Raw genomic sequence first — 41,453 nt, 5'->3', positions numbered from 1 at the left:
GCCATGGTATTGTTCCATGCCTTGATCCTTTCCTCTAGTGTTTCCTGTTTAGGACCACTGAGGATAACGTTTCCGGGCATGGAACGCTTCCCTTTATACCTACGGCATTTTAATTTACACTTTTCATAAACCGTCACGCTTCTTATAGTTGTTTACATTTGCCCAAAACTGTAATACACTGTATGTTAGTAAGATATGAAAATTGATATTGTATGATACATTTAATTGAAAGGAAATAAGGGTATTTACCTATGACACACAATGCAAACAACTCAAAAGATTCTTTTGATGGTCTTGGGATAGCACCAAAAATATTGGGTTTGCTTGACCGTATGAAATTTACTGTACCGACACCGATTCAACATAAAGCAATACCTATCGCTATAGAAGGGCAGGATATTATTGGTGTTGCGCAAACGGGGACAGGGAAAACTTTGGCATTTGCTATACCTGTTATTCAGCGTCTTTCACAGATAAAAGGGCTATGTTTGGTTCTTGCACCAACAAGAGAGCTTGCTTTACAGGTTGATGAAACCTTTAAAAAACTAGCTAAACCTCTCGGAATAAAAACATGCGTAATTATTGGCGGGATGTCCATGTATTTACAGGTGAAAAGATTGAGAGAAAGGCCCCGAGTTATTATTGCGACACCAGGTAGACTCATGGATCATATTCGGCAGAAGACGTTGCGGTTAACAGCTGCAGAAATTCTTGTTCTTGATGAAGCTGATCGTATGCTTGATATGGGTTTTCTTCCGGACATAAAACGTGTTATGGAGCTTGTGGCAAAAACCAGGCAAACTATGCTTTTTTCCGCGACAATACCTGCAGCAATCATGAAGATGGTATCTGCATATATGCAGCTTCCAACACATGTTGAGGTTGCGCCATCGGGAACAGCTGCTGAGAATATAGTTCACGAGTTATTCATTGTAAAAAAGGAAGCGAAGAAGCAACTATTGGAAAAAATACTTCATCAATATCATGGATCCGTACTCCTTTTTTCCAGAACTAAAATCGGTGCAAGAAAGATCAAAAAAATTGTTAAGGATTTTGGGTATAAGGCGGCTGAAATTCATTCTGACCGGTCGCTTGCACAGCGCAGAGAAGCGCTCGACGGTTTTAAAAATGGAAAATATAGAGTACTTGTCGCAACGGATATTGCTGCAAGAGGTATAGATGTGATAGGTATTGAGCTTGTTATTAATTTTGATCTTCCTGAAGATGTTGAGCAATATGTTCACCGTATTGGACGTACCGGACGTGCAGGACATGAAGGGCGTGCAATATCTTTTGCTACTCCTGACCAGGGTAGTGATGTCCATAATATCGAGAAGCTGATAAAAACCCAATTGCCTATATCCGAACATCCTGAACTTCCAAAGGAGAAATTTAATAGGAACGCTAAGAGTAGTTCGAGTTCGCGTTTTCGAAGAGGTGGTACAGGTGGCGGAAGCAGCAAAGGGGGCGGAGGCAGCAAGGGCGGTAGAGATAGTAAGGTAAAACCTTGGAATTTCCCGAAAAGAAACCGTAAATAGAAATTGTATTATACCTCTAGTGGGCCTTAAAATCTTAAGGATTTCACGAAAAAGTATCCTAGAATGGGGTTCTAAATCGTTATGCCAATTGAGAGATACAAAGGATGAATAAGTATTCTTGGTTTGCGCAAAGCTCTTTTAAGCAACGGATATGGTTATTTGCAACTATAGTGAGTATGCTTTCAATTATCATGCTTGGTAGTTTTCTGACTTCATCGCATGATTCAAAGAAGATAATAGATGTTAATATTAACATGTCTATCAAAGATATTTCTCCGCAACTTGGAGTTACCGGTAAATCCCTTGCTCGCGAGTTTAACCTTCCTCTCGATGTTTCAAAACGAAAACCTCTCAAATCATTAGGTGTCGCACCTGAAGAACTTCAGCATGTCACAGAACACCTTCTTTCCCATCGTGATAGTATGTTCAAGTACTACATTTATTTAGCACTCGTTCTTGGTGGTCTTGTTTTTCTTGTTAGGTTGGGACGACCGGATTCTTCCGATATTAAAAACAGGCGTTACTGGTATTCCCGGACACCATATATTGTTTCTCTCGTTTTTTCTGTTGTCATTGCTGGGTTTCTTCTCGGAAAATCACCCAATCCCATGGAGGGTACAGTCAAAGCATTCAAATCTATGGTAGGGCTTTACCCCGACCCATTTGTCAAAGTGGTTGCTTTCGGTTTTTTTATCATTCTTGCTGTTATTGGAAATAAAATAATTTGTGGCTGGGCATGTCCCTTTGGCGCTTTACAGGAATTAATTTATAGCGTACCAATTTTGCGAAGGATTAAACAAAAAAAACTTCCGTTTATTTTGACAAACACTATTCGTGCAGGTCTTTTCATTGCTATGCTGCTTTTTCTGTTTGGTATCGTTGGGGGGCGCAAAGGGTTTGTCATTTATCACTATATAAATCCCTTCAATCTGTTTAATATGGACTTTGAAAGTATCAGTGTTTTGTTGACGGTTATCATTGTTTTAGGCGGATCATTCTTTGTTTACCGTCCTTTTTGCCAGTTCATTTGCCCTTTTGGATTGATTTCATGGGTGGCTGAACGATTCAGCATTTTTCGTATCCGAATTGATAAAGATAAGTGTACAGAATGTGGTGCCTGCATAAAGGCGTGTCCTGTGGAAGCTGCAAAAGACAGAGTCGAAAAGAAAATAATGCCGGCAGATTGTTTTAGTTGTGCTCGTTGTTTAAATGTGTGCCCTGTTGACGCTATCAAGTATTCGCATAAAAATTGATAAAGATATAAAATAAGTCGATTTACCTAAGATGGTGGGCGCTTTATTCCGCTCTACTGACTACTGAATTTAAAGGGAAATTATATCTTTAGTGTGGATAACGTTTCGATCAAAGTTTTGTTGGGGGTGTATAATTAAGTATACTGTCCCCTTAATTATTTCCCCTATCCGCCATTTTGGGACGCGTTCTCCCAAACGGAAAGGCCCTTGCCTAGAAGGGATAGAAATTCTTTGACTCTTATCATGAGAGTATATATCATATAAATATGCTCTAAAGCGTTTTATAGGAGGGACATGAACATGAAATACAAAGATAAAACATATATTATTGTTTTAGAGTGTGACATTGTCATGGAACGATGTTCCGGGTATCTTTGTGAAAAGAGTTTCAATGAACGAACAGGTGGGTTCAGTAAGTATTCAAAGAATAAAGATATACGTGCGATCTTTCTTACCTGTGGTGGATGTTGCGGTCTTGCGACACATAGAAAAGTAGCTCATTTGGTAAAACAAATTGGTAAACAGGAAAAAATATCTAAAGATAAAATAGTTGTCCAAATGGCTTCATGTATAACCGAAGACAATTACCATGGACCTAAGTGTCCGCATTTGCCGTACATAAAAGAATTGATAGAGAAACTAGGTATTGATTGTCAGGAAGATACCTATATCTGCAGCATATCTGAAAAAAAGCGGCAGTTAGGGAAATACTCTACCTAAACAATTACTGCGTCTAATTCCATCTGAACAGGTGAGAGTTTCCGTATGGGTTGCAATAGTCAAAGATAGCGCATGACACATCAAGAGATGTCCGAAAATTCTCAAAATTCTTTCAATACCGCTAAAAGTGAATTGGTCGCGCCGGCAGGGAGGAGTGCCTCTCTTCGGTCGGCGATTTATTTCGGTGCAGATGCCGTATATATCGGTCTTAATGAACTGAGCGCTCGCATGCGTGCGGAGAATTTCACCGTACTGCAGATAAAAGACGCGATTGCTTTCGTTCATGCACACGGAAAAAAAGCATATCTTGCCTTTAATGTTCTTCTCAAGAATAGTGAACTCGATCGAGCATGTGAACTCCTCCACGAAATCTCTCATGCGGGTATAGATGGCGTCATTATCCATGATCTCGGTGTTTACCACATACTAAAGAAATATTTCCCGAATGTTCCGATACATGCAAGCACGCAAATGTGTTGTGCTAATGTTAATGACGCACTTGAGATGGAAGATCTCGGGTTTAAACGCGTTATCCTTGCACGAGAACTTTTATTAAAAGAGATCGAGCATATCAGGAGTAAAACATCAATTGAGCTTGAGGTGTTTGTTCATGGTGCGCTGTGTTTTAGTTATTCCGGAAAATGTTTTTTGTCGAGTTATATCGGTGGGAGGAGCGGTAATCGCGGTTCTTGTGCTCAACCGTGCAGACAGCCATATATTGTAAAAGGAGAAAAAAATCCGCGCTATCTCATGAGCACCAATGATATATGCCTTGCGGATGATATTTCGCGGCTGATCGAAGCCGGTGTAAACGCATTCAAAATTGAAGGGCGCATGAAAAATGAATATTATGCCGCCTGCGTGTCATCATTTTACCGGGCGATTATTGACGGGTCACCGAAAGCAAAGGACATAAAAGAACATATACAGCTTTTTTATAGCCGTGAATTTGCAAAAGATTTTCTTATAAAACGTAAAGGTGAACTGACTCAAATAGCACATCCGGGTAATGTCGGTATCGATATTGGCGCTGTATCTCATTCCGATGGGCGAACCATAACGTTCGAGACCCAGCGTCCCATTGAAGCGCATGATGGAATACAGATATTTCATGATGGAACGCTCATCGATGAATTTTCTGTTAGCGGAATAACGATCAATGGAAAACCTGTGTATACGGCTGATAAAGGTAAGGTAGTAACAGTCAAATATAAGGGCACAGTTCCGCAGGGCGCACATGTGTATCTTGTTTCCTCAATCGCCCTAAAAAAAGCATATACTGTACCAAAATCGTTTAAAGCTGATACCAGATATAAGATTCCCATTGATATGTCTGTGGCTCTGGATAAAAAGGTACTCACAATAAGTGTCGCGGTACGCGGAAAAGAAAAAACCTTTCAATTTGACGTTACGCCGATAAAAGCTGAAGGAAAGGGTACTGACGAATTAATGCTGAGAACATATCTCGGTCGATTAGGAAAGACAGAATTTGCGCTTCGCTCACTTGATGCTTGTTTGCCGCAATCAATATTTTTACAGCCGTCTGTCCTGAATGAAATAAGGAGAGAACTAACAGGCGATATAAGGAAGCTCCTTGAAGAAGATACGGCTGCATGTCTTTCACAAATGAAAAAAGAGATATATATCAATAATGAGCAGTGCGCTGAAGAACCTGATCGTGCTAAGTGGATTATTAAGATAGATCGTATCGAGTATCTTAACTCTTTACCTATAGAAAAATGCGAAAAGATCATTATAGAGATCCCTCACAGGGATTTGACTGATACCGAAACACGCCTCATAGCACATCATAAGAATAAAATTGTGTGGGCGCTGCCGTATGTAAAAGAAATTGAGTGTGATTATGAGTCAGTCGTAGACAGTTTTATGAAACGCGGTTTTAATCGCTTTCAGGCAGTAAGTATGGGAGATATTCAAATACTAAAGAATAAAAAAGTACAGTTTGAAACTGATTATCCGCTGTACTGTTTGAATGCGTTAGCAGGGAGACAACTCATTGATATGGGTGCTTCTTCTTTTGTTGTATCCCCTGAAAGTAGCAAGAGAGATCTATCTGAGCAGCTGTTTAGGGGGCTCTCGAAAATACTTATTGTTTATCAGGATGTTCTTCTGTGTGTATCAAGATATTGCGTGCATAAAAATGTGTACACGTGCGGGGAAAAAGATAAATGTATGCAGGCCCCGATAGAATGTGAGAATCTCGCGCGTGACAGATTTAGTATATATCAGCGTGACTGCCATAGTGTTGTGATAGGTGAAACCCCATTTTCTTTAAGTGATAAGGTAGAAGACCTTCTTAATATGGGATATTCTCAATTGCGGATAGATTTCTGTTTTAGGCAGTATGCGCCCGGGGAGATTAGTGAAGTGGTTAATAGTGTTATGAATGGCAAAAAATTAGTGAGCGCAACATCCTGGAATTATAACCGTGTGCTTTATTAAAATATATTCGTAGTATTGAGATTATCGTTGTATAATAGGATGTATTCGTTATGAAAACGCAAAACTTTACACGGGGGTACTAAATGAGAATTTTCCGTTATATTAAGAAGTTATATGTTTTATTCTTGTCGTTTGGGGTGCTACTTTCTACTTGTTCGGGAATAATGGCAGAAGAGGAACAACAAGTACTTCTTCCCTCGTGGAATGATGGTCCTACCAAAAGCACTATTCTTGAATATATCAAAAAAGTAACGGCTCCTGACGGTGATAGTTTTATTGAAGAAAAAGATCGTATTGCTGTTTTTAGAGATAATGGTGTTCTTATATGTGAAAAGCCTGAGATTGCTAAAGCATTTGTAGTCAGAGCTGTGAAACGCGTAGGAAAAAAGCAGCCGGAAATTCTTTCAGATCACAACATTAAAGATATTTTTGATAACGGTATTGATGCGGCAGAGAAGTTAAACGCTGAAGAAATAAAAAATATTGATGCACTAATAAATGAAAAAGCAGGTGAAGAAGCCTATCGAGATCTTGTTAGGGATTTCATTACAACCGGGAAGAATGCACACTTTGATAGATTATATAAGGATCTTTTGTATCAGCCGATGAGGGGGTTGGTATCCTATGTACGCGCCCTTGGATTTGATGTATTTATTGTCACTTCAGAAGATACTCATTTTGTGAAAAACATATCTGGGGATCTTTACGGGGTGCAACCTGAAAATGTGTTTGATTATGAATCATTTAAAGCTCAGTCACAAAAACAACCTGTTATTGCTGTTGGTAGGATAAATAACGGCGGTGATATAGATGTCCTAAAGAACTCAAAAACGAATACACATCCATCGCTTCAGATGGTAGTTAAACACGATGATCAAAAGAGAGAGTATGTGTACGGTCAAAATGACCAAGCAACGCTTTCTGCCGCTAAAGAAAATGGCTGGACTGTGATAAGTATTAAAAATGACTGGGAGAATGTTTTCTCAGCTGAAGAAAATGAAGAAAAACAGACTTCAGTTCCTCTTGCTGTAAAAGGTTCTCTAGCTGAGCAACCTTCCGATGGGGGATTAGTTCAGGTTGAAACTGATAAAACAACACCGACGCCGGTTACTGGTATTACCCGTCCGCTTTCTGAGAAAGGTCCGACAAAAGTAGCAGTGGGATTTTATGTTCTCGATATTGATGAAATTAACACTATAAAACAAAGTTTTGCAGCGAACATCTTTATAGCGCTACAGTGGTGGGATCCGCGTCTTGCACATAGCGGTAAAGGAACAGTTACGTATGATGTCAATGATGTGTGGAATCCAAAACCACTGCTCTTAAATCGGCAGAGACTTTGGAAATCGTTTCCTGAAGTTGTGCAGGTTTCATCAAGTGGTGAGGTGAACTATAGGCAGCGTTCATGGGGGTATTTTTCTCAACCTCTTGATCTTAGAGACTTTCCGTTCGATGAACAGACGCTTAATTTTACTTTTGTGATTGCCGGAGTGTCTCCACAAGAAGTAGAGTTTTCTAAGAGTGAGGTTCTTGGTTTTGGTAAGGCAGAACATTTTTCCGTTCCAGATTGGGATGTGGTAGGGTGGGATTGCCAAACAAAACCGTGGTCTCCCATAAAAGGGAGAGAACTCAGCACTATTACGTTTTCTTTGATACTTAAAAGACATAGCGAACACTATATATACAAGATCGTTATACCTCTTATATTCATTGTTATAATGTCATGGATCGTGTTTTGGATCGATCCCAAGGAAGTTGCGACGAATGTTGCTTCTGCAACAACATGTTTTCTCACATTAATAGCGTACAGGTTTATGATCAGTACCTACTTGCCGGAGATACCGTACTTTACACGGCTCGATGCGCTTGTTTTTGGTGGGACAATACTTGTTTTTACGAGTCTTATTCAGACTATTGCGATGTCTTATCTTTTTCGTAAGGGGAAAGAAAAGATCGCAAGAAATATTGAGCGGGTTGCGCGGGTTGTTTATCCGGTTATTTTTATTATCGTCATAATTTTCACAATGGTTATCTAGCGAAAACAATATCTCACAATTACTCATTGACTAAACATATGAGTAGTTGTACTCTAGTTATGAACATATGTTCATAACTATCGGAGATGATATGAGGCCAAAGAAAACAAGGTGGGTTGATTGTAAAACCCAGGACAGATGTTTTCGACCAAAATGTAAACCAGTTGCGACACTTCAAGGTGTCAGTTTATCTTTAGATGAGTTTGAAGCTATACGGCTTGCTGACTTCATGAACTTGAAGCAAGAAGATGCCGCAAAGAATATGAAAATATCTCGACCTACCTTTTCACGGATAATAAAGTCTGCACGAGGTAAAGTAGGTGACGCGCTAGTGAACCTCAAAGCGCTAAAAGTTGAAGGTGGATGTTGTGAAATTACTGAAAGGAATAAATAAATGAAATTTGATAAAAGGACAGTTTTTGCTATTAGTATTGTTGTGTTTATTTTTGGGATTATTCTCTTATATGAATGGACCGGTGCATGGAAAGGGTATAAAGATACGCTTGCCAATACAGAGGTTGTTACTGCACAGCTCTTGGAAGAAAAAGATATTCCGATATATATGCTTATCATTGTTACTATTGTTGATTATGTAAAACATTCATGGCTCTGTTTGCTTCTTGCTTTTCTCGCGGCTGGTGCATTGCAGGAGTTTGTGCCGAAACAAAAAGTGATTCAACTCATGGGGTCAAACAGAAAAGTGTTGCCATATATGCTTGCATCGTTTGGTGGGCCGCTCCTTTCAATGTGTTCGTGCAGTATCATACCTCTTTTTGGCGGTTTCTATAAAAGAGGTGCGGGTTTGGGCCCGTCACTCACATTTTTGCTTGCCGCACCGGCATTTAATCCTGCTGCGGTTTTACTGACTCTATCGCTCCTTGGATGGAAATTCACTGTTGTGCGGATTGTCTTTGCGATATTTTCGGGTATTACCGTCGGGTTCTTAACTGAAAAAATATTAAAGAACAAGATTCCCCAAGTTGAGCCGCTTACAATTGGTGACAGCTGTTGCGATACAGACGATGTATCCGAAGGTTTCGGTAAACGAATAATCAATATGCTCATGTATTCATGGGATTTTGTAAAACTCGTGCTTCCACTGATACTTGTCGGTGTTATCTTGGCAGGTCTCGTTAAGGCGTTTTTGCCTCCGGCGTTTCTGGTGAAATATCTTGGTGTCGGTATTCTACCAATAATGCTTGCATCTGCTATAGGTGTACTGATGTATGCGCCAAGTCTTGTTGAAGCGCCTCTCATAAGAGGGCTTCTACAATCAGGTATGGGTACCGGGCCGGCTATGGCACACTTGATCACCGGACCATCTCTAAGCTTGCCTTCTATTCTCGGTGTGTGTAAAATAGTGAGTCCAAAGGTGCCATTGGTGTATACTGTACTCATGTGGTTCTTTGGAGTTATTGCAGGACTTGTTTTCTGGTATATTATGCCGGTATTTAATGGGTAACATGGCTTAAGGAGGAAATATGAAAATAGAGATATTTGGTCCGGGATGTCCTAAATGTGAAGAGTTTGCGCGTATTGTTCAAGAAGCGCTTGATGCTTTGAACTGTCCTGATACACTTGAAAAAGTAAAAGATATGGGGAAAATTGTTGATGCGGGTGTTCTCATGACACCTGGCCTTTCAATAAACGGTACGTTGAAATGTACCGGTAGAGTGCCGAAACTTGAAGAAGTAAAAAAATGGATTGAAGAAGCTCAAAATACATAGCTTGAAAGGAACCGATATGTTACTGAGAACATTTGCGATACTGTTTGTATCTTTCTGTATGTTTTCTGGACTTGACAGCACTCTACCTTTAGTCTTTTCAGGTGAGACGTCTTCCGATCAGGTTATCGTCTATTATTTTTATGGTACGGTAAGATGCGGTACATGCAAAAAGATAGAACAATATACTAAAGAAACAGTCGAGGCCAATTTTAGTGATAATAAAAACATTGTTTTTAAAGCGCTTAACATGGAAAAAAAGATAAACAGCCATTTTGTTAAGAAATACAAATTGTTTACCCGTGCGGTTGTTCTTTCACTTGTAAAAGACGGTAAAGAAGTATCGCACAAAAGTCTTAAAAAAATATGGCAGTTAGTGGGAAATAAAAAGCGGTTTGAAGCATACGAAAAGCAAGAGATTGAATCGTATCTAAAACAGTTGGAAGGATAACTCCGTGTTTATTATCATGAGCGCTTTATGGCTCGGTATCCTAACCTCTATAAGTCCGTGTCCTCTGGCAACAAATATTGCCGCTATATCATTTATATCTAAAAATATATTGCATCCCAGAGCCGTCATAATATCCGGTCTTGTGTACACTGCAGGTAGAGTATTAGTCTACGCCGTTATCGGCAGTATGATTATTTTTTCATTTGTCAGTATTCCGGCGGTTGCGCTATTTTTGCAAAAATACATGAGTATTATTTTGGGTCCACTCCTGATAATAGTGGGATTAATTCTTTTAAGGGTAATAAAGTTTAAGATTCCTTCGTTTTCTGTTTCGCTTGATAAACAACAAAAGATTGCACGCTCAGGTATCGGCGGGGCATTTTTGCTCGGTGCTCTGTTTTCATTATCTTTTTGTCCTATTTCAGCGGCACTTTTTTTTGGTAGTTTGATCCCGCTTGCATTAGAATATGAGTATGGCATTATATTGCCCTTGGTGTATGGTATTGGGACTGGGCTTCCCGTCGTTGTTGTTGCTTTTGGTATCGCTCTGGGGACACTATCTGTATCTCAATGGTTTACTGTTTTAAGCAAGTTCGAGTACTACACTAAAAAAATAACCGGTATTGTTTTTGTGCTTGCCGGTATATACTACATTGCACGATATATTATTTCGGTGTGTGCCCAGTAAGATAAAGCAAGGACGACTTGAAAAACAATTTAAAGCGAATACATAAAATTATAAATGTGGAGGGAAGAGTATGAATAATTGTAGAAAATTGAAATCTGTAGTTTTCTTGTTGTCTTTAATTGCTGTTTTGATGTGCAGTTCATCTATCGTATTTTCCAGTGACATAAAACCTGAAGTAAAAGCCGAATGGGATAGAGTCGAAACAATTGTTATGCAGCCACCAAGCATTGCTGATTTCTGGATCAGTATTTTTCCTAAAGGAAATGGGTATGATACACCTTTTAATTATTTAGCCGCTAAACAAGAACATTTACATTACGCCAATATATTGCGTGCAGCCGGTATTAAAATCTATATGGTTGAAGATGTGCTTTTGGAAGGGACGGTAGATAAAGACGGTAACGCAATTCAGGGTAAGAAATTAAATGATCTGCAGAATTTCGCGAAAAAATATCTTAAAATAAAATGCAATGAGCTTGATGATTCAGTAAAAAAAGAGCTTGAAATAGAGAAAGATAAAGCCATTAAATCGCTACCGCCGCATGTGTTGATTGATCTGATCTTGCAGAATCCTGTGATCACAGCGGAAAAAGATCCAAATTCAATATCCGATTTTGATGCGAAATATTCACTGCATCCGCTGCTTGATCTTTTTTATCTCAGAGACCAGATCATTACGACGCCTAAAGGGATTGTTCTTGGGAAATTTGCCAGAGCGGAAGTCAGACATGATGAATCGGAAGTAGTGAAATTTGCTTTAAATAAACTTGGCATAAAACCCGTATATGCAGTAACGGGAAAGGGTACGCTTGAAGGCGGTGATTTTTTTATGGCGGATGGTATCGCTTTTATAGGTGAGGGCGTAAGAACAAACAGTGAAGGTATCAAACAACTTATGGATAACGATGTAATAGGAGTAAGAAAAGTTGTTGTTGTTAAAGATCATTTGTTGTCTCCTGCTCAAATGCATCTTGATACATATTTTAATCTTCCTGCTCCAAAAGTAGCCGTTTTATCGCTTGAGAGGGTTAAAAAAGTGGACGGAGGAGTAGATGACTCTAAAGCATCCACTGTAGATGTGTATGAACTTAAGAATGGGAGCTATATTCAAACAGTGAAAGACAGAGATTTTAGAGATTATTTAATACATGATTTAAAATATAAAATTATTCCTGTTTCAGTAAAAGATCAGCGCGCATTAGCAACAAACTTTTTAACGATTGCCCCTTATACGATAGTTGGCCCTGAAGGTGCAAGTCAGGAATTTAAAGATGCTTTAAAAAAAGAAGGTGTAGAGGCAACTTGGGTTGATATGACCAATATTAAGCGGGGTTTTGGTGCTGCACGCTGTGTTACTCAACCTATTCAGAGAAGACAGGATTAAAATATTTAAAATAATGTTTTTTCATTATATGCTGTATAACATAAAGCGGTAACCAGCTGTACAAAGTATGATATAAATAAGGAATTGATATGAATGAAGATGTTGCACGTGAATTGTATCACGGCGAAGAGAGGCTGAATTGTGCTCAGGCTATTTTAAAAGCATTCCAGCCCGTAACCGGTATGCCGGACGATATCATTGCTTCTTTTAAAGCTTTCGGAGGTGGGCGTGCAGAAGGCGGTGTATGTGGCGCGCTCTATGCCGCACAGCGGTTTGTGTCTGACCCCGAAGCCTTACGAGAGCTCGATAAGATGTTTGAAGTAGAGGGTGGTTCGACACTTTGCAGGCCAATACGTCAAGAAGGAAGGCTTCCTTGCCGTGAATGTGTCGGTCTCGCGGCACGATTTGTTAAAGATAATCTAAAAATGAAAGAAATGCTGATCAAATAGAAGATATATGCATTATATCCAGCCTCATAAGAAAATTATGACTTTTTGTTCGTTATGTAACAGTGAAAGAGCAGCACTTTTTTATCAAGACAATGATAGGGAATATCTTCATTGCGAAAACTGTAATTTAGTGTTTGTCCCCCCTCAATATTTCTTGTCTCCTGAAGAAGAAAAGATACGGTACGATCTTCATGAAAACTCTCCTGATGACAATGGGTATCGGGATTTTTTAGGCCGTTTGTTTGTTCCGCTCAATAAACTGTTATCTCCCAAAAGCAGTGGCCTTGATTTTGGGTCTGGTCCCGGGCCAACCTTATCCGTTATGTTTGAAGAGCATGGCCATACGATGGGAATCTTTGATTCCTTCTTTGCGAATAATGAAGATGTTTTTAATAGAAAATATGATTTTATTACTGCAACAGAAGTTTTTGAGCATTTGCATAATCCTATTGGCGAGCTTGATAGATTATGGTCGTGTCTCAAAAGCGGTGGTTATTTAGGCGTTATGACAAAACTTGTTATCGATAAAGAAAGATTTGAAAAGTGGCATTATAAAGATGATCTGACACATGTTTCGTTTTATTCACAGGAAACATTTGAATGGCTTGCGCGGTATCTTAATGCAACTATTTCTTTTTTTGAAAATGATGTTATAATCTTTCGAAAGATAAAGAGGTGACTCAATGAATGATTGTAAACATAACTTACCAAAGGGCCGTTTGGCTGTTGGTATAATAATATTCATTATAGGGCAGGCTGTTCCGCTTGCCATCCCTTTTGTTTCTGCCACTAGTATCCCTGCCGGTGTAAAAGCTGTGATGTCAAGCATACTGTTTTTTGTTATCCCACAGATATTTATATTTTGGTCTGTTGCTGTTTTAGGTAAGCCAGGCTACGATTATATAAAATCAATGGTAGCGATATTCTTTAAAAAGTATGGGCCTGTTGATGAGGTTGGTCCAAAACGGTATAAATTTGGACTTATATTGTTTCTGATACCGATCTTCCTTGCATGGATGGCTCCATATTGCGGAGATATGATTCCCGGATATGAGAATCACGGGATAGCTTATGCAGTCACAGGCGATATTATGCTTATTGTGAGTATATTTGTGCTCGGTGGGGGATTTTGGGATAAGATCAGGTCATTATTTATACGTGAATCAACAGCTTGTTTTGCCGATAATAAAACTGAACAATAGAAACAGATTTCACAATGCATACAATAAGAGAAGAACTCAAGCATCATATACCTTTCACCATGTTAGGTGCTGTTACCGGTATTGTACTTATGTTTTTGTTTCGCAATATTCAGCATGATACCGCGCACCATGTCTTTTATATATTACACCCCATGCATGTTGTTTTAAGTGCTATTGTTACTGCCGCGATATATAAGAAATACAAATGTACTGTAAGTGAAAAAGGTAATTGTAACTTTTTTCCGGTGCTTCTGATCGGTTATACTGGCTCTATCGGTATTGCGACTTTGAGCGATTCAGTAATACCGTATCTAGGTGAGTATCTTCTGAAATTACCTAACCTCAAACTGCATATCGGATTCATTGAAGAATGGTGGTTGGTGAATCCTGCCGCGATAGTGGGAGTAGTGATCGGATATTTCTGGTCAAATACAAAGTTTCCTCATACAGGACATGTGTTACTGAGTACTTGGGCATCGTTATTTCATATGATAATGGCTCTGGGGGGAGTCGTGACGCTGTATGTGTATGGAGGGCTATTTATTTTTCTTTTCTTGTCGGTATGGTTGCCGTGTTGCATGAGTGATATTGTTTTTCCATTGTTATTCGTGAAAGAAAAGAAATGAAAAAAGGGGATGATAAAAAAGGGGACAGTCCCAATTTTCTTTCAGAAAAAGGGACAGTCCCCTTTTTTATTTTATTTATTCTGTTAAATATGATATAAATACTATTGTGTTTTTTTGTTTCAAATTACATTATCCAGTTATTAATGAGGAGAAACACTATTGTGATGCAGAACAATAAACATTCTGTTTTTAAGTTTGTTCGATGTGTGTCTCTTTCTTCTTTAGCAGTCATTGTTTTTTCATCATCTTTTCTCTCTTTTTCATATTCCCAGTCTGAGCGTACTATCCCCAAAGTTACTATAGGCGTTATATATGACGGCCCTATGGAGCAGGGATATATCATTGATCAGATGGTAGCGGACGAGCTCAGAAAACTTGTGCATGGTGAATACGAAATAAAGATACCTAAAGATAAGATCATTGTTGCTGATTGGACCGTTAAAAGCATTGATGCTGGGATTGAAAAGTTACTTAGTGATGATACGGTAGATATCGTTGTTTCAGTTGGCGTGATGTCGTCACATCAAATATGTTTGCGTAAGGAATACCCTAAACCGGTTGTTGCCTCTGTTGTTCTTCATCCGGGGATACAAGGGATACCGAAAGATGGTGATTCAAGCGGTGTTAACAATCTCGCTTATATCATTGTTGGTGGTAGGCTTGAAGTAAATCTTAAAGCGTTAAAAGAAATAAAACCTTGTAAAAAAATTGCGATTCTTTGTAATGACGGTCTGTCAAAAGTGTTTCCCGGTTTTGTTAAAGCTATCAATATGCATGTGAGTCATTTAGGTTATGAAGTACGTGTTATAGAAATAGGTAAAAATCTCGATAACATAAAAGGTGAGCTGGAAAAAGGTTTTGATGCAGTATATGTTTTTCCTCAGCATCATCTCCCAAATGACATGGTAAAAGAACTCATTTCTATTATTAATGAAGCAAAGCTGCCCTCATTTGCTGATTATGATAGAACATATGTTGAGTGGGGCCTACTAATGTGTGTTACACCGCCTTCTGAGCAGAAACGATTGTCACGTAAGTTAGCGCTTACTATCCAAAGAATTGTGCGTGGTGAGAATCCTAAGACTATTCCTGTTGAATTTACCGCCGGGCATAAAATTACTATTAATATGGCAACTGCAGAAAAGATAAATGTATGGCCAAGTTTTGGTCTGATGGGTAAGGCAGACCTCCTTAATTATGAAAAAGATGATGAAAAAACTGCCGGTAAATTTACTCTTAAAGAAGCAGTAAAAAGAGCTATCAAAACCAACCTTGATATTCTTACCCGCCAACGTGCTGTTGCGGCCGGACAACAAAATGTGTATGAAGCGTATACTGACTGGTTGCCACAAGCCAATACCTCTTCAGAAGGCAGAATGGTCGATCGTGATAGAGCAGGGATGGCTGGCGGGCTTAATCCTCAAAGAGCATGGACCGGTACAGTCGGTGTAAACCAGCTCTTTTTCTCAGAAAACTCTCTGGCTAATATAACGATACAAAAAAGACTGCAGGATTCACGGGTATATAATTATGATAATCTTAAACTTAATATTGCGCTCAGCGCTTCTGTATCGTATCTGAATGTTCTTCGTGCAAAAACACTTGAAAAAGTGCAAAAAGATAATATGAAGTTGACCGAGAAGAATTTGGATGTTGCAAAAAAGAGGGTTGATATTGGTGTTGCAAGTCCCGGTGAAGTGTATAGATGGGAAAACCAGTTTGCAAACGATGAAAAAGCTGTTGTTGATGCTGTGCGTGACAGAAATGTTGCTGAAGTCGAGTTTAACCGTGTTCTTAATCTACCGCTAAACAATGCTTACAGTATCGCTGATACAGAGTTAGAAGATCCTGATGTTTTTCCTCATTATGGTGAAATCTATCCGTACATTAATAATCCGCAGTCGATTAAAGTGTTTATTGATTTTATGGTTAGTGAAGGGGTGCAGACTGTTCCCGAAATAAAAAGATATACTTCTCTTATCAAATCACAAAAAAGAAGACTACTCTCAAAGAAATTAGATTTTATTTTACCTGACGCCGCAGGGTTTTATGATGTTACGAGTAATTTTGGTGATGCCGGTAGAGGTAGGCGATCTACAGAGTTGAGTAAAGTTGATTGGATCGCAGGCGTTAAGTTTACGTTCCCACTTTTTGAAGGTGGCGCAAAAATTACCGGATATCAACGCGCAAAAGAAAATCTTGCGCGACTTGTATACGAAAAAGATTCTGTCGTGCAAAAGATCGATCAGAGTATACGCTCAGACATATTTAAAGCGTTTGCTACATATCAAAAAATAAAACTTTCGTATAAGGCGCGTAGCGCTTCATCAAAGAATCTTGAACTTGTAATCAATGCGTATTCACGTGGTGTAGTATCAATACTTGATCTTTTAGATGCGCAAAACGCTGCGCTTGTTTCAGATCTTACCGCTGCAAATGCAGTGCATGATTTCTTGATTGATTATATGGCTGTTGAACGGTCTGTTGGGCGGTTCACGTTTCTTGAATCAGAAAAAGAGTATCAAGAGTGGCGTTCACGGTTAGAGGCTTACTTAGGGGCTGCAAAGTAAAATTGTTTACGCACGTTCCCTTAAAAGAAGAAAGGTAAATATCTATGAACTTAAAACGAATAATTAAACGGGTAATAAAGGGAGAGGCACTCTCCATCAGTTTTTTGTGTGTTATGGCTGTGTGTCTTTCTTCTTGCGGATCAAAAGCACCTGAAGAAAAAGCACAAGTAGCGCGTCCAGTAAAGACGATGGTTGTCGCTGACCAACAGGTTGTGTCAAAAGGAACGTATCCCGGTAAAGCAGAAGCAATAAACACTGCTGATATTGCCTTTGAAGTTAGCGGTAAACTGATTGAACTTCCAATAAAAAGAGGGCAGGAAGTTGCCAAAGATTTTCTTATCGCTCGGTTAGATCCGCGTGACTATAAATATACTGTTGCCGCTGCAAATGCGAGTTATGTTGAGGCGCAGTCTGACTTGAAACGGTATCGTAAACTGTATGAAGACGGTGTTGTCCCGATCGCTGATTTAAAAGTAAAAGAAGAAAAACATGATGTCTCTCTCTCTGATTTAAATAGAGCTGAAAAAGCGCTTGATGATACAAATCTTAGAGCGCCTTTTAAAGGTGTTATAGCAAAACAATTTGTAGAAAATTTTCAAAATATTAATGCGAAAGAGCCGATCGTTCGTTTGCAAGATCTTACGCAGATTAAAGTCGTTATAGATATTCCTGAAAGTGATGCTTCCTCACTCACAAAGAAAAAAGGTGAGATGAGCGCTGTTGCAGAATTTGACGCATTGCCCGGGAGGCGTTTTGATCTGAAGCTCCTTGAATGGGAAACAGAAGCTGATCCGATGACACAAACATTTCACGTAAAATTTGTTATGGATTCACCTGATGATGTGATGATAAATCCCGGCATGACTGCTGGAGTGGCTCTCTTTGATGATCGTAAAGAAAGCAAAGATACATCTGATCGTATTATTGTACCTGTCGATGCGGTGTTTCCCGATGCTGAAGGAAACTCACAGGTATGGGTTCTTGACGTGAAAGATGATACGGTACATAAACGTAAAGTTTCTACCGGTGAGATTACGGGTACAAATGGCATTGTTATTACAGGCGGTATCAAGCAGGGTGAAGTGATCGTTGTATCAGGTATCCGTCATTTGCGTGAAGGTATGAAGGTGTTACCAAAAAGTGAAAACGAAAAATTGGTTGATTAATGAATATAGCTGAATTTGCCATAAAGAAAAATGTCATAACAATGGTTATGACCGTTTTTGTCGTTATTGCCGGTATTGTTGCTTATGGAAATCTCAGTCGGCTTGAAGATCCTGAATTTACACTCAAAAACGCGACCATTATGACACCATACCCCGGTGCGAGTGCCGCAGAAGTTGAAGAAGAAGTAACGAACGTTATTGAAAAAGCTGTACAGGAACTCGGGCAGCTTGATTTTGTTGAGTCTACTTCTACCAGAGGTATGTCCAATGTTAAAGTAACGATAAAAGATCAATATGATAAAAATAAGCTTCCTCAAGTATGGGATGAGCTGCGCAGGAAAGTTCAGAATTATCAAGTGCAACTTCCACCGGGATCCGGCCCTTCACTCGTAAATGATGATTTTGGCGATGTGTACGGAGCATATATTGCAATCACCGGAGAAGGGTATACCTATAAAGAATTGCAGGATTTTGTTGATCTCTTAAAACGTGAGTTGTTACTTGCTACAGATGTAAAAAAGATCATTGATTATGGGCGGCAGCCTGAAGTTATATATGTTGAGATGAATCGCCAGAAGATGGCGCAGCTCGGTATATCTCAAGAAGATATTTATAACTCCCTCGGAGCGAAAAATCTTCCTGCCGATGCAGGCAAAATAACGATAGGTACAGAATTTATTCCTATTAATCCTACCGGAGAGTTTGTATCAGAAAAACAATTTGGTGATCTGCTTATCAGTGCAAAAAGCTCGGATAAACTGATATACCTTAATGATGTTGCAACAATAACACGCGGATATAAAGAACCTCCGGATAAAATCTTGAGATATGACGGTAAACCCGCCGTTGGGCTTGGAATATCTACTGTTCTTGGCGGCAATGTTGTTGTCATGGGTGAATCGATAAACCAAAAGTTAAAAGAACTTGAGCCGCAGGCACCTCTTGGAATGGAGCTAGAGGTAATTTCTCTACAATCTGATTCTGTAGTTAAATCAATAGACAGTTTTATAGATAATCTTGTTGCGGCTGTGCTTATCGTTGTTGTTGTTCTTCTCATATTTATGGGGGTACGATGCGGACTCATAATCGGTTTTATTCTGTTTCTTACTATTTGCGGTACATTTATCTTTATGGATATGTTTCATGTGACACTTGAGCGAATCTCTCTCGGTGCGCTTATTATTGCTTTAGGTATGCTTGTTGATAACGCAATTGTTGTTACTGAAGGGATGATGATAAAGATTAAGCAAGGTGAAGATCGTTTGAAAGCGGCTAAAGAAGTTGTTGCGCAAACGGGGACGCCACTTTTAGGTGCAACTATTGTTGCGATACTTGCATTTGCTGCAATAGGTACGTCAGATGACAGTACCGGTGAATATTGTCGTACACTATATCAGGTTATCTTAATTTCTCTGTCACTTAGCTGGGTGACTGCTGTTACGGTGACACCGCTTCTCGGCAAAATGTTCCTTAAAGGAAAAGATCCTAAAAAAGATATTTCTAAAGCTGACGCTGATCCGTATGCAGGAGGCATTTTCCGACTCTATAAAAAAGGATTGGAAACAAGTATCAAATATAGATGGGTAACCTTAGCTGTTACGGCCGGATTATTTATTCTTTCAATATATGGATTTAACTTTATAAAAAATAGTTTCTTTCCTGTTTCTACCCGGCCGCAATTCTATATTGATTTTTGGATGCCTGAAGGAACGCATATCCGTGATACCGAAAAAGCACTTGTTCAAGCAGAAAAATACCTTATGGATCTTGAAGGTGTCGATCATGTTACGTCTGCGATAGGTGGCGGTGAAATACGGTTTATCCTTGTGTATGCCCCTGAAACTCCTTCGACGAGTTATGGGCAAATACTTATTAATGTAGATGACTATGAACGTATAAAAACAATGGCCCCTCAAGCGCAAAAAGATCTCGAGGCATTGTTACCTGATGTGACGGTGAATGTTAGAAAGTTTCCTCTCGGGCCCGGTGAGGGAGGGAAGATACAGGTACGTATTAGTGGTCCTGATCACGAGGAGCTTCGCCTGTTAGCAAAAAAAGCTGAGAATGTTATTATTGCCGATGGTGGTGCTCAAGGTATGCGTCTTGACTGGCGTGAAAAGATCAAGGTTGTGAGACCGCAATTACTTGAGGCACAGGCACGTAAAGCAGGGATTACCCGTCCTGATCTTGCAAAAGAAATGAAATCATCTTTCTTGGGCATTAAAACAGGTGTGTATCGTGAAGAGGATTACCTTATAGATATTGTTGCTCGTGCACCCGAAGATGAACGGTTAAATGTTGATAACCTCAATAATCTCACTATATGGAGTTCTGTTGCACAAAAAGCGATACCTATTAAGCAGGTTGTCTCAGAATATAAAACTGAATATGAAGACGCTACTATTGCTCGACGAAACCGTAAAACGACAATTACAATTCATACTGATATGCGCAGTGGACTCTCAAGTGAATTACTCGCTCGCATAAAACCGAAAATTGAAAAAGCATTAAACGTGGATGTCGGCCAGGTTCTCGGAAAGACTTTTGGGCCTAATGAGGATCCCTTTAAAAAATTTACTGATAAAACATTACCCATAGTGTTTAACAGGGAAATGCCGTTAAAGGGTATGCCCGGATATTCGCTCGGATGGGGTGGTGAAAACGAAGATTCGGCGAAAGCTACTGCCGCGCTTTCAGGAAGCATACCGATATTTGCGGTCTTGATGATACTGATCGTTATCTTCCTGTTTAATGCTCTGCGGCAGCCGCTCATTATATGGCTCTGTGTGCCGTTAGCTCTTATCGGTGTCAGTGCAGGACTGTTACTGTTTGATCAGCCGTTTGGTTTTATGTCTCTTCTTGGACTCTTAAGTTTATCCGGAATGCTTATTAAAAACGCGATTGTGCTTATAGATCAGATCGATCTTGAAATTAAAAGCGGTAAAGACCATTATCAGGCGATCATTGATTCAGGTGTAAGTCGTATGCGGCCAGTGATGATGGCCGCTTTGACCACGATTCTAGGTATGGCACCGCTTCTCAGGGATGCTTTTTTTGTGTCGATGGCGGTAACGATAATGTTTGGTCTTGGTTTTGCGACGATTCTTACATTAATCGTTGTGCCCGTACTGTACTCGGTGTTTTTTAAAGTGCCAAACAAAAAAGATGGAGAGTAGATATTATGAGCGAGGGAAAATTATTCCGAGAAGAAAAAGCAGTTATGTTAAAACTTGCACATGCTTTTCTTAGAAATAAATACAGCCATTTTTTTGTGAGTATTTTGCTTTTATTCTTGCTCAATCCACTGTTTGATAAAGAAGGATTTCCTTTTCTTTCATTCCTTGTTCTTTTGATAATGCTTACAGTGTTATGGTCCCTTAAATTAAGAAAAAGATTATTTATTACCTGTCTTATTATGGCTGCCGTGGCATTTGTTTTTAATTTTCTCTTTTTGAATAGTGTTATTGGTGGCGACAAAAACCTTTCTCTTTCCTGGGGATTTATTACTATTCTTATTTCTGCTCTATTTCTTGTTCTTGTCATAAGTATTTTGTTCAAGAGAATATTTGCTGAAAAGAATGTTACCGTTGACACTATACAGGGCGGGGCGTCACTCTATATCCTTATGGGAATATTATGGGCATTTGTGTATCAAATAGCTGTCTTTATATCTCCCCACTCTCTTGTTATGAAAAGTGGTCCGTTAAATTTTGCTGAGATAATGTATTTTTCTTTTGTAACTCTTGCTACGCTCGGGTATGGGGACATAACGCCTGCAACTGATTTTGTGCGTAATCTTGCTGTTATGGAAGCTATTCTCGGGCAATTATTTCTTACCGTGTTTATTGCACGTCTCATTGGTCTTCAGCTTGTTTCTTCACACAAAAAATAGACACTGGCGTGTCTTTCATTTTTTAAAGCCTCTTCTACGAAAATAAACAAGCCCAAAAAGACCTAAGCCGAATAGCGCGTATGTTGACGGTTCGGGGACGGCGGTTGCAGTAACGCGGAATGCAGCAGTTGTTTGTTGTTCCCCAGTTATCCAAACTTGCCATCCGTCTAAGTCGCTATCATAGTGTCGGTCGCGACATTAGCCGTTATCGGTGGGACACTATTATTAATGTGCCAAAAGATATCCGTTGATTATTTGCTATAATTAGGTGCGTGTCCCTTTAATACCCGATATGCCTTTAAAACGTCAAAACAAAACCAGATGTTACCCTCAAAGCCGGACTCTCACTATTAAGTCCCGTCCCAACACCGCAATCAAACGCCAAAAAATCATTAATATTATAAATAAAACCTCCCAGCATATTCCATGGATCATTCGAGGCGTCTTTATTCTGATTTGTTTGCCCGTAAATTTCTGAGACCAAAACTAATTTGTCGGCAAGCTCATATTTTAGCGCGTAATTATTGCTAAAAGTATCCCTCAAGTTTTCACCGGAAGGTTTCCCCACAAAAGTATATCCAAAGTTCATTACAACAGATAATTTACCAAACGTCTTTAACATTAATAACTGTATTGTAAAGTCATTTGTTCCGGTTCCTAAATTCCTATCTTCGTCACCGCTTTTTGTTTTCAAATAACATGCAAAAGATATAGTCGGAATAAACTTTCCCTCTTTTACAGGATTAACCGCCCAGCACATTGAGATATCACCAAGACCATTTACGTTTTCTAGATCCGCATCACCATAGATGTTTGACACACGCGGTATTTCAATATCATACTCAAACCAATCAAATATTCCGTATTCAATATCGGAAACCCAATCCCATTCCTTATCATTATTGGCCTGTTTCAAAAAAGTTCCGCCTGTCGCAATTTGAAATTGCCCTCTCTTCAGCAAAGTCGGCTCAGATGTATTTAACGGACGGTTTTCCATTAACGCAAATGTCTGCGTCGAACTAATTACAATAAATAAAATAACAAATAATAAAATTCTTTTGATTATATTCACCACAAAATCTCCTTCCGGGTATTGTACCCGTTTTATTGTGTCCGTCAAAACCGGGCTAGCTCGTTTCAGCATTCTAATCTGCCAGGGATTTTTCTTCAAAATAGAAACCACAGGATAGGATTATCTGTTTGTCTTTTGAACGAGGATATTTTCTACAGTTAAACGGCTAGGACATATGCAACTCCTTTCATCCTATTATTATGCAGGATTCAAGTGTTGCACTGGTAACTTGAGCCTACCCTGTCCCCTTTACCTTCAGCGCCTCATCCGCCTTCTTGTGTTCGGTGATATCCTCAACAATTTTAACCGCTTTTTTTACACGTCTTACGCCCTTTTACCGGTTTTTTAGGTTTTTTAATGTTTTTTGCGGCGTTTCCTTTTTTTAGCATATTAAGCCCGGACCCGATAAACAATAATCCCGGCATGGCCGGAAGTATTATACCGACACAGCCAAAAGCTATTAATATTATTCCCGTAATTTTTCGTTTACGTAAATCAGCAATTCTTTTTTTAGCGTTCATTTCATCATCTATATTTAATACGTACTGTTTGAATATTTCTGTTAGTAGTTTGTTCCCAGCCAAAAAGGTATATCATTATATGGAGTTTACTCAATAATTATTTATTCGATTTCAGCCACTTAATTGCCCCTGCCTCATCCGTAAATAATTTGGTTGGCACAATAGGATTTGCTAATTTGAGATAACATTCTCCCGCCATTTTTACAAAAATATTCTTAACCATTAATGCAACTTTTTGAAAGACTTTCTTTATTTCCGGATCTGAGGACATATATTTAGTGGATTCGGGTGTCTGGTCAGTTACGTTCCCCATGTCTACCAAAAGAAGACATTTCTGTTTAGACCCTTTATTAAGCTTCTTACAGAACTTAACAACCTCCTTAGCCATCTCAAGGGTATATTCTTTAACAGCGACATTATGCCTTACGATACCATCTTCTATCCAATAACATCCATCTTTGCCATTTATCTTCTCTTTATATTTCATATCCACCTCTATAGTTACAACACATAAGTTTTAGTATTAATACCCTGCCCTTTATATTTATGTAACTTTACTTTTTTATCGTCCTTTGGGCGATCTTACTACCAATATGGAAACCTACTGCTAATAATGCACCATAAGCTATATACTGGGTCATGCAAACTCCTTCCCTCACCCGGGAAAAATAGAAAGTTTATTCCCTGTCGTTGCCTCTAAAGCCCGATTATAATTTTATGAGTCTAAAGTATTAGAAATTCGTATCTTTGTCAATAGGGGAAAGTGATTTTTGCAAATGCTCCATTTCGTATAGATTTTACGTAAAGCAAAAGCAATTCGCCCTATTGACAAAACCGCATTTATAGCGTATAATAAAAGCATTATAACATTTATAGAGAATGCTATAAATTGTGTGTCTTTGTGTCTAAATCAAAGAGGTTTAGATATAAGGATGTGTTGCATTTTTCTATAAATGAAATGGATTTTGGAAACAGAATGAAAAGTAAAGTAATACATAAAAGGTTATTTATAAAGATTATCGCCCTTGCGGTAACGATTGCTTTCCTATGCCAGAATGTTGTTTTGGCAAATCCTAATTTTCTTACAAGCAACGAGCGGCGAGTTACAAGTAATAAACTTGCTCCGTCGTCTGATGCGAAAAACGAATACGAAGATGCAGTTAATGCATGTAAAGCCATTCAGGATCAGGACAAAAAACCCGACGCCGTAAAAACTGTTGCAACAAAGGAAATAATCGAAAGCGGAACCACAGCCGGCGGCGCGTGGTTTGGACACCCGACATACATGCGCTGGCTTGCGTGGTGGATAGAACCTCTCTTGTCCTATTCGCTATCAGTTCCCGCGTACGTTCTTCTTATTTATAATAGTAACGAGGTATGGACGGCTCTGGTTTCCGCCGTGATTTTCTGGCTACCGCATGCGCTTCGCGGGAAAGTGGCTTTTAGCCGCGATGTTATCAGTTTAACAGTCGGTACAGCCTTGGCAGGGATTCCTCTTTTCGCTCTGGGGTTATGGCATCCCGCAACGCTTGTTGCACTGGGGATTCTCACCGCTTATCATTGCTACAAAAATTGGAATGCCATAGTACCCGTTGCTCTCAGTCCTCCCGGATTTTGGCGGCGGATGGTCTTTCACGGTCTGCAGGTCATCAGGGTAGGGGTATTCGCGGTAACGCTGACAGCCGTGTCAACAAGCATCATCTTTTACAACTGGGCCGCATTATCAGGTAGAGGATTTTCAATAACGCATGCCCTTAAGACTTTGCCCCCGATTGTGACGGTTGTAACGGAGACAAAGAAATCTGCATATCCGACAGTGAAAATTGATCTCGCGATAACTGCCGGCAAAGCAGACCGCCTATTCTGGGAATCAAAATTCAGTAATTATCCCGCTGATGTGCCGCTTTCTGCATTAATAACCCCCGAAAGGATCCGCGAGCTTCATTCAATGGGCCAGCTCAACCATCTCTTCAACGCCCTGCGTGCACAGCCTGAACTTATATATAGATATCTGGCTGAAATTCCCAAAAACCAGCACCAGGAATTTGCCCGTTATTTTGCCACGCTTAAACCTGGGACACGCCAGCAGATATTTTCTATCTTCTATAAACGTTTGAGGAATGACCTTCTGACGCTGGAAAGCGGCCGGACTGTTAAAGAAATGGTCTTTGGCGATTACCAGAAAGTCGTGGAGCAGGCAAACCGGATGGAACGCCTTTATTCAACACTGGTCCAGATATGCAACCGTATAAACCCGCTGAAACCGGGCGAATTGCCCGACAAAGCAGTCGCACCTCCTTCAATCATCGGTTTTACGAAAGACCGGACGATTTCAAATCTGGAGAAAATGTTTGAAGAAGAGATTAAGGCGATGGCGGATAAAGGCTATAAGGTCACTTTACCCGCACCGGATAAAGTCAATGTTTCAGAGATGGCGGCGTTGATTGGATATTATTTTTCGGATGCTCAAGTTCTTTTCTTGCGAGAGAATTATGCCGCACAGTTATTACAATGGGCAATGAGAGAGACCGATCCTTCAAATCCGTTGGCCCATCTCATAACGGACCAGGAATTATTGCGAAAAGCAATGTTGTTATGTGCCGATCCGCAGAATAAAACCGTTGATCTTTTCAAGGTCATTGCGACGATAGGTCATTATTATAAAGCAATGGCAAGAAACCCAGACTTAATTCTGGGCGGCCCTGAAGCACGAGGCCTTGAGGACGGCGCTGATTTTATCCGGAAAATGCATGACCGTATCTCTCTGACTTGGGCGCTTGACCCCTCGATTTCAAGAACGGTTGATGAAAACGGCCAACCCGTTATATTCTGGCGGCCCGTGGACGCGGATGGAAATGACTCGATACCGAAAGGCCAACGTGTGGGCATTCTGTGGTATACAACAGAGGACGATTCGTATCACGCTTGGAACTTTTTACTTACTGCTTTATATTGTAATGCTAAATCTTTTGATGAGATTAGTGGTGATTTTTATGAATACTCCCTACCAAAAAAGACAATAAGCGATGAACCTGTAATTGCCCGTCTTTTAACAAAACAAAAAACAGCACAAGAAATTATATCCAATGCATTCGCAACGCTTAGTTCGGAAAAACATCTATGGACGGATGATACTTCAGCGCTGCCAGTTTACTATAAATATGCCCAGGTTCTGGAAATAGATGAAGATTTATTAACAATGTTTGGTTTTACGGGGGCCAAAGGAAAAATTAAGAGTGAGGAATATTCTAAGAACATATTTGCGGAGGTCGGCAAATGGATATATCAGGATCTGGTTGGGAAAGGATCCGTTCTTTTGATTGACCAGCCGGAGATTATTGAAAATAGTCAGAACGTCTCAAAAAGAACAATTATGGGCGGCAGGACAGTCGAATCATATATTGCTGAAATCACAGCGAAAAGGGAACGTTTGGGCAGTTCGTCACTAGAGGAATGGCTCAAAAAAGATCCGGTTGGTTGTATAAAGTATCTGCTGGCGGCAAAACAAATTGATCATTTAAAAGATCAAGAATGGGTGGGGATAGGCAACGATGCTTTGAAAAGAATGATTCAACAACCAGAATCAATAGAGTTGTTGAGGTTTTTATCATCGTGTAGCCATAATAAGGGTATAAGGTATATTGTTGCAGGTAATTCCAATACCCCTGTTGATGTATTAAAACGATTAGCTTCGGATCTTGATCTATATGTGAAATGTGCTGTTGCAGGTAATTCCAATACCCCTGTCGATGTATTAAGACAATTAGTTTCGGATCCGAGGTCTTCTGTTCGTCAGGGTGTTGCGTTTAATTCCAATACCCCTGTTGATGTATTAGAACGATTAGCTTCAGATCCGAGGTCTTCTGTTCGTCAGGGTGTTGCGTTTAATTCCAATACCCCTGTCGATGTATTAAAACGATTAGTTTCGGATCCGAGGTCTTCTGTTCGTCGTGGTGTTGCGTTTAATTCCAATACCCCTGCTGATGCATTAAGACAATTAGTTTCGGATCCTGATCTATATGTGAAATGTGATGTTGCAGGTCATTCCAATACCCCTGTCGATGTATTAATACAATTAGCGTCAGATTCAGTTGAATCTGTGCGAAAAATTGCCAAAGCAACGCTTGAAGAGATTTCTAAAAAATCTCTACCTCAACCGCCCAAAACACCGGTTATTACGCCGGTGATTGAAAAGTTTGCCCCCCTTACCCAACCCAGCACAACAAAACTTCTTGGTGAAAAGATTGGTGATGATGAAGGACTGGTGTTTGATTTAGGAAAGGCTCAGGAACCGAAGACGCTTTCAAAAACGATAGTAGACGCCTTGAAGGCAGAAGGGATTACGGTTGCGGATAATGCGCAGGACAACCTTACTATTATCCAGAGATATTTTAGCTTTATCAGGGCAAGAGCCCCGGATATGACTAGGGATATAGGAGACTATCAGATCGAGTTCCGCAAGAATGTTCTCCACTACGCAACGATAGAAGGCAGCAAAATATTTATTGATATCGCTCTTCTCAATCAAAATTCAAAAGATCTCCTTCCATTCTTAACGTTTGTCTTAGGCCATGAAGGCTCTCACGCGCTTGATCAAGATGTTGATGAAAAAGCGGCTCAGGAGATGGACTGGGTGAGATTCCAGGCATTCAGCAAAAGGCATCAACAATCTGTTTTAAATGTTCTCAGGCTGTTAGGCGCCGAAAAAAGCTATGTAGAAAGTCTAACTGGCCCTAACACTAAACTAGTAAAAGCGCTTGAAGTAGTCCGTCAATACCGTATTTATTCACAGGTGGTTGAAGCAATCAAACGTGTTCTAGGTAAAGGCGAAACCAAACCAATTGAAGAGTCGTTATACCCTGCATATTCTGGTGCGAGTGAAATTCTCAGTACAGTTGTAAAGACAGGGCTAATATTTGGAGCCATACTGTTAGCAATAAACTGGTCGATACCATTTATGATAACAGCAGGATTAGTTTTAGGAGTATATGGATTAGCTAAAATAGCGCTATATAATAAATTCTCGCGAAAAATTATTATTATACCGGCCATTGTTCTTATTATGCTAATAAGCAGAATGCTCCTTGTCGTGCCTGCTGATGTATCAAAAGCCGAAGTTCCAACGGCAGCTCTTGTTAATCCGCTGCAGTTTAGTGTGTGGGGGGTACGCCAGGTCATATCGCATACAATCGATTCATTTGTTAAATCGTTCATTAAAGACTTAGAAGATGGATCGGTCCAGGTGCGTAAACATGCCGCGCGGGCTTTGGGAAAAATAAAGGGTCGGAGAGCGATTAATCCTTTGATTAAGGCTCTGGGTGATGGCTCACATGTTGTCCAGAAGGAGGCTGCCCTGGCGCTTGTGTCTATTGGTAATCCGGTAATTATTTCCCTAAAGAATAAGTTAGATAATATTTGGATTATGACGAGGGCGAATAGAAAAATTGTAGAGTGGACTCCATGGATTTTGGGAGAGCTTCAAACTAAGGACGCTCTTAAATTTCTTTCTGAAATTATTTTTAATGAGGGTAACTCCCAACTTCAGTTTGATGCTGTTAATGCTGTGTGTAAATACGATACGGAGGATGCTGCGCGTCTCTTGTTCAAATTCTTAAACGTAGGATGGAACTCTTATCATGTAGGGCTCATGGATCGTGGGTATGCCCCGCGTATAAATGCGATTTATAAATTGGGTAAACTAAAATACGCGAGAGCGGTTCCGCTTTTTTTGCGGATTAATGCGACCAGTCGTGATCTGGAATTAGGCAATGCTGCAAGTGGAGCATTAGATATGATTGGGAAAGCAGGATTAGACTATCATATACAAATGTTGGACAGTCAAAATGACATAATTTGTACATTCGCTGCATTGTATTTGGCTAAAATAGGCGATTCCAGCGCTGTTAAGCCGCTAATTAAAACAGCATTAAATAACCCGTATTGGCAGATTCAAATGCGTGTGGCAGAGGCTTTAGGAAAAATTGGAGATAAAAAAGGGGTTGGTCATCTGCTTGATATGCTAAAAAAATATACCGAAATGAAAACACCTATTGGCGGAGGTTTTTGGAAGAAAAATATCTTAATCGTAGAAAGGATTATAACCGCATTGGGTAAGCTGGAAGATTCAAGGGCTATAAATCCTATCGTTGAGTTTTACAGAAGGACCGGTATTGCCAATATTGAACTTCAAGAAGCGGCTGTGGTGGCGTTGTGCAGACTTGCATTAGCATATCCCGATATCGGCATCGCCGAGAAAAAGATCATACCCCTATTAGAAAATCATATAGAAGGAAGCTATGGGTGGCCGTGTCAAAAAGGAGCTTTTAAAAAGATAAATAAAAAGGTTTTACCGAAATTTATTATTAATTTGATACACAAGAGGAATGAAATAATGTATGGAGTGTTTTCCCTTGGGGATATCGTTTCAATATATACCAACGACGAATTTATTGAGAAGACCAAAGATCTTGATTTTGCAAATCAGTTTTCGATTGCCAGGGCAATAAAACTTACTTTACAACGTTTTGAACTTGGTTTTACGGCAGAAAACATTGAAAAGGCCCTGCCGATTATACTGGATGCGATTGAAATTCATTCTAAAAGAATAATGTTTGATAAAAATACTAATTTAATAATTATGTCCAATCATGAAAGCGTGTTCCATCCTGCGCTATGGGAAGAATTTGCGGGGAGATTTGGGGTAAAACATATTAAAAGTTTTGTAGGCGGTTATCATAAAAAGAAATTTCTTAGTGAAGTGGAAAAATGCCCGAAAAATGGGGTAGTTATTATAAATGGTCATTATAAACACTTAAATAGTGTTTCACTTGATAGGAAAACTCTTATAACTTCACAGGAATTAGCAAGTGCTCTGAAAGCACGTGCAGCCCAAAATAACGGAATATTATCAGATATGTTTATGGTAGTGGTAACATGTAAATCAGCGAAGGTTGCAGTAAATACAATAAATTTACTGAAAGAAAGCGTTGAGAAAGGCGAGATTAAGGACCTTCCAGTTTTTGTGTCGGCGTGTAACAGATTTACGAATATGCCGACCGGAAAGTTTGTAGACAGTTTGCGCAGGGCAACCCGCAACAAAACTGAAGTAAGGATAGCCGATATAATTAGCGCGGAGAAGTTTGTTGCCGATAAAGTAGATTTTGCTTTCTTCTTTCCTCTGTTAGGGGAATTGAAAGAGCAGTTTGTCAAGGCCTTCCCTGTAATAAAAATAGATAAGCGCAAAATCGCTAAAAAGAGCCTGATTCATCCATACTTATCTATGATAGATGGATTTGACCCCCTCACCCAGCCCGGTGCAACAGAGCCTTTGGGTGAAAAGATTGGTGATGATGAAGGGCTTGTGTTTAATTTAGGAAAGGCGCAAGAACCGAAGGCGGTTAGAGAAGAGATAGAGACGCTTTCGAAAACGATAGTGGATGCTTTGACGGCAAAGGGGATTCCGGTTGCGGATACCGCGCAAGACAACCTCACTATTATGCAGAGGTACTTTAGATTTATCAGAATCAGAGCGCCGGATACGACTAAGGATATAAGAGACTACCAGATCGAGTTTCGCAAAAATGTTCGCCACTACGCGACGATAGAAGGAACAAAAATATTTGTTGATATCGCTCTTCTCAATCAAGCCCCAAAAGATCTCCTTCCATTCTTAACGTTTGTCTTAGGTCATGAAGGCTCTCACGCGCTTGATCAAGTTGTTGATGAAAAAGCGGCTCAGGAGATGGACTGGGTGAGATTCCAGGCATTCAGCAAAAGGCATCAACAATCTGTTTTAAATGTTCTCAGGCTGTTAGGCGCCGAAAAAAGCTATGTGGAAAGTCTAACCGGCCCTAACCCTAAACTAGTAAAAGCGCTTGAAGCAGTCCGTCAATACCGTATTTACTCCCAAGTGGTTGATGCAATTAAACGTGTTATAGGTAAAGGCGAAACCAAACAAATTGAAGAGCCGTTATACCCTGCATATTCTGGTGCGAGTGAAATTCTCAGTACAGTTGTAAAGACGGGGCTAATATTTGGAGTTATATTAACAGCACTAAACATAGGCCTGATACCTTTCATGGCAATAAGTGGCTCGATATTATTTGCAGTTTTAGGAGGATATGGATTAGCTAAAATAGCATTATACAATAAATTCGCGCAAAAAGTTGTTATTACACTTGTTACTATTATGCTGATAAGCGGAATATTCCCTGTCGGGTCCGCCGGTTTATCAAATGTATTGAGAGCCCAAGTTCCGGCAGCAACAGTTTCTGCGTCGCCGGCCACAGTCTCCAAACCCATGCAAGATAGGATAAAGGAGTTAATAAAACAATTAGGGGATGAAGATTGGCAGATCCGCAAAACTGCAGAGGAAGAATTAATTGAATTTGGTGAACTAGTAATTCCCTCCATTATCAAAGCCTGCAGCGATAACAACAATTATATCGTTTTGGCAGCAAGAAGAGTCTTAGCTAAAATTGGCAAACTAGCGCCGAAGATCAAGCTTTTAGATCTTATCAAGCTTTTAGATAATGAGAATGCGTGGATCCGCCGATTTGCAGCAAAAACATTAGATAAACTAAACTGGGAACCTGGAACTGTGCAGGAAAAAATATCTTATCTTATTGCGAAAAATAAAGAAAGGAGTTGGGATGAATTGATTGAAATTGGCAAACCAGCAGTTAGACCAATTATTGAAGTCCTGGGTGATAACCACCCGTTTGTATGCGAGGACGCTACTTATACCTTAATAGGAATTGGCAAACCAGCAGTTGAATCTCTTCTCAAATTTTTAGAAGATAAGAAAGGTCAGGAGAACTATGCATATCATCGCAGGGCTATAGCAGTGGTATTAGGTGAGATTGGAGATGAAAGGGCAGTTGATATTCTTGTAGAAACGTTATTAAACAAGAATGAATTTTTGGGCGTTCGCCAATCTGCGGTAAAAACATTAGATAAACTAAACTGGGAACCTGGAACTGTGCAGGAAAAAATATCTTATCATATTGCAAAAAATAAAAAAAAGAGTTGGGATGAATTGATTAAAATTGGGAAACCAGCAGTTAGACCAATTATTGAAGTCCTGGGTAATAGAGACGTGTTTGTATGCAGGAACGCTACTTATGCCCTAATAGGAATTGGTCCACCAGCGATTGACATTCTTATTGAGGCATTAAAAGATAAAAACGAGAACGTCCGCAGATATGTTACATACGCCCTATTAGGAATTGGTCAGCCGGCAGTTGAACCGCTTCGTAATGCTTTAAATGATAAAAACGCAGAGGTACGTAAAGCGGCGGCATATGCATTGGGCGAGTTTAGAGATATAAAAGCAGTTAAACCACTTCGCGAAATCTTAAAGGATGAAGAGGAAGATACACCTGAAGACCCAAAAGCAATTAAGTTACTTATTAAATCATTAAGCGATAAAGATTCAGAATCAGATGTGGTTGTAGACTTAATTAGAATTGGAGAACCGGCGTTGAGCCAACTTATCAAAGCATTCGTGGATGAGAAGAATATAACCGTTCGCGGCTGGATAGTAGCGACAATACGCATACTTGACATAAAAGCCAAAGAAGCCAAAGAAAGAAGATATAATTTCTTTATCGAAATTTTGAAAAATAAAAAAGCAGCAGCCAAACTCCGCGCAGACTCAGCACATGCATTGGGTGAGATTAAGGATGAAAGGGCAATTAAACCGCTTATTAAATTGTTAGGTGATAAAAATGTGCTTGTCCGCATATATGCAGCAGTCGCATTAGGCAAATTCAAAAACGAAAAAGCATTTGAATCGCTTTGCAAACTTTTAGAGCATAAAAACTCATTTGTTCGCTTATCGGTAGCAAGGCTTTTAAATGAGCTTATAACCAAACATTTTCCTGAGGCTGAAGACAAAAAAAAGATTGCCCCTATTATAAAAACTTATCTGCAGAATAATATTTTAAAAGGAAAAGCTGTAACATTAACTGATAGCGAAGCTATAGCAAGAGTTTTTGTCAACTTGATGTATAGGAAGGAAGAAATAGAAGAAGGCGCACTAAACCCTGTGGATATAGTGTCGATATATTCTAATAGGGAGTTTTATTCAAAAACTAAAGATTTAGGCTTTGCCAATCAGTATTCCGTAGCAAGAGCAATAGACCTCACGATAAAGCGCTTTGGGCTTGATATATCTGACGAAAATATTGAAAAGGTTTTGCCTTTTATAATCGAAGTTACGGAAAAGTTTTCTAAAAGAGTTGTGCTAAATAAAAACGCACATTTAATTATAGTTGTTCATTCAGAGTATCTCTTTGATCCTTTAGCTATTGCCGATTTTGCCAGGAAACGTTTTGGTGTAAGGGATGAAAACATTCAGGTTTTTAGGGGAACAGAGGATAAAGAGTATATTTTACAAGCGATTCGAGAGTGCCCGCCTAACACAACAATTTGGTTTGGCGGACATGGAGGTCCAAGCCATTTCTGGTTAGAAAATGGCCAAGTTGGAAGAGAGATATCCGATCATTTAGATGCCATTAGCTACAAAGAGTTAGCTAATTCTTTGATATATTGGCGGGCAGGAAATAATAACTATAAACATTCTGACTTAAACATAATTATAGAGTCCTGTTTTTCCGCGGATTTTATTGTTGAGACTTTGGACTCTCTTGTTAATAGTTTGAGTAAAGGTGACATTAAAAGTTTACCAATGGTAGTAGCAACCACTAATAGAGGTGCCACGAGCAAAGGGATTGACTATTCGAGTTTGCTTCTTGATAGTTTGTTATTGGCAACCAAGAACAAACTGGAGTTACCAACTGATGATCCTCGTAGGGCTCTCATCGTAAATGATATTTTTGATGCTGAAGAGTATGCTGTACAGTGTGAAGATTTTGCCTTCTTTTTTCCTATGAATGAGGGAAAGTTCCAGAAATTAAAGGAAGTCTTGGGAGTATCAGAAAAAGATATAAAAGAATTAGTTAAACCCGCTATTTTTAGGTTTGGAAGTGTTAATATCCACCCATTCTTACCTACGATAGATAGATTTGATCCACTCACCCAGCCCGGGGCAGCAAAGCTTTTGGGTGAAAAGATTGGTGATGATGAAGGGCTGGTGTTTGATTTAGGAAAGGATCAAGAACCAAAGACGCTTTCGAAAACGATAGTGAACGCTTTGACGGCAAAGGGGATTCCGGTTGCGGCTAACGCGCAGGACAACCTTACTACTATCCAGAGATATTTTAGATTTATAAGGGCAAGGGTGCCGGATACGACTAAGGATATAAAAGACTACCAGATCGAGTTCCGCAAAAATGTTCGCCACTACGCGACGATAGAAGGAACCAAAATATTTATTGATATCGCTCTTCTCAATCAGGATCCAAAAGATCTCCTTCCATTTTTAACATTTGTCTTAGGCCATGAGGGCTCTCACGCGCTTGAGCAAGTTGTTGATGAAAAAGCGGCGCAGGAGATGGATATCGAGCGGTTCAAGGCGTTTTCTGGCGTTCACCAGCAAGCCGTTGTCAGGGTGCTTGCGGGGCTGGGGGTGAATAGGGAATATTTGGAAAAGCTGTTATCGGCGGCCTTTTTTGGAAGCCGGCTGGCTAAAAATATAGCGAAGGAGATGGCTGAAGAGCCCAATATGTCGACGGCTGTCGATGTCCTGGCACTGCCGGTGGTACCGGCGGAGAAGGCCAATCGGCCGAAGGTCATCTATTTAACGATTAGTCCCGATATCGTGAACCTGCATGAAGAGATAGCGAAGAGGGCACAGAAGGAGAATCTTATCATCATACCGGTGTATGACAAGAGATACGCTGTGCCGTTTGATTATGTGAATAACATAGCGAAGAAATATCCGAACATTTTTATGAAACCGGTCGAAGTGGAGACCGTCCGGTCAGAGGTGGCGAATGAACCGCTCGGGGTTGCGGCTGTCGCGTACGCGAACCGCCTGCTGAGAGGAATGGGTATAATGACGGTGGTGGAAGCAAAAGATGTCGGATGGCTCAATTCTTCGGACGAGGCCTATCGGATAAAGGATATTGTATCAGACCGGGCGAAACTGCTGGAGGTAACACCGAGGCCGCTCGACCCAAAGAAAAACGAGATTCACCATATCGGATCGCTCTTGGATATTACGGGGAAGGGCATAGAACTTCATCAACGGCTGGGAAAAAAGTTTGAGACGATGACATTTGCTGAGTTGGCGGGTTATATCGATGATCCCGCTTTGAAGAAACAGTTCCGAGAATTTGTAGCCTATCTAATGGGTATAAAGGAAGATGAGGTAGCCAAGATGAACGTAGCAGAATTTATGAAAGCGCCTCTTCCAGTCACAGTTCCGAGTAAATCAACGAAGACAAACTACAGCATGATGCGGGCAATCATGACGGCGGCATAAAACCGACATGTTTTTGAGATATTATTTACAGAAAGCACATTCTTTATCGGGATGTGCTTTTTCATTTATTATACCTTGAAAACACGTGAGTTAGGAGGCTTTTTTGTCTATATTCCTTTTCTTATCCGCTATTTTGGGGACCAATATCCCTATTGACAAAACCGCATTTATAGCGTACAATAAAAGTGTTATAACATTTATAGAGAATGCTATAAATTGTGTGTCTTTGTGTCTAAATCAAAGAGGTTTAGATATAAGGATGTGTTGCATTTTCTATAAATGAAATGGATTTTGGAAACAGAATGAAAAGTAAAGTAATACATAAAAGACTATTAATAAAAATTATCGCACTTGCGGTAACGATATCCTTCCTCTGCCAAAATGTTGCTACAGCAGGCCCTTTTATTAAACGAGATACGAAACATGCCCTTGCTCCCAAATCTATTTTCGAAGATTCAAATACCGATAAAAATCAACTCAGAAATAAGATAAGCAAACTTTTAGATACCATTTTGCAAGAAGATAAGTTAAGGAAATCTTCAAAAAGGCGAAAGTTTCTGGCTGAAAACCTCCCGCAAATTCCTGAGCTAAGAAAGATGATGTTTAATCTGCTTGCACCATTAAAAGGTGTTGCGTTGCGTGAAAAAAGAAGGATTTCTAGGGCTCTAGTCAATGAGGGATACTTAAGCAGATCAGATATCCTAAAGATACGCAAGATAGCAAAGATGGCAATCCCCAATATTGTTATGGATTATCTGGAAGAACATGATGGGATTGTGCCACAAAAACAGTTTTATAAAGATATGGAGAATGAATTAGCGTTAAAAAGGATAGATTTTCGTGGAGGTGTCAATAATCTTATTGTGAGGCATGAATTGGTTTTCAGAGATAATGAAAGAGGGGAAAACTGTGTTTTTACAACGAGTAAGTATGTTGAACTGTTTTTGAAGGTTTTAAAAGAAGACAGCACTAAAGATTTAGACAATTTTCTCGATAAAAGCCCAATCTATCGTTCAGCTATAAGGGAAAAAGATCCTGTTATAAGAGAGGAATTAAAAGAACTTCTTTATGATTTTGCTGTGATGTCTAAAGACCCTCAAGATCAGTATTATATCCTTTCAGAAAGAGGAGCTCAACTTGATGTTATAGAATTCCTTTCCTCATTTAAGACGACTGCTGAAAATAGGCAGTACATTTATAGCCAATTAAGAAGAATAAGTTCTCTTTCGGATAATAGAAGACTAGATGCTTTTAGCCCTATTTACTTCTTTCTTAAATATGTATTAGGGGAAGATATTCATAACATTCGCTACCTGGGATGGGCTATGGATAGGATTTTAGAACTTTTAAATGGTAATTTAATGAAAAGCGGAGTGATTGTAACTGATATAAACAATGTGATTAGGGAATTACCTTCTAAGGATTATCCTCTGGAAGAGAAATATAGACAATTTTGTGATGAGGTAAAAGTTTCCCCCGATATTGCCTGTGCATTTTTTATATTATGTTTTGATATGTTTAAAGACGACAAAGATACATTTGAGAGTGTTAAAAGGGTTATTTCCCTCATAGATAAGGATGATTTTTATCTCTATGACCAGTTTATAACTGATTTCTACATGATTAAATATTATAGAAATCCTTATCTGAAACATATTTTTAAGAGTGCAAGGAATTTAACCAAGGATGATTTGCCAGGGTTTTTTGAAAGTTTGCGCTTCATTTCTATTCTAAATGAATATAAACCAGGCGAGTTGGGAAGTGTTGTTAATACAGACACCTTTTTGTTACAGAAAAATATTGCCGAAATAAACGGATATCTGTCTGATGTTTTAAAAGGTATTGAGAATAAAAACCTGGAGACTACAAAGGTTTTAATAGAAAAATTGTGGATGGATCATAAAAGAGATTCTCAAGAAACTGATTTTGTTATTTCCCCGATTATAGAGAGCGGAACTAGCTGGACCGTTATTAGTGATGCCGTTGCACAAATTACAATGATTATTAGGCCCTCTCAGAAAACAAGAAACAATTACCCCGAGCAGATGGATGCTCTGCAACATGCCAGGAATTATTCAATACCCTATAGAGACATTATAGGGCAAATTATCGGCACTTTTGCCACGGTTAATGGAGAGAGAGTTTTTTACGTTGGAGAGATACAGTCCTTTGGGTACTGGAATCTATCCAGAAGTATGAGAAATAGAATGAAGAAATGGATGCCATTTATTATTGGGAGACTTGAAGAAAAATTGAGTTCGATTGGTATAAAAACGATTTATATTGAGGATTTGGGTATCCTTGGTTCTTTAACACCTAAGAATGCTATGATTCATTACGGTGTCTTGTTGAACGAAGAATACGGCTATAAGAGGACAGTGGTTAATGTTTCATTTTATCCAAAAAGCAAAGAAGAGAATAAAAAGTGTATGTATAAGCATATTTTTAAAAAAGAATCAAAACCTGCTGAAGGCCAGGAAAAGTTTGTTGAAAAAACCATTTATGAGAAGACACATAGATTACCGAAAAAAATAGTCGATAATATTGATAATAGAGCTGAGATGAATGATATGGATGACATGATAGGCCTCTATTGGCTTATATTCAAACCAAGGTGGACTACGAAATACTATCGAATGATGAAAATACATTTGCGAAATGCTATAAAAATGCAAGGCAAGGATATTTCACATACTCCCACCCCGCGTATCTGGGTTTATCGAGATGAATCAGGCAGGGTAAGAGGTTATACCACTGTGCTTTTGTCTAAGGGTAGTGATGAAATGATAAAAGTTCATATTGCGGAGGCTGCGGTTGATGAGAACTGCCAAAACCAAGGCATTGCCTACGCTTTGAAGGCCGTTATGATGGAAGACATGCAAGCTTTGGGAGCAACCCTTTTTACCACGAACCCAACTGGAAAAAAGACAGAAGATGAAAAGAAATATATAAGCGAAGTTATGGCAGAGGAGTTTGGTTTTAAATGGGCTGAGAATGGAAGTAATAAAATGGTCTTTGATGCCGCTAAACTGAGCAAAAAAGAAGAAAAGCTTATCAAAGTCGAGGGAGAAAAAGCAAAGTCCGCCAAACCTGTGAAAGTCAAAATAGATGAAACGAGCAAAGCGAATGTTTTAATTGAAGTTAGTTTATAGTGAGCAAGAGAATATATATATTGTATATTGGGGACGGTTCTGCGCGTTATCAATGGTATCGAAAGGGGTACCAATGAAAACATCAACAGGATTATCCGACGATTCGGTGCTAAAGGCAGAAAGATAGAAAAACTGACACAATCAACTATTCAGACTATAGAAAACTGGATTAATAACTATCCACGCAAGATACTAAATCTTCAATCTGCTCAACAGGGGTTTGAAAGAGAACTTTAGGGGGGTAACTCTTGCTACGCTCGGGTATTGGGACATAACGCCTGTAACTGATTTTGTGCGTAATCTCGCTGTTATGGAAGCTATTCTCGGACAGCTTTTTCTTACCGTGTTTATTGCACGTCTCATTGGTCTTCAGCTTTTTAAGCCTCTTCTACGAAAATAAATAAGCCCAAAAAGACCTAAGCCGAATAGTGCGTAAGTTGACGGTTCGGGGACTGCGGCAAATGTTAGATTGATATTGCTGCCGTCCTGTTCAATGCCAAAAGACCCGCCGCCGAGGGCATTTGTAAACAAACTGTCATCAATAGTAAACTTATCAGCAGAGAAATCTGTAATTTCGCCAGAAGCCGTTGCTATAATCCATGAATAAGGGTCAGAGTTATCAAAGTTAGCGGCATCGACTCCCATTGTTGATAGGTTAAGATTGAATTTATTGCCGGAGGTTGCGGTTATGCCTAGTCCTCCTGTAATATTAAGCCAATCCCAGCCGAGACCCAAAGGGGCCCCTTGTAAACCTGTGGCATTATTAATCTCCCAAAGATATGTACCCCCGCTTTCCCACGTAGTAGCACCGGCATTCAGCGTGCCAGGACTCAATCCCGGAGAAAAAGTACCGCCGTCTGCGACGGTCATATTTCCGACCGTCCCTGATCCAATAAGCGTACCCCCGTTAATTGTAACAGCACTGCTGGTAATACCACCCGTCACTGAAAGTGTTCCCAGACTAATCGTGGTTTCTCCAGAATAGGTGTTTGATCCACTCAGTGTCACTGTTGTCGCCCCGGTTTTGGTAAGACCGCCGGAACCGTTGATTGCCGCTGACACTGTTCCGCTATTGATAGCCGAAACATTTTCTCCCTCGCTCACGTTGATTGTACCTGCAATATCACCTGTGGTGTTAAGCGTAACATTTCCATTAAGGGTGCTGCTGCCGAAGGTGGAGGAGCTGTCGTTAAACGTGGTGGTGCCGGTGATGGTGCTCATCACATTTGTTGAAGAGCCGTTAAACGTGGTGTCGCCGGTGATGGTGCCTGTCAGATTGTAGGAGCTGCCGTTAAACGTGGTGTCGGCGGTGATGATGCCGCGGTTGGAGGAGCTGTCGTAGAACGTTGCTCCATTCGTGACAGTCAGGGTTGCGCCGGCACTGCCAAACTCAGAGGTGCTCGTCGTATGGCTCGCAAACGTATTGACCGTCTTGTCTCCACCCAAGTCGTCGATGTAGGAAAGGAATATTACATCGTCTCCAACACCAGGAAGTACACCCTCGCTCCAGTTCTCATCCATTTCCCAGTCGCCAGGAACCATCGAACCATTAAAATTATTTGTCACCGCATTTACTAACCTAGGGATTGAACAAACAAGTAAAAACATTATGATTGCGAAAATCAACTTTTTCATTATGATCCTCCTGTTAATTAGGGAAACCCCTGATTATAATTTTATGAGATTAGAGTATTAGAAATTCGTATATTTGTCAATAGGGGACAGTCCCCCCCAACGATTCCGCAACAATACGCATAAGGTATGATTTTAAGCTTAATTAGAGGTTTTTAAACAAAGGGTCATATTCGCGAAAGGATTTCGCTTAAAAAATTGGATTACAAAAGACGATTATATCTACCGTAAAGACACCGCTCCCTTAATTCTTTTAAGTAACTCAAATAATAACCAATAACACCACATCATGGATATCATGGGCCGGAATAATCGCCGGCACACGTAAACTCTGTCGCGTATAACTCACTGGCTATCACCAATGCCCAGTATTTGCGGCTCCGGCCTCTTCGGATTTCCGGTTTTAGATTAAGTTCAATAAAAGCATTAAATAAATTATACGCTATCATCAACGTCAACCAGAATACGTCTATTGCATTGGGATCATGTTTATAAATATGGTCGGCATGCCATGCATTTACCAACT

Annotated in this window: 27 protein-coding genes; 22 read left to right on the top strand and 5 right to left on the bottom strand. The window is 39.7% G+C overall.

What is annotated here, in order from left to right; translation table 11 throughout:
• Nucleotides 1-251 precede the first annotated feature (251 nt).
• From P9M13_03985 to P9M13_03895, 19 genes are all read left to right on the top strand, one after another.
• Nucleotides 252-1,538 carry a DEAD/DEAH box helicase gene (locus tag P9M13_03985; protein MDP8262446.1) on the top strand — a complete coding sequence of 429 codons (1,287 nt, stop codon included), beginning with the start codon at nucleotides 252-254 and terminating at the stop codon, nucleotides 1,536-1,538.
• Between the two features lie 104 nt (nucleotides 1,539-1,642).
• On the top strand, nucleotides 1,643-2,791 hold the full coding sequence (locus P9M13_03980) for a 4Fe-4S binding protein (protein ID MDP8262445.1): 1,149 nt from the start codon (nucleotides 1,643-1,645) through the stop codon (nucleotides 2,789-2,791).
• A 300-nt stretch (nucleotides 2,792-3,091) separates the two neighbouring features.
• Entirely contained in the window at nucleotides 3,092-3,511 is a 420-nt protein-coding gene (locus P9M13_03975; GenBank protein ID MDP8262444.1) for a CGGC domain-containing protein, read from the top strand.
• Nucleotides 3,512-3,583: 72 nt separating this feature from the next.
• Complete coding sequence (locus P9M13_03970; protein ID MDP8262443.1) at nucleotides 3,584-5,974, top strand: U32 family peptidase; 2,391 nt, start codon at nucleotides 3,584-3,586, stop codon at nucleotides 5,972-5,974.
• Nucleotides 5,975-6,057: 83 nt separating this feature from the next.
• Nucleotides 6,058-8,010, top strand: a complete 1,953-nt coding sequence (locus P9M13_03965) for a hypothetical protein (GenBank protein MDP8262442.1) — start codon at nucleotides 6,058-6,060, stop codon at nucleotides 8,008-8,010.
• 91 nt (nucleotides 8,011-8,101) lie between these two features.
• The gene (locus P9M13_03960; protein MDP8262441.1) at nucleotides 8,102-8,404 is read left to right on the top strand and encodes a DUF134 domain-containing protein; all 303 of its coding nucleotides are present in this window, start codon (nucleotides 8,102-8,104) and stop codon (nucleotides 8,402-8,404) included.
• Complete coding sequence (locus P9M13_03955) at nucleotides 8,405-9,472, top strand: permease (GenBank protein ID MDP8262440.1); 1,068 nt, start codon at nucleotides 8,405-8,407, stop codon at nucleotides 9,470-9,472.
• A gap of 19 nt (nucleotides 9,473-9,491) precedes the next feature.
• Complete coding sequence (locus tag P9M13_03950; GenBank protein MDP8262439.1) at nucleotides 9,492-9,737, top strand: thioredoxin family protein; 246 nt, start codon at nucleotides 9,492-9,494, stop codon at nucleotides 9,735-9,737.
• Between the two features lie 16 nt (nucleotides 9,738-9,753).
• A complete protein-coding gene (locus P9M13_03945) occupies nucleotides 9,754-10,185 on the top strand; it encodes a nitrophenyl compound nitroreductase subunit ArsF family protein (GenBank protein MDP8262438.1) in 432 nt (143 codons plus the stop codon).
• 4 nt (nucleotides 10,186-10,189) lie between these two features.
• Nucleotides 10,190-10,873 (top strand): aromatic aminobenezylarsenical efflux permease ArsG family transporter, encoded by a 684-nt coding sequence (locus P9M13_03940; protein ID MDP8262437.1) that lies wholly within the window; start codon nucleotides 10,190-10,192, stop codon nucleotides 10,871-10,873.
• Nucleotides 10,874-10,943: 70 nt separating this feature from the next.
• Nucleotides 10,944-12,257 carry an arginine deiminase family protein gene (locus tag P9M13_03935; GenBank protein ID MDP8262436.1) on the top strand — a complete coding sequence of 438 codons (1,314 nt, stop codon included), beginning with the start codon at nucleotides 10,944-10,946 and terminating at the stop codon, nucleotides 12,255-12,257.
• Nucleotides 12,258-12,346: 89 nt separating this feature from the next.
• Nucleotides 12,347-12,706, top strand: a complete 360-nt coding sequence (locus P9M13_03930; protein ID MDP8262435.1) for a C-GCAxxG-C-C family protein — start codon at nucleotides 12,347-12,349, stop codon at nucleotides 12,704-12,706.
• Between the two features lie 7 nt (nucleotides 12,707-12,713).
• Nucleotides 12,714-13,385: a methyltransferase domain-containing protein gene (locus tag P9M13_03925; GenBank protein ID MDP8262434.1), complete on the top strand. Its 672-nt coding sequence runs from the start codon at nucleotides 12,714-12,716 to the stop codon at nucleotides 13,383-13,385.
• Between the two features lie 4 nt (nucleotides 13,386-13,389).
• A complete protein-coding gene (locus P9M13_03920; GenBank protein ID MDP8262433.1) occupies nucleotides 13,390-13,908 on the top strand; it encodes a hypothetical protein in 519 nt (172 codons plus the stop codon).
• 14 nt (nucleotides 13,909-13,922) lie between these two features.
• The gene (locus P9M13_03915) at nucleotides 13,923-14,534 is read left to right on the top strand and encodes a hypothetical protein (GenBank protein MDP8262432.1); all 612 of its coding nucleotides are present in this window, start codon (nucleotides 13,923-13,925) and stop codon (nucleotides 14,532-14,534) included.
• 164 nt (nucleotides 14,535-14,698) lie between these two features.
• A complete protein-coding gene (locus tag P9M13_03910; GenBank protein MDP8262431.1) occupies nucleotides 14,699-17,104 on the top strand; it encodes an ABC transporter substrate binding protein in 2,406 nt (801 codons plus the stop codon).
• A gap of 44 nt (nucleotides 17,105-17,148) precedes the next feature.
• Nucleotides 17,149-18,270 (top strand): efflux RND transporter periplasmic adaptor subunit, encoded by a 1,122-nt coding sequence (locus P9M13_03905; GenBank protein ID MDP8262430.1) that lies wholly within the window; start codon nucleotides 17,149-17,151, stop codon nucleotides 18,268-18,270.
• The gene (locus tag P9M13_03900; GenBank protein MDP8262429.1) at nucleotides 18,270-21,446 is read left to right on the top strand and encodes an efflux RND transporter permease subunit; all 3,177 of its coding nucleotides are present in this window, start codon (nucleotides 18,270-18,272) and stop codon (nucleotides 21,444-21,446) included. Before P9M13_03905 ends, P9M13_03900 begins: the two co-directional genes overlap by 1 nt.
• A gap of 5 nt (nucleotides 21,447-21,451) precedes the next feature.
• On the top strand, nucleotides 21,452-22,162 hold the full coding sequence (locus P9M13_03895; protein MDP8262428.1) for an ion channel: 711 nt from the start codon (nucleotides 21,452-21,454) through the stop codon (nucleotides 22,160-22,162).
• 298 nt (nucleotides 22,163-22,460) lie between these two features.
• On the opposite strand, the gene P9M13_03890 is transcribed toward P9M13_03895, so the two are convergent.
• The 3 genes from P9M13_03890 to P9M13_03880 all read right to left on the bottom strand — a co-directional run bounded on the left by P9M13_03890 (nucleotide 22,461) and on the right by P9M13_03880 (nucleotide 24,242).
• Nucleotides 22,461-23,237, bottom strand: coding sequence for a transporter (locus P9M13_03890; GenBank protein ID MDP8262427.1), 777 nt, complete (start codon nucleotides 23,235-23,237; stop codon nucleotides 22,461-22,463).
• A gap of 299 nt (nucleotides 23,238-23,536) precedes the next feature.
• Entirely contained in the window at nucleotides 23,537-23,755 is a 219-nt protein-coding gene (locus P9M13_03885; protein MDP8262426.1) for a hypothetical protein, read from the bottom strand.
• A 97-nt stretch (nucleotides 23,756-23,852) separates the two neighbouring features.
• On the bottom strand, nucleotides 23,853-24,242 hold the full coding sequence (locus tag P9M13_03880; GenBank protein MDP8262425.1) for a hypothetical protein: 390 nt from the start codon (nucleotides 24,240-24,242) through the stop codon (nucleotides 23,853-23,855).
• A 489-nt stretch (nucleotides 24,243-24,731) separates the two neighbouring features.
• Between P9M13_03880 and P9M13_03875 the strand changes: the two genes are divergently transcribed.
• The 3 genes from P9M13_03875 (at nucleotide 24,732) to P9M13_03865 (ending at nucleotide 39,695) form a co-directional block, all read left to right on the top strand.
• A complete protein-coding gene (locus tag P9M13_03875; protein MDP8262424.1) occupies nucleotides 24,732-36,143 on the top strand; it encodes a HEAT repeat domain-containing protein in 11,412 nt (3,803 codons plus the stop codon).
• A gap of 302 nt (nucleotides 36,144-36,445) precedes the next feature.
• Complete coding sequence (locus P9M13_03870) at nucleotides 36,446-39,295, top strand: hypothetical protein (GenBank protein ID MDP8262423.1); 2,850 nt, start codon at nucleotides 36,446-36,448, stop codon at nucleotides 39,293-39,295.
• A 220-nt stretch (nucleotides 39,296-39,515) separates the two neighbouring features.
• Complete coding sequence (locus P9M13_03865) at nucleotides 39,516-39,695, top strand: ion channel (GenBank protein MDP8262422.1); 180 nt, start codon at nucleotides 39,516-39,518, stop codon at nucleotides 39,693-39,695.
• Here the strand turns inward: P9M13_03865 and P9M13_03860 are convergent.
• Nucleotides 39,665-40,930, bottom strand: a complete 1,266-nt coding sequence (locus P9M13_03860; protein ID MDP8262421.1) for a PEP-CTERM sorting domain-containing protein — start codon at nucleotides 40,928-40,930, stop codon at nucleotides 39,665-39,667. The two genes, P9M13_03865 and P9M13_03860, sit on opposite strands and share 31 nt — an antisense overlap.
• Before the next feature lie 293 nt (nucleotides 40,931-41,223).
• The coding region (locus P9M13_03855) for a hypothetical protein (protein MDP8262420.1) at nucleotides 41,224-41,453 on the bottom strand (230 nt) is incomplete at its 5' end.

It is taken from the genome of Candidatus Ancaeobacter aquaticus (assembly GCA_030765405.1).
GTDB classification, from domain to species: domain Bacteria; phylum Auribacterota; class Ancaeobacteria; order Ancaeobacterales; family Ancaeobacteraceae; genus Ancaeobacter; species Ancaeobacter aquaticus.
Note: the sequence above shows the minus strand (reverse complement) of the source record. Positions and strands in the feature narration are given on the sequence as shown.

What these genes read in the sequence shown, in the direction of transcription:
- P9M13_03915 (MDP8262432.1), top strand. Translation starts at nt 13,923, where the DNA reads ATGCATACAATAAGAGAAGAACTCAAGCATCATATACCTTTCACCATG.
- P9M13_03965 (MDP8262442.1), top strand. Translation starts at nt 6,058, where the DNA reads ATGAGAATTTTCCGTTATATTAAGAAGTTATATGTTTTATTCTTGTCG.
- P9M13_03970 (MDP8262443.1), top strand. Translation starts at nt 3,584, where the DNA reads ATGACACATCAAGAGATGTCCGAAAATTCTCAAAATTCTTTCAATACC.
- P9M13_03975 (MDP8262444.1), top strand. Translation starts at nt 3,092, where the DNA reads ATGAAATACAAAGATAAAACATATATTATTGTTTTAGAGTGTGACATT.
- P9M13_03885 (MDP8262426.1), bottom strand. Translation starts at nt 23,755, where the DNA reads ATGAACGCTAAAAAAAGAATTGCTGATTTACGTAAACGAAAAATTACG.
- P9M13_03895 (MDP8262428.1), top strand. Translation starts at nt 21,452, where the DNA reads ATGAGCGAGGGAAAATTATTCCGAGAAGAAAAAGCAGTTATGTTAAAA.
- P9M13_03870 (MDP8262423.1), top strand. Translation starts at nt 36,446, where the DNA reads ATGAAAAGTAAAGTAATACATAAAAGACTATTAATAAAAATTATCGCA.
- P9M13_03875 (MDP8262424.1), top strand. Translation starts at nt 24,732, where the DNA reads ATGAAAAGTAAAGTAATACATAAAAGGTTATTTATAAAGATTATCGCC.
- P9M13_03860 (MDP8262421.1), bottom strand. Translation starts at nt 40,930, where the DNA reads ATGAAAAAGTTGATTTTCGCAATCATAATGTTTTTACTTGTTTGTTCA.
- P9M13_03950 (MDP8262439.1), top strand. Translation starts at nt 9,492, where the DNA reads ATGAAAATAGAGATATTTGGTCCGGGATGTCCTAAATGTGAAGAGTTT.
- P9M13_03930 (MDP8262435.1), top strand. Translation starts at nt 12,347, where the DNA reads ATGAATGAAGATGTTGCACGTGAATTGTATCACGGCGAAGAGAGGCTG.
- P9M13_03980 (MDP8262445.1), top strand. Translation starts at nt 1,643, where the DNA reads ATGAATAAGTATTCTTGGTTTGCGCAAAGCTCTTTTAAGCAACGGATA.
- P9M13_03905 (MDP8262430.1), top strand. Translation starts at nt 17,149, where the DNA reads ATGAACTTAAAACGAATAATTAAACGGGTAATAAAGGGAGAGGCACTC.
- P9M13_03985 (MDP8262446.1), top strand. Translation starts at nt 252, where the DNA reads ATGACACACAATGCAAACAACTCAAAAGATTCTTTTGATGGTCTTGGG.
- P9M13_03920 (MDP8262433.1), top strand. Translation starts at nt 13,390, where the DNA reads ATGAATGATTGTAAACATAACTTACCAAAGGGCCGTTTGGCTGTTGGT.
- P9M13_03945 (MDP8262438.1), top strand. Translation starts at nt 9,754, where the DNA reads ATGTTACTGAGAACATTTGCGATACTGTTTGTATCTTTCTGTATGTTT.
- P9M13_03935 (MDP8262436.1), top strand. Translation starts at nt 10,944, where the DNA reads ATGAATAATTGTAGAAAATTGAAATCTGTAGTTTTCTTGTTGTCTTTA.
- P9M13_03910 (MDP8262431.1), top strand. Translation starts at nt 14,699, where the DNA reads ATGCAGAACAATAAACATTCTGTTTTTAAGTTTGTTCGATGTGTGTCT.
- P9M13_03880 (MDP8262425.1), bottom strand. Translation starts at nt 24,242, where the DNA reads ATGAAATATAAAGAGAAGATAAATGGCAAAGATGGATGTTATTGGATA.
- P9M13_03960 (MDP8262441.1), top strand. Translation starts at nt 8,102, where the DNA reads ATGAGGCCAAAGAAAACAAGGTGGGTTGATTGTAAAACCCAGGACAGA.
- P9M13_03955 (MDP8262440.1), top strand. Translation starts at nt 8,405, where the DNA reads ATGAAATTTGATAAAAGGACAGTTTTTGCTATTAGTATTGTTGTGTTT.
- P9M13_03900 (MDP8262429.1), top strand. Translation starts at nt 18,270, where the DNA reads ATGAATATAGCTGAATTTGCCATAAAGAAAAATGTCATAACAATGGTT.
- P9M13_03925 (MDP8262434.1), top strand. Translation starts at nt 12,714, where the DNA reads ATGCATTATATCCAGCCTCATAAGAAAATTATGACTTTTTGTTCGTTA.